The 50,614-nt window shown below is 65.1% G+C and carries 45 protein-coding genes and 1 tRNA gene; 16 read left to right on the forward strand and 30 right to left on the reverse strand.

Annotation, left to right across the window (positions count from 1 at the left end):
* The 8 genes from IH615_RS20180 to IH615_RS20215 all read right to left on the reverse strand — a co-directional run.
* The coding region (locus IH615_RS20180) for a pseudouridine synthase (RefSeq protein ID WP_291364798.1) at positions 1 to 1,448 on the reverse strand (1,448 nt) is incomplete at its 3' end.
* A gap of 120 nt (positions 1,449 to 1,568) precedes the next feature.
* The gene (locus IH615_RS20185) at positions 1,569 to 2,282 is read right to left on the reverse strand and encodes a hypothetical protein (RefSeq protein WP_291364800.1); all 714 of its coding nucleotides are present in this window, start codon (positions 2,280 to 2,282) and stop codon (positions 1,569 to 1,571) included.
* 84 nt (positions 2,283 to 2,366) lie between these two features.
* Positions 2,367 to 2,930 carry a signal peptidase II gene (lspA, locus tag IH615_RS20190; RefSeq protein ID WP_291364802.1) on the reverse strand — a complete coding sequence of 188 codons (564 nt, stop codon included), beginning with the start codon at positions 2,928 to 2,930 and terminating at the stop codon, positions 2,367 to 2,369.
* 164 nt (positions 2,931 to 3,094) lie between these two features.
* Positions 3,095 to 6,067 (reverse strand): isoleucine--tRNA ligase, encoded by a 2,973-nt coding sequence (gene ileS / locus IH615_RS20195; RefSeq protein ID WP_291364804.1) that lies wholly within the window; start codon positions 6,065 to 6,067, stop codon positions 3,095 to 3,097.
* A 223-nt stretch (positions 6,068 to 6,290) separates the two neighbouring features.
* Positions 6,291 to 7,265: a bifunctional riboflavin kinase/FAD synthetase gene (locus IH615_RS20200; RefSeq protein ID WP_291364805.1), complete on the reverse strand. Its 975-nt coding sequence runs from the start codon at positions 7,263 to 7,265 to the stop codon at positions 6,291 to 6,293.
* Positions 7,266 to 7,269: 4 nt separating this feature from the next.
* Positions 7,270 to 8,136 carry a TIGR01459 family HAD-type hydrolase gene (locus IH615_RS20205; RefSeq protein WP_291364807.1) on the reverse strand — a complete coding sequence of 289 codons (867 nt, stop codon included), beginning with the start codon at positions 8,134 to 8,136 and terminating at the stop codon, positions 7,270 to 7,272.
* Between the two features lie 146 nt (positions 8,137 to 8,282).
* Positions 8,283 to 9,515, reverse strand: coding sequence for an EAL domain-containing protein (locus IH615_RS20210; RefSeq protein ID WP_291364809.1), 1,233 nt, complete (start codon positions 9,513 to 9,515; stop codon positions 8,283 to 8,285).
* Positions 9,516 to 9,624: 109 nt separating this feature from the next.
* Complete coding sequence (locus tag IH615_RS20215; RefSeq protein ID WP_291364812.1) at positions 9,625 to 10,824, reverse strand: ROK family transcriptional regulator; 1,200 nt, start codon at positions 10,822 to 10,824, stop codon at positions 9,625 to 9,627.
* A gap of 186 nt (positions 10,825 to 11,010) precedes the next feature.
* On the opposite strand from IH615_RS20215, the gene IH615_RS20220 reads away from it, so the two are divergent.
* The gene (locus tag IH615_RS20220; RefSeq protein ID WP_291364813.1) at positions 11,011 to 12,438 is read left to right on the forward strand and encodes a sigma-54 dependent transcriptional regulator; all 1,428 of its coding nucleotides are present in this window, start codon (positions 11,011 to 11,013) and stop codon (positions 12,436 to 12,438) included.
* Here the strand turns inward: IH615_RS20220 and IH615_RS20225 are convergent.
* The 4 genes from IH615_RS20225 to IH615_RS20240 form a co-directional block, all read right to left on the reverse strand.
* Positions 12,435 to 12,818, reverse strand: coding sequence for a hypothetical protein (locus IH615_RS20225; protein WP_291364815.1), 384 nt, complete (start codon positions 12,816 to 12,818; stop codon positions 12,435 to 12,437). The genes IH615_RS20220 and IH615_RS20225 overlap by 4 nt on opposite strands.
* A 45-nt stretch (positions 12,819 to 12,863) precedes the next feature.
* Entirely contained in the window at positions 12,864 to 13,772 is a 909-nt protein-coding gene (locus IH615_RS20230) for a DMT family transporter (protein WP_366485373.1), read from the reverse strand.
* A gap of 82 nt (positions 13,773 to 13,854) precedes the next feature.
* Positions 13,855 to 14,049: a hypothetical protein gene (locus IH615_RS20235; protein ID WP_291364819.1), complete on the reverse strand. Its 195-nt coding sequence runs from the start codon at positions 14,047 to 14,049 to the stop codon at positions 13,855 to 13,857.
* 128 nt (positions 14,050 to 14,177) lie between these two features.
* Positions 14,178 to 14,540, reverse strand: a complete 363-nt coding sequence (locus tag IH615_RS20240) for a DUF427 domain-containing protein (protein WP_291364821.1) — start codon at positions 14,538 to 14,540, stop codon at positions 14,178 to 14,180.
* A 181-nt stretch (positions 14,541 to 14,721) separates the two neighbouring features.
* On the opposite strand from IH615_RS20240, the gene IH615_RS20245 reads away from it, so the two are divergent.
* The 4 genes from IH615_RS20245 (at position 14,722) to IH615_RS20260 (ending at position 18,034) form a co-directional block, all read left to right on the forward strand.
* Positions 14,722 to 15,012, forward strand: coding sequence for a co-chaperone GroES (locus IH615_RS20245; protein WP_291364823.1), 291 nt, complete (start codon positions 14,722 to 14,724; stop codon positions 15,010 to 15,012).
* A 53-nt stretch (positions 15,013 to 15,065) separates the two neighbouring features.
* Positions 15,066 to 16,706, forward strand: a complete 1,641-nt coding sequence (gene groL, locus IH615_RS20250) for a chaperonin GroEL (RefSeq protein ID WP_291364825.1) — start codon at positions 15,066 to 15,068, stop codon at positions 16,704 to 16,706.
* Between the two features lie 139 nt (positions 16,707 to 16,845).
* Complete coding sequence (locus IH615_RS20255; protein ID WP_291364826.1) at positions 16,846 to 17,076, forward strand: BrnA antitoxin family protein; 231 nt, start codon at positions 16,846 to 16,848, stop codon at positions 17,074 to 17,076.
* A 100-nt stretch (positions 17,077 to 17,176) separates the two neighbouring features.
* Positions 17,177 to 18,034, forward strand: coding sequence for an SEL1-like repeat protein (locus IH615_RS20260; protein ID WP_291364828.1), 858 nt, complete (start codon positions 17,177 to 17,179; stop codon positions 18,032 to 18,034).
* Here IH615_RS20260 and IH615_RS20265 read toward each other — a convergent pair.
* From IH615_RS20265 to IH615_RS20300, 8 genes are all read right to left on the reverse strand, one after another.
* A complete protein-coding gene (locus IH615_RS20265; protein WP_291364829.1) occupies positions 18,031 to 18,777 on the reverse strand; it encodes a TSUP family transporter in 747 nt (248 codons plus the stop codon). The two genes, IH615_RS20260 and IH615_RS20265, sit on opposite strands and share 4 nt — an antisense overlap.
* A 15-nt stretch (positions 18,778 to 18,792) precedes the next feature.
* Complete coding sequence (locus IH615_RS20270; RefSeq protein WP_291364831.1) at positions 18,793 to 19,989, reverse strand: glycosyltransferase family 2 protein; 1,197 nt, start codon at positions 19,987 to 19,989, stop codon at positions 18,793 to 18,795.
* Between the two features lie 199 nt (positions 19,990 to 20,188).
* A complete protein-coding gene (gene hisG, locus IH615_RS20275) occupies positions 20,189 to 20,896 on the reverse strand; it encodes an ATP phosphoribosyltransferase (protein ID WP_291364833.1) in 708 nt (235 codons plus the stop codon).
* A complete protein-coding gene (locus IH615_RS20280) occupies positions 20,893 to 21,957 on the reverse strand; it encodes an ATP phosphoribosyltransferase regulatory subunit (protein WP_291364835.1) in 1,065 nt (354 codons plus the stop codon). The genes hisG and IH615_RS20280 overlap by 4 nt, the downstream gene beginning before the upstream one ends.
* Before the next feature lie 55 nt (positions 21,958 to 22,012).
* The gene (hisS, locus tag IH615_RS20285) at positions 22,013 to 23,500 is read right to left on the reverse strand and encodes a histidine--tRNA ligase (protein WP_291364837.1); all 1,488 of its coding nucleotides are present in this window, start codon (positions 23,498 to 23,500) and stop codon (positions 22,013 to 22,015) included.
* A gap of 117 nt (positions 23,501 to 23,617) precedes the next feature.
* Complete coding sequence (locus IH615_RS20290; RefSeq protein WP_291364839.1) at positions 23,618 to 23,872, reverse strand: hypothetical protein; 255 nt, start codon at positions 23,870 to 23,872, stop codon at positions 23,618 to 23,620.
* 93 nt (positions 23,873 to 23,965) lie between these two features.
* Entirely contained in the window at positions 23,966 to 24,226 is a 261-nt protein-coding gene (locus IH615_RS20295) for a hypothetical protein (protein WP_291364841.1), read from the reverse strand.
* Positions 24,227 to 24,578: 352 nt separating this feature from the next.
* Positions 24,579 to 25,223 (reverse strand): DNA-3-methyladenine glycosylase I, encoded by a 645-nt coding sequence (locus tag IH615_RS20300; RefSeq protein ID WP_291364843.1) that lies wholly within the window; start codon positions 25,221 to 25,223, stop codon positions 24,579 to 24,581.
* 143 nt (positions 25,224 to 25,366) lie between these two features.
* Here IH615_RS20300 and IH615_RS20305 point away from each other — a divergent pair, with 143 nt between their 5' ends.
* From IH615_RS20305 to IH615_RS20315, 3 genes are all read left to right on the forward strand, one after another.
* Positions 25,367 to 25,792: a response regulator gene (locus IH615_RS20305; protein ID WP_291364845.1), complete on the forward strand. Its 426-nt coding sequence runs from the start codon at positions 25,367 to 25,369 to the stop codon at positions 25,790 to 25,792.
* 125 nt (positions 25,793 to 25,917) lie between these two features.
* Positions 25,918 to 26,544 (forward strand): L,D-transpeptidase, encoded by a 627-nt coding sequence (locus IH615_RS20310; RefSeq protein WP_291364847.1) that lies wholly within the window; start codon positions 25,918 to 25,920, stop codon positions 26,542 to 26,544.
* 47 nt (positions 26,545 to 26,591) lie between these two features.
* Complete coding sequence (locus IH615_RS20315) at positions 26,592 to 28,562, forward strand: TadE/TadG family type IV pilus assembly protein (RefSeq protein ID WP_291364849.1); 1,971 nt, start codon at positions 26,592 to 26,594, stop codon at positions 28,560 to 28,562.
* Between the two features lie 14 nt (positions 28,563 to 28,576).
* On the opposite strand, the gene IH615_RS20320 is transcribed toward IH615_RS20315, so the two are convergent.
* A tRNA-His gene (locus tag IH615_RS20320) sits at positions 28,577 to 28,653 on the reverse strand.
* Between the two features lie 279 nt (positions 28,654 to 28,932).
* Between IH615_RS20320 and IH615_RS20325 the strand changes: the two genes are divergently transcribed.
* From IH615_RS20325 to IH615_RS20355, 7 genes are all read left to right on the forward strand, one after another.
* Positions 28,933 to 31,605: a histidine kinase dimerization/phospho-acceptor domain-containing protein gene (locus IH615_RS20325; protein WP_291364882.1), complete on the forward strand. Its 2,673-nt coding sequence runs from the start codon at positions 28,933 to 28,935 to the stop codon at positions 31,603 to 31,605.
* Between the two features lie 218 nt (positions 31,606 to 31,823).
* Entirely contained in the window at positions 31,824 to 32,870 is a 1,047-nt protein-coding gene (locus IH615_RS20330; RefSeq protein WP_291364851.1) for an extracellular solute-binding protein, read from the forward strand.
* Between the two features lie 8 nt (positions 32,871 to 32,878).
* Positions 32,879 to 34,534, forward strand: a complete 1,656-nt coding sequence (locus tag IH615_RS20335; protein WP_291364852.1) for an iron ABC transporter permease — start codon at positions 32,879 to 32,881, stop codon at positions 34,532 to 34,534.
* An 85-nt stretch (positions 34,535 to 34,619) separates the two neighbouring features.
* On the forward strand, positions 34,620 to 36,101 hold the full coding sequence (locus IH615_RS20340; protein ID WP_291364854.1) for an ABC transporter substrate-binding protein: 1,482 nt from the start codon (positions 34,620 to 34,622) through the stop codon (positions 36,099 to 36,101).
* A gap of 183 nt (positions 36,102 to 36,284) precedes the next feature.
* Positions 36,285 to 37,238 (forward strand): ABC transporter permease, encoded by a 954-nt coding sequence (locus IH615_RS20345; RefSeq protein WP_291364856.1) that lies wholly within the window; start codon positions 36,285 to 36,287, stop codon positions 37,236 to 37,238.
* The gene (locus tag IH615_RS20350; protein ID WP_291364857.1) at positions 37,235 to 38,074 is read left to right on the forward strand and encodes an ABC transporter permease; all 840 of its coding nucleotides are present in this window, start codon (positions 37,235 to 37,237) and stop codon (positions 38,072 to 38,074) included. Before IH615_RS20345 ends, IH615_RS20350 begins: the two co-directional genes overlap by 4 nt.
* Positions 38,061 to 39,608, forward strand: coding sequence for an ABC transporter ATP-binding protein (locus IH615_RS20355; protein WP_291364859.1), 1,548 nt, complete (start codon positions 38,061 to 38,063; stop codon positions 39,606 to 39,608). The genes IH615_RS20350 and IH615_RS20355 overlap by 14 nt, the downstream gene beginning before the upstream one ends.
* 335 nt (positions 39,609 to 39,943) lie before the next feature.
* Here IH615_RS20355 and IH615_RS20360 read toward each other — a convergent pair whose 3' ends face one another.
* The 9 genes from IH615_RS20360 to IH615_RS20400 form a co-directional block, all read right to left on the reverse strand.
* Positions 39,944 to 41,614, reverse strand: coding sequence for an alpha-glucosidase family protein (locus IH615_RS20360; protein ID WP_291364862.1), 1,671 nt, complete (start codon positions 41,612 to 41,614; stop codon positions 39,944 to 39,946).
* Positions 41,615 to 41,638: 24 nt separating this feature from the next.
* Positions 41,639 to 42,313, reverse strand: a complete 675-nt coding sequence (locus tag IH615_RS20365; protein ID WP_291364864.1) for a UPF0149 family protein — start codon at positions 42,311 to 42,313, stop codon at positions 41,639 to 41,641.
* A gap of 61 nt (positions 42,314 to 42,374) precedes the next feature.
* Entirely contained in the window at positions 42,375 to 43,685 is a 1,311-nt protein-coding gene (locus IH615_RS20370) for a GH1 family beta-glucosidase (RefSeq protein WP_291364866.1), read from the reverse strand.
* 97 nt (positions 43,686 to 43,782) lie between these two features.
* Positions 43,783 to 44,055, reverse strand: coding sequence for a hypothetical protein (locus IH615_RS20375; RefSeq protein WP_291364868.1), 273 nt, complete (start codon positions 44,053 to 44,055; stop codon positions 43,783 to 43,785).
* 34 nt (positions 44,056 to 44,089) lie between these two features.
* Positions 44,090 to 45,169, reverse strand: a complete 1,080-nt coding sequence (locus tag IH615_RS20380; RefSeq protein WP_291364870.1) for an Mrp/NBP35 family ATP-binding protein — start codon at positions 45,167 to 45,169, stop codon at positions 44,090 to 44,092.
* Between the two features lie 73 nt (positions 45,170 to 45,242).
* Positions 45,243 to 45,896 carry a fructose-6-phosphate aldolase gene (gene fsa / locus IH615_RS20385; RefSeq protein ID WP_291364872.1) on the reverse strand — a complete coding sequence of 218 codons (654 nt, stop codon included), beginning with the start codon at positions 45,894 to 45,896 and terminating at the stop codon, positions 45,243 to 45,245.
* Positions 45,897 to 45,984: 88 nt separating this feature from the next.
* Positions 45,985 to 47,169 (reverse strand): amino acid aminotransferase, encoded by a 1,185-nt coding sequence (locus IH615_RS20390; RefSeq protein WP_291364874.1) that lies wholly within the window; start codon positions 47,167 to 47,169, stop codon positions 45,985 to 45,987.
* A 98-nt stretch (positions 47,170 to 47,267) separates the two neighbouring features.
* Positions 47,268 to 48,197, reverse strand: a complete 930-nt coding sequence (locus tag IH615_RS20395; protein ID WP_291364876.1) for an FAD-binding protein — start codon at positions 48,195 to 48,197, stop codon at positions 47,268 to 47,270.
* The gene (locus IH615_RS20400) at positions 48,197 to 48,955 is read right to left on the reverse strand and encodes an electron transfer flavoprotein subunit beta/FixA family protein (RefSeq protein WP_291364878.1); all 759 of its coding nucleotides are present in this window, start codon (positions 48,953 to 48,955) and stop codon (positions 48,197 to 48,199) included. Before IH615_RS20400 ends, IH615_RS20395 begins: the two co-directional genes overlap by 1 nt.
* A gap of 258 nt (positions 48,956 to 49,213) precedes the next feature.
* Between IH615_RS20400 and IH615_RS20405 the strand changes: the two genes are divergently transcribed.
* Complete coding sequence (locus IH615_RS20405; protein ID WP_291364880.1) at positions 49,214 to 50,383, forward strand: M20 aminoacylase family protein; 1,170 nt, start codon at positions 49,214 to 49,216, stop codon at positions 50,381 to 50,383.
* The last annotated feature ends 231 nt before the right edge of the window (positions 50,384 to 50,614 follow it).

Raw genomic sequence — 50,614 nt, forward strand, 5'->3', positions numbered from 1 at the left:
CTATCGGGGCGCAGGCGGGGCGTGAACTCACGCGCGGGCCGCTCGGCGCCAGCATCGTCGCGGCGCGGACCGCGCGGCGTACCGGTGAATTCGCGGCCCTGCGGCGGACGACCGCCCTCGGGACGCGGACCACGTGGACGGTCGCCAAAGGACGGGCGGCCGCCAGCGGGGCGAGCACGGTCGTCGTCACGGCGCGGACCGCGCGGCTTGTCGCCGAAGGCCTTCTTCTCGTAAGGCTTCTTGTCCCCGTAGGGTTTCTTGTCCCCGAAGGGCTTTTTCTCGCCGAACGGCTTCTTGCCGGCGGGCGGACGCGGCGCGGCCTTGCCGAAGGTCTTGGCGGACTGGTCGTCGCGGTCGGGGCGCTTGACGATGCGGGTGTTGCGCTTGGCCACAAATTCCTCAGGCGCACGGCCGTCTTCATCGAAATGGATGTGGCGCGGCGGCGGCGCGTATTCGTCGTCGCGGGCCTCGTCGCGCTTGGGAGCCGGCTTGCGGCTGTCGAAGCGGCCGGGGCGATCCTGGCGCGGACGATCGGCGCGGATTTCTTCCTCGGTCTTTTCGGCGCCATCGGTGAAGCGGAAGCGCTGGCGGGCGATCTCGACCGTGTTGGTGCCGCGACCGGTCAGGCGGTCGCGGGTCGGCTTGCCTTCGAGCGCATTGGCCTCGGGCATCTCGCTGTCGAAATCGACATCGGCGGCATCGGCCAGCTTCTTGCCGAGCTGGTCGCGCAGCATCTTGGCCTTGACGGTTTCGACGCCGCCCACCGGTATGTCGCCGAGCTGGAACGGGCCGTAGCTGACGCGGATGAGCCGGTTGACCTCGAGGCCGAGCGCGCCCAGCACATTCTTGACTTCGCGGTTCTTGCCTTCACGCAAGGCGAGGACCAGCCAGACGTTGGCGCCCTGCTCGCGCTCGAGCGTGGCTTCGATGGCCCCATATTTGATGCCGTCGATCTCGATGCCGTCCTTGAGCTTGTCGAGCGCCGCCTGGGTAACCGTGCCGTGGGCGCGCACGCGGTAGCGGCGCAGCCAGCCAGTGGCAGGCAGTTCGAGCACGCGCTTGAGGCCGCCATCATTAGTCAGCAGGAGCAGGCCTTCGGTATTGATATCGAGGCGGCCGACGGTGACGACGCGCGGCAGGCCATGGGTTTCGAGATGCTCGAAGATGGTGTCGCGGCCCTCGGGGTCCTTCTCGGTGACAACAAGGCCGGCAGGCTTGTGGTAGAGCCAGACACGGGTGCCCTGGCGCGCCGCGAGCGGGGCGCCATCGACCATGATCTTGTCGCGGTCGGTGACGTTGAAGGCCGGCGTCAGCACCTTCTTGCCGTTGACCACCACGCGGCCCTCGGTGATCCACACCTCGGCGTCGCGGCGGGAGCAGAGCCCGGAGCGGGCGATGACCTTGGCGAGGCGGTCGCCGGTATCGGGTTGGGCTGGGGTGTCGCTCATCGGGCGGTCTTTCATGTCATGCGGGACCCATATGCCCGAGATATCTCGGGCGGGCGGCGCGGAAAAAGGCGAAGCGGCCGGATGGTCCGGCCGCTTGAAAAGTCAGAACGGCGGAGGCCGTCAGTTGCCGAGAGTAATTTCTTTCTCGGTCAGGCCCACGCCCGGACCCGAACTGCTGTTCGAGCTCGAAGGGGCGGCATAGGCGGCACGGATCGCCTTGCGCACCGATTCGGGGCATTTGGGATCGTTGATCGAGACCACTTCGCCATTGCCCACGGCGCAGACCAGTTCGGCATCGCCGACGCGGGTGAAATACTCCTCGGGCGGCAGATAGAGCGGGCGCTTGCCGTTGTTGGTGGACACATCCATGTTGGCCGCCTGCATGCGGGCCACCAGGGTGCGGGTTTCCTGCTCGGTCAGCGGGCGACCGGCGACGGAGCGCAGGTCGACGACCTTGGCATTGCGCAGGCGCGTCAGGTCGGCTTCGGTGAGGTTGGTGGTGTCGACGCGAACCGTGTCGCTGTCAGCGGGAAGCTGGGCGACCGTTGCCTTGGGTGCCGGGGCCGGCAGCGCCTGGCCCGAGGCCGGCAGCACCAGCGGTGCCCGCGCGGTGGTCAGGTCTTCCTTGGGCGTCTCGCCGGGAACCAGACCAACGCCACGCGCCGTGGTCATCATGACCTCGCGCTCAAAGGTGCCGAAATCGGTCAAGGCGTTGGTGCCTTCCACCGTGGTGCAGGCACTGAGCGTCACAGCCAGCAGCAGACCAAGCGAGGCCAATCCAGTCCGGGTAACCGCTCCAAGAGCAGAATGCTGCCCGGTCAAACCAATACGCATGAAACGTCCTTCAAGATGTCGGCGGCGCTTATAGCGCATAATCCCAGCTAAGGCCAGATTCTGGCGGCAACGTGTTCTATGCAGTCACGCGGTCGACTTGCGTGGCCGGCCAAGGCCGATGAGATCCGCGATCAGCAGGATGACGCCAATGGTGATGGCCACGTCGGCGACGTTGAAGATGTAGAACGACCACGTGCCCCAATGCAGGTGGAAGAAATCGGCGACGGCGCCATAGATCAGCCGGTCGATGGCATTGGACAGCGCCCCGCCGATGCAGAAGGCCAGGCCGAGGCGGATCAGCGCCGAATCGGCGCGCAGCCACCAGATGCCGAGCGCCACGATCGCCACCAGCATGACGAGCCCGAGGGCCCAGACGGGCAGACCATCGAGCAGGCCGTAGGAAATGCCGGTATTCCACACCAGCACATAGTCGAAGAAATCGGTCACCCGCACGATTTCGCCGCCGCGCCAGCCGGTCATGGCGAAGGGCACATAGCTGGTGAAAACCTCGACGCAGGTAGCGGCGCCGATGGCGATGCAGTCAGCCGAGACCTGGAACGCCTTGTGGGCCCGGTCGAGGCCAAAGGCGAGGATCGCCGTGGTCAGGGAGAGGTAGACGGTGGGGTTGGCGAGGTCGCGTATCGTCACGAGGCAGGGGCTCCTTCTGCCTTCTCCCCTTTGCGGGAGAAGGTGGCGCGCAGCGCCGGATGAGGGGGTTGGCAGGATGCACGCCACATTGGCGACACCCCCTCACCCGCCCTTCGGGCACCCTTTCCCACAAGGGGAGAGGGAAGTCGGGCCGATGGCCCGGATCAAAGCCCCGCCGCGGCGCGTTCGCGCAAGGCCTGGGCGTCGCGCAGGGAGACGTCCGGGTAATCGGGGTCGGTGCCGACCTCGGGCAAGACGCGCCACGAACGGGCGCAGCGCTGGCCCTGGGCCAGGGCGAAGCGGACTTTCACTCCTGGGACATCCTCCAACCAGAAATCATTGGCTGTCTCGCCAGTAGTTTGAATCTCGATGCCGGAGGTGATGGCGATTTCGGCCAGGTCCTCGCCGGCCATGGCCGTGAGGTAGCGCTCGTCAGTGATGAACACCTTGGGCGCCGCCTCAAGCGAGGAACCGATGCGCTTTTCGCGGCGCTCGATCTCGAGGGCCCCGGTGACGACGCGGCGCACGGCGCGGATCAGGGTCCACTTGCTGGCCAGATCGTCATCGAGCCACTCGGTCGGTACCTCGGGGAAGAGGCGCAGATGCACGGACGAGCCGGCTTCGGGGTGCCGTTCCAGCCACACTTCTTCCATGGTGAAGACCAGGATGGGCGCCAGCCAGGCGGTGAGGCAATCGAACAGGTGATTGAGCACCGTCAGCGACGCCTTGCGCCTGGTCGAGCTGATCGGGTCGCAATAGAGCGTGTCCTTGCGGATATCGAAGTAGAAGGCGCTGAGCTCGATATTCATGAAGTTGGTCAGCGCGGTGACGATCTTGCGATAGTCATATTCCTTGTAGGCGCCGCGCACCTGCTCATCGAGCTGGGCGAGGCGATGCAGCATCAGCCGCTCAAGCTCGGGCATGTCCTCGAAGCGGACTTCGTCGGACGGCTGGTAATGGGCGAGATTGCCCAGCAGCCAGCGCAATGTGTTGCGCAGCTTGCGGTAGCTGTCGACCGTGGTCTGGATGATTTCCTTGCCCAGGCGCAGGTCTTCCGAATAATCGGACGATGCCACCCAGAGGCGCAGGATATCGGCGCCATATTGCTTGATGATGTCCTGCGGGGCGACCGTATTGCCCAGCGATTTGCTCATCTTGCGACCTTCGCCATCCATGGTGAAACCATGCGTCAGCACGCTTTCATAGGGGGCGTGGCCGTTGGTGGCGCAGCTTTCCAGCAGCGAGGAATGGAACCAGCCGCGATGCTGGTCGGAGCCTTCGAGATACATCGAGGCCGGGAATTTCAGGTGCGGCCACTTTTGTTTATTGCGCAGTACCCAGGAATGGGTGGTGCCGCTGTCGAACCAGACGTCGAGCACGTCGGTGACCATCTCGTAGTCGTCGGCCTTGTAGGCATCGCCGAGATAGCGTTGGCCCGCGCCCGGCTTGTACCAGGCGTCGGCACCCTCTTCCTCGAAGCTCTGGGCGATGCGGTGGTTCACCTTCTCGTCCTTGAGGATTTCGTTGGTGGCCTTGTGGACGAAGACGGTGATCGGCACGCCCCAGGCGCGCTGGCGTGACAGCACCCAATCGGGGCGATCGGCGATCATGGCGCGCAGGCGGTTCTGGCCTGCTGGGGGGTAGAACTTTGTCGCGTCGATGGCGTTGAGGGCGCGGTGGCGCAGCGTATCGCCCAAGGCGCCGTCGATGTCGCGGTCCATATAGACGAACCATTGCGGCGTGTTGCGGAAGATCACCGGCTTCTTGGAACGCCAGGAATGGGGATATTGATGCTTGACGCGGCCGCGGGCGACCATGGCATTGCGCTCGGCCAAAGCCGCGATGACGCGGTTATTGGCATCGCCCTTCTTGCCGTTGTCGTCGATGACGCGCGCGCCTTCGAGGCCGGGAGCCTCATCGGTGTAGAAGCCGTCGTCGCCGACCACATAGGGGATGGCGGTGTCGATGCCCTTTTCGCCCAAGAGGCGCGAAGAGTTCATCCAGATTTCGAAGTCGTCGAGACCATGGCCCGGCGCGGTATGGACGAAGCCGGTGCCGGCATCATCGGTGACGTGTTCGCCATCGAGCAGCGGGACTTCGAACTCGTAGCCGCCGCCGAGACCGCGCAGCGGGTGGTGGCATTGCAGGCCGGCCAGAACGGCAGGCGGCACATCCTGCAGGCGGATGAATTCCTCGACCTTGGCCTTGGCGAAGGTCTCGGCGGCCAGCTTGTCGGCCAGCACGTATTTCTCGCCTGTCGAGGCCCAATTGCCATCGGGCGCCTTGGTAACCTCGTAGAGGCCATAGGCAACCTTGGACGAGAAGCTGATGGCGCGGTTGGCGGGGATGGTCCAGGGCGTCGTGGTCCAAATGACCACGGAGGCACCGGTCAGGTGTTCGCGACGCGCGATATTGTCTTCGACGCCCGATCCGGCGGCCGCCGCGATGTGCGACGTCTGGAACTTCACCCAGATGGTGTCGCTCTCATAGTCCGCATATTCGATCTCGGCCTCGGCCAAAGCCGTGCGCTCGACCACCGACCACATGACGGGCTTGGAGCCGCGATAGAGCTGGCCAGTGCTGGCCACCTTCATCAGTTCGCGGGCGATCTGGGCTTCGGCGTCGAAGCTCATGGTGAGGTAGGGATTGTCCCACTCGCCCAGCACGCCGAGGCGCTTGAATTCCTCGCGCTGGATATCGACCCACTGCTCGGCAAAGGTGCGGCATTCCTGGCGGAATTCGACGACGGGAACCTCGTTCTTGTCCTTGCCCTTGGCGCGGTACTGTTCCTCGATCTTCCATTCGATAGGCAGGCCGTGGCAGTCCCAGCCCGGCACATAGGCCGAGTTGTAGCCCAGCATCTGCATGGAGCGGGAGACGAGGTCCTTCAGCGTCTTGTTCAGCGCGTGGCCGATATGGATATTGCCATTGGCATAGGGCGGGCCATCATGGATGGTGAACAGCGGCCGGTCCTTGGCCTGCTCGCGCTGCAGCGCGTAAATGTCCATCTCTTCCCAGCGCTTGAGCCAGCCCGGCTCGCGCTCGGGCAGGCCGGCGCGCATGGGGAATTGGGTTTCCGGCAAAAACAGCGTGGCCGAATAATCGGTTTCGGTGGCGCCCGCGGCGGTATCGGTCATGGAAACGGCAATCGGTAAGGGAAGATTTGGGCCGCCTTTTAGCAAGGCGGGGCGGATGGGGCAAAGGATGATTTGGCCTCCACCTCTCCCTTTGGGGGAGAGGTCGACGCGAAGCGGCGGGTGAGGGGGCCTTTACTGGGTGAGGTGCGCAAGAAACGCCCCCTCACCCGGCTTGCTCCGCAAGCCGACCTCTCCCCCAAAGGGAGAGGTGAAGCGCAGTGCCCTACCCCACAAACCCCAATTTGGCATCCAGCTCGCTCAGCGGCGAAGCCTTGGCCAGTGCGTCCCGCGCCTTCTTGCTGTCGCGGTCCATTGCCGCAATCAGCTCGTCCAGCCCCGAAAACACTTCCTGGCCGCGGATGTGGGAGACCAGTGCCACCGATATGGTCTGGCCGTAGATGTCTTCGTCGAAATCGAACAGATGCGTCTCGAAGGGCGGCAACTGGTTGTTGAACATGGGCTTGCCATAGGCGGCGACGCCGTCGAACAGGCGATCGCCCAGGCGGGCGCGGACGGCGTAGACGCCCTGGGCCAGCTGGAAATTGGCGCGCGTCATGGTGTTGGCCGTGGGGTAGCCGAGTTCCCTGCCCCGCTGGTCGCCCTTGACCACGCAGCCGTCGAAGAACCAGTGATAACCCAGCAGCCTGTTCGCGGCGATCACGGCGCCTTCCGACAGGGCGGCGCGGATGCGCGAGGAGGAGATGACTTCGTCGCCCTCATCCATCAGGTCGAGCGTCTCGACGGCAAATCCCTGTGCTTCGCCCGAGGCCTTGAGGAAGGTCGGCGTGCCGCGGCGCTGGCGGCCGAAATGGAAATCGGCGCCAACGATGACGCCGGTGACATTGAGCGCATCGACCAGGAAGCGGGACACGAAGTCCTCGGCCTCGATCTGCGAGAAGGCGCGGTCGAAGTTCAGCACCGCGATGGCGTCGAGGCCAAAGGCTTCGGCGAGGCGGGCCTTGGCGTCGCCATCGGTGAGGCGGAACATGAAGGGCGCCGGCGCGAAGACATCGCGCGGATGCGGCTCGAAGGTCAGCACCATGGCCGGCACACCGGCCTGGGCGGCGCGGGCCTTGAGGGTGGTCAGCACCGACTGATGGCCGCGGTGGACGCCGTCGAAATTGCCGATAGCGACAAAGGCGCCGCGCAGGGCGGCAGGCACGGCATCGAGGCTATTGAGGCGAATGAAGCCGGTCACGGCTTCACCAGGACAGGCGCGGCAGGAAGCCGGCCATGTGGGCGCGGCTGGGGGCGACGAGATCGGCAATGGCCTGCGGATCGGGCTTGCCGAAGGCATCGAGCTCGGCCGCATGGATGGAGCCGGTGACAAAGAGCAGGTCGACGCCGAACTTGGCGGCACCGGTGGCGTCGGTGCGCACGCTGTCGCCGATCGCGAGGACGCGGGACTTGTCGAGCGGCCTGCCGGCCGCCAGCTCGGCGAGGCGGAAGGCTTCCTCGTAGATGGGCTGGTAGGGCTTGCCGGCCATCAGCACCATGCCGCCCATGGCGGCATAGAGGTCGCCCAGCGCACCGCCGCAATAGATGATCTTGTCGCCATGTTCGACCACCCGGTCGGGGTTGGCGCAGATCATGGGCAGCCTGCGGCTGAGCCAGACCCTGGCCCGCTCGCGGTACATTTCGGGCGTATCCTCGTCGGTATCGAGATCCGTGACGACCACCACCTCGGCCTCGTCGGCGCCGGTCCGGCGCACATCCAGACCATCGTAAAGCGCGTCATCCTCAGTTGGTGGGCCGACATGGTGGATGGCCCGGCCGCGATATTTGCCGATCATGGTGCGGGTGGCATCGCCCGAGGAGACAATGGCGTCGTAGGCGGCGCGATGCACGCCCAGCCGATCGAGCATCTCGATGATGGGGCCGGACGGGCGCGGCGCATTGGTGATGAACACCACCTTGCCGCCCGCCGCGCGAAACTGGCTGAGGGCATCGACCGCGGTCGGAAACGCCTCGACGCCGTTATGGACGACGCCCCATACGTCGCTGAGCACAGCGTCATAGCGACCGGCCAGGTCGGCAAGGCCAGAGATGGAAGGCAGGGGGCTGGTCATCGCGCTATTCCGATGCGAACAGGATGGCCGTTCTATGTGGCAGCTTGCCCCTCGGGATCAAGGGGAAACCGATATGTGCCCTGGTATCATAGGTCTGGCATAGGTCCGAATTCGGCGCTCGCTGCCCCAACCGCCGCTGCGCCAGACTAGAACTCCACCCGCCGCAGTTGCGGCGCCTGGCGGGCCGGCTCGGTCACCAGGTCGGGACGGACGGGGCCGGCGGCGGCAATATAGGGGCCCTGGACCAGGGTAATGCCGTCTTCGAGCAGTTCGACGATCTGACGCTCGTTGGCGATGCCGGTGCCCAACAGCTTCACGTCGAAGCGGGCAACATAATTGGCGATGTCGGAAGCATGGAAATCGGTGAATACCTCGGGTTCCTCGATGAAGCGGGCCGCGTCGATGCGCAGCGACCGCACACCCTGCGCCGCCAGTTCGGCCACGTCGACGCGGAGCGACCTGACATTGGCGATGGAAAAGCCGGCGCCCTTCTTGACCACGGCGTCGGCAATGGCCCGCTCGCCAGTGGTGAGGGACTGCCAATCGGGCTCGCCGATAACAAAGATCAGGCCCGGCGCGATGGCGCGGTTGGCTTCGAGCGAGACGATCAACTGCTCGGAGGCGGCCGAATCGCCCAGAGTAGCGCGCGACAGCGGGATATAGAGCGTGATCGGCTGGCCGCCGGTGCGGGCGCGGCGGCAGATGGTGATGGCCTCGACCAGGCCAGCGCCCTCGATCTGGCGGATCACATCCTCGCCGCCGCGGCGGGGCATGAAATCGGGACGGTCGGCGAGGTCGCCGTCCTCCATCATCAGGCGCGGGACAAGGTCATAGCCCTGCGGCCGGCGCTGCGGCAGCGTCACGACGGGCTGGATATGATGGATCAGCCGGTTATCGGCGATTGCCTGGCGCAGCATTTCGAGCGGAATGGACGGATCGGCCTCGCGCGGCGGCGTTGCTGGCGGCGGGGGTGAGATCATGCGGTCGCGGCCCGCCGATGCGGGCTTGGCGACACGGTCCTCGATCTCGGCCACGGCCTCGGCCACCTGGCGGATCACGGTGCCCAGCACGGAAATATCGGCTTCCACACCCTCGAGTCGCGCACCGGCATTGAGATCGGTCATGGCATTGATACGCTGGCCGAGCACCGCGCCGGCCTGGGCATCGGTGGCAAGCAACCGGGACAGGTCCTCGATGGCTCTTTCCAGTCGGTTTTCGGCGCGCTGGCGCAAGGCGCGCTCCATCAGCACGACGCAGACGCAGCCGAAGACGACGGCGGCCAGGATGGCTTCTGCCGGGGTGAAGGTCAGGCCGAAATAGGCGGCGGCGCCGATGGCGGCAGCAGCAAGGGCGATGAACGTGTAGACCAATGCCTGCACGGCGGACCTCGGAACCCTTCGAATGCCGGGATTCGGCCCTTCCTCATAGCATCGCGCAAGGGTCGGCAAAAGCGCGGACGGACCGCTGCCCAAGCCTATTTGCTGAAGGTCAGGTGACGAAGATATTCCAGCCGCGCGAGAAGAAGCGATGGAACAGCACCAGCTGGGCCGCCCCGGTCGCTGCAGCGGCGCCACCCATATGCCCCATGGACACCCGTGGCAGATCGCCGCCACGGGGCGGAAGCGCCGCCAGGTGGTGCTCGACGCGCTCCACCAGGCTCGTGACCACCGCGCGCGGCATGACGCCGTCGATAACGGCGACATCGAACTCCACGACAGCGCGCGTGCTGAGAACGGCACTGGCCAGCGCCCGGCCGGCGTCGTCGAGCCATGCCGATGCCACCGGCTCAAGGCTTTCCCAATCCCAGTTCAGCGGGTTGCCGCGCGGGGGCGTGCGCCCCGCCGCCTCGAGCCGCTGCTCCAGGGCCAGAAGGGAGGCGATGGTATAGACGTAGCTCGCCTGCCCCTGGGCGTCGGCGACCAGGATCGCGCCCAGATTGGCGGCATTGCCGGTGCGCCCCTCCCACACCTGCCCGTCAATGGCAATGCCCGCACCCACAAGCGCGCCGACCTGGAGATAGGCCAGGCCATCGGGTCGGGGGAGCCGGTGGGCGATGAACTCGGCCCAGCAGGCGGCATTGCCGTCGTTGAACCAGGCGACCGGCTCGCCCAGCGCCCGTCCGACTTCGTCGGCCATGTCGACACCGCTCCACAGCTCCACCTGTTCGACGGGTGCGCCAAGGCGGTGGATATGCCGGTCGATACGAGATGGGGAGGCGACACCGATACCAACCAGGCGCTCGGCCTGCGTGGCCGTCATGCCGGCACGAAGGGTCGCGACCTCGGCGCTGACATCGGCAAAGATGGTGTGAAAATCGGGCCAGCAATAGCTGCGGCGGATACTGGCCAGAGTGATGCCGGCCATGCCGAACAGCAGCACCTCGAAATGCCGCCAGCCGATCTCGATGCCGATGCCGAAGGCGCCATCCGGATTGAGGAAGAGCGGCGTTGCCGGCTGGCCGCGCCGGCCGCGCAGCACCTCGCCGCGCAGGACCAGTTCGCGCGCCTCGAGGTCCGAGACGATGCGCGAGGTGGTCTGCGGCCCCAGGCCCGACAGACGGGCCAGATCGGCATTGGAGGCCCCCGGATTGAGAGCGATAAGCGTCATCACCGCCCGCTCATTGGCGATGCGCACTCCAGACTGCGCGAAGCCTCGCGCCACCCCATCGTCTACGGTCTTCCTCTGCATGGCGGCAGACTTAATCTTGAGAATGCCAGTCAGGCAAGGGCCAAGTCCATCGCCTGCAACGTAAAATTCGACGTGTGCGGAACGGTTTGTTTACCCTGTTGCGAAACAATTGGGGCAACACCGGGACAGAGCGGCAACGCCGGACAACCGGCATGGTGAGTAATCGGAACACGAGGACCAGGCCGCATGGCGATGCACAACCGACACGATAGCGGGCCGCAGGGACGGCTGCTGCTGGTCGATGGCGACGAGAAGCACGCCGCACTGGTCGCCGAAACGCTGGCCGGGAGCCTGGGCCATGGCATGTGCATCATCATCGCGGCCGGCGGAAAGCAGGCAGCCGACCTGTTGCGCGACAGCAGTTTCGACATCATCCTGGCCGATCTTTCATCCCTGGGCGACATCAGCGAGCGCAGTGACGACGCCGTGTCGCGGCTGGTGCGCCTGTCGGACGGGGCACTGTTCGTTGCCGTATCGGATGGCGCGTCGGTTTCGGCGGCGGTAGGGGCGATGCGTGCCGGGGCGCATGACTATGTGGTCAAGCCCGTCAACGGCCCGGCCATGGCCGGCCGCATTGGCGAGCTGGCGCAGCGTCATGGCAAGGGCCGCGCGCTGAGCATCGCGCCGCGCAGCGAAGGTCGGTCCGATTTTGCCGGCTTCATTGGCGCCTCGAGCGCCATGCAATTTGTCTATGAGCAGATCGGGCGCATCGCCGCATCGTCGGCGCCGGTCTTCATCACCGGGGAAAGCGGCACCGGCAAGGATGTCTGCGCCGAGGCGCTGCATGCGACAGGCCCCAGATTCGGCAAGCGCCTGGTGGCCATCAACTGCGCCGCCATCCCGCGCGACCTGATGGAGAGCGAACTGTTCGGCGTGGCGCGCGGCGCCTTTACCGGCGCGCATGACGATCGCAAGGGCGCGGCCGAGCTGGCCGATGGCGGCACGCTGTTCCTCGACGAAATCGGCGAGATGGATCTGTCGCTGCAGAGCAAGCTGCTGCGGTTCCTGCAGACCGGCACGCTGAGCCGGGTGGGCGAAGCGGGCGTGCGGCAGGTAGATGTGCGGGTCATCTGCGCCACCAACCGCAATCCGATGCAGCTGATATCAGAAAAGAAGTTCCGCGAGGACCTGTTCTATCGGCTGCATGTGCTACCCATCCACCTGCCGCCGCTGCGGCAGCGGCCGACCGATGTCATGGTGCTTGCCCGCCATTTCCTGGCGCGCTATGCCGCCGAGGAACACAAGCATTTCTCCGGCTTCGCGCCCGATGTCGCGAGCCTGCTGTCTGCTGCCGAATGGCCCGGCAATGTGCGGCAATTGCAGAACCTGGTGCGCCGCCTGGTGGTGATGTGTGATGGCGGCGAGATCAGCATGTCCATGCTGCAGGTGGCCGACATCGAGTCGCGCGGTTTGGTGGCGTCGGTCGAAGCCGCGCCGCGTGGCGACCGCCGCCAGAGCATCCTGCCGATGTGGCAGCAGGAGCAGCGCATCATCGAGGACGCCATTGCCAGCTTTGGCGGCAATATCTCCTTGGCCGCCGCCGCGCTGGAGATCAGCCCGTCGACCATCTACCGCAAGCGCCAGGGCTGGGCGGAAATGGCCGTGGCCAGCTAGAGACCCAGCGCAACCACCAGCGACAACGCAAACAGCACGGTTACCAGCGGCGTCATGGTCAACCGCTCCGGCGCGCTGCGCGAGATGGCATTCATTGGAATGCCCAGCGCGCAATAGCCCACCACGACCCAAGCCGCGATGCCCAGCCACGCTCCACCAGGCAATAGCGCGATGACACCAGCCTGCTGCAGCAGCACGGCGGCAAAGCCGGCATAAAGGGCGATTGATACGACGCTGCCGACCCGCAGCGGGGTGGGCAGGCGCTCGTGCTGGCCGCCCCAGGCAAAGCGGCCCAAAGGCGCACCGGCAATCAGGGTAGCCTGAAACACAGCAAGACCAGCAAGAATGACGGCAATGGCGATAGCTGCGACGGCGCTCATGAATGTCCCCTGACTGTCACCAAGATGGGGCAAAGCCCCCGGCGATCAAGGCGTATTGGCTTCCCGCGCCTTGATGCGGTCGATCCCCAGATAGTGCTCGCGCAGGATCACGGCGATGCCTGACAGGACGATGATGACGGCGCCGATGACCATGCTCAGCGTCGGCACGTCGCCGAAGACCAGGAAGCCGATGACCAGCGTCAGCAGCAGGGAGACATATTCAAACGGCGCGATGACCGACATGTCGGCATAGCGATAGGCGGACGTCATCAGCAACTGCCCGATGCCGCCGGCAAAGCCGGCGCCGATCAGCAGCGCCGCCTGCTGCGGGGTGGGCATGGCCCAGCCAAAGGGAATGGTGGCCAGCGACAGGATGCTGGCGCTGATGAAGAAGTAGATGACAATCGCTTCAGTGCGCTCGGTCTGCGTCAGCTTGCGCACCTGCATCATGGCGAAGGCGGTGAAGATGGCGGCGCCGAAGGCAGCGATGGCGCCCCATGTTTCGGCATTGCCCATGGCCTGGCCGCCGGAAAACAGCGTCAGGCGGGGCCAGAGGATAATGACGACGCCGAACAGGCCGACAGTGACCGCCGTCCAGCGAAAGACATGGACACGCTCCTTGAGCAGCAGGGCGCTGAAGGCCACGATGAGCAATGGGGCGGCAAAGCCGATGGCCGTGGCCTCGGGTAGCGGCAGCCGGGTCAGCGCGAAAAAGCCCAGCCCCATTGACGACGCGCCCACCAGCGCCCGCACGACATGGCCGAGGGGATTGCGGGTGTGGAGGGCCGAACGCAACTGTCGGCGCCACAGCAGCCAGGCAAGGACGGGGAGGATAGCGAAGAAGCAGCGGAAAAAGACCAGCTCCCCGGCCGGGATGGTGCCCGTAGCCTTGAGCAGGGTCGCCATGACCACGAAGAAGCAGACCGAGAGCACCTTGAGCGTGATGCCACGCATCGGCCCACCCCGCTGCGGTGCAGGGCTGGACGCGGCGGCGGGCACGGAAGTGGTCACGGCAATCTCTTGGTCGTCAGCCGGATCAGCGGCCGGGGGATTGCTCCAGCTTTTCCTTGGCGATGCGCGCCGTGGCGAACGCCTTGTGCTCGGGACCGACGGCCGAGCCTGATTTGACCACCTTGCCGGCGGCGTCGAGGATTTCCCAATGCCAGTTAGCGTTCGGGCCGCTGCCGCCCTTGAGGCGCAGCTTGATCTGAAGAGTGTTGTCCTGGGTCATGGGGGCGTTATGGCGCAGGTTGGCGCGCGGGGAAAGGGGGCGGAGGAAAAAGTTGCGCGCCGGCCTGTCACGCGGGCGGCATGGAGCCAGCGGCCCCACCCCGCCCAGCATGCGGTGCCTTTGGGCACCTAAACCTCGGAATATCTGTACTCGATCCGGTCACCCTTGAAGGCCAGGTGATCGCGGATCGGCTCCACCAGCGGGCATGGATCGGGATAGTACCAGGCCTGGTCAGGGCCGTCGGCGGTCAGCGTCTTGATGGTGTAGTAATGCGCCTCCCCCTTATAGGGGCTGGTCGTGCGGGTTTCGGAAAGCTCAAGGATGTCCTCGCGGACGTCGCTGCGGGGCAGGTAAATGCGAAGCGGCTCGCCCGGCTCGTCGAGTTCGAGCGCGTTGAGGGACGAGCCGATCTCGGCATCGTCGAACAGCACATGCACCCGGCCCTTGGCGGGCGTGATCCTGATATCCTTGTCCAGACATTGACGCGTCATGTTGTCCTGCCATGTAGGGGGTTAAAGCGATCTGGCTCAACGCGCGAGAAGAAAGCCGGTTCACGCGACCTTGACTCGATCAGGGGCCAGCCATATATCCCCGGTCACCTGTTGGCACTCTACAATGGTGAGTGCTAACAGCGCCAAGTTTGCATTGAAATTGCTGCCATAGGAGCAAAACATGGGCTTTCGTCCTCTGCACGACCGCGTGGTCGTCCGTCGCCTCGACAGCGAAGAAAAGACCAAGGGCGGGATCATCATCCCCGACACCGCCAAGGAAAAGCCGTCCGAAGGCGTGATCGTTTCGGTTGGCCCGGGCGCGCGCGATGACCAGGGCAAGATCAATGCCCTCGACGTCAAGGCCGGCGACCGCGTGCTGTTCGGCAAGTGGAGCGGCACCGAGGTCAAGCTCAACGGCGAAGACCTGCTGATCATGAAGGAATCCGACATCATGGGCATCGTCGAAGGCTAAGTCCTTTCCTGCCCTTTTCGTCGTTTCAACCCACTCTTTAAGGAGCGCCACTCATGGCCGCTAAAGAAGTAAAGTTCTCTACCGATGCCCGTGACAAGATGCTGCGCGGCGTCAACATCCTCGCCAATGCGGTGAAGGTGACCCTCGGCCCCAAGGGCCGTAACGTCGTGATCGAAAAGTCGTTCGGTGCCCCGCGCATCACCAAGGACGGCGTGACCGTCGCCAAGGAAATCGAGCTGGAAGACAAGTTCGAGAACCTGGGCGCCCAGCTGCTGCGTTCGGTCGCTTCCAAGACCAACGACATTGCCGGTGACGGCACCACCACCGCGACCGTTCTCGGCCAGGCCATCGTCGTCGAAGGCGTCAAGGCTGTTGCCGCCGGCTTCAACCCGATGGATCTCAAGCGCGGTATCGACCTGGCTGTTGCCGACGTCGTCACCTCGCTGCAGGCCGCTTCGGCCAAGATCAAGTCGTCCAGTGAAGTCGCCCAGGTCGGCACCATTTCGGCCAACGGCGAAACCGCCATCGGCGACATGATTGCCGAAGCCATGCAGAAGGTCGGCAACGAGGGTGTCATCACCGTCGAAGAAGCCAAGACCGCCGAGACCGAGCTTGAAGTCGTCGAAGGCATGCAGTTCGACCGCGGCTACCTCAGCCCCTACTTCGTGACCAATGCCGAAAAGATGACCGCGGTCCTCGAAGACCCCTACATCCTGCTGCACGAAAAGAAGCTCTCGAACCTGCAGGCCATCCTGCCGATCCTGGAAGCCGTGGTGCAGTCGCAGCGTCCGCTGCTGATCATTGCTGAAGACGTCGATGGCGAGGCCCTGCCGACCCTGGTCGTCAACCGCCTGCGCGCCGGCCTCAAGGTCGCTGCCGTCAAGGCTCCGGGCTTCGGCGACCGCCGCAAGGCCATGCTCGAAGACATCGCCATCCTGACCGGTGGCCAGGTGATTTCCGAAGATCTCGGCATCAAGCTCGAGAACGTGACCCTGGACATGCTCGGCACTGCCAAGCGCGTCGAAATCACCAAGGAAAACACCACGATCGTGGATGGTGCCGGCACGACCGAAGACATCCAGGGCCGCGTTGGCCAGATCAAGGCGCAGATCGAAGAAACCTCTTCGGATTACGACAAGGAAAAGCTGCAGGAACGCCTGGCCAAGCTCGCCGGTGGCGTTGCGGTGATCAAGGTCGGCGGCTCGACGGAAGTTGAAGTCAAGGAGCGCAAGGACCGCGTCGATGACGCGCTGAACGCAACCCGTGCTGCCGTTGAAGAAGGCATCGTCCCCGGCGGCGGCGTCGCGCTGCTGCGTGCTTCGCATGCCATGACCACCAAGGGCGCCAACGCAGACCAGGACGCTGGCATTGCCATCGTCCGCCGTGCTCTGCAGGAGCCAGTGCGCACCATCGCCAACAATGCTGGTGCCGAAGGCTCCGTCGTTGTCGGCAAGATCCTCGAGAATGCCTCCAAGACCTTCGGCTACAATGCTGCGACCGGCGAATATGGCGACATGATCACCATGGGCGTCATCGATCCGGTGAAGGTGGTTCGCACTGCCCTGCAGGACGCGGCATCGGTGGCTTCGCTGCTGATCACCACCGAAGCTCTCATCGTCGAGGCCCCCAAGGACGCAGCCCCGGCAATGCCGGGCGGCGGCGGCATGGGCGGCATGGGCGGCATGGACTTCTAAGAAGTCCGACCCGGCTTTGGAGTTCGTTTCTTCCCAGTCACGGACTTCACGAGAAAGGCGCAGTGGAAACACTGCGCCTTTTTCTTGTGCCCAGCCGTTGCGAGGGCGCTAGAATGCGCCACACATCAGCGAGGATTCCATGCGAACACCCCGGCGCGGCAGCGCCTTCGACCAGGCAGAGGCTGCCTTCAAATCCGCCACCAGCAAGCCGGTGGAAGCCGCTCCGGCCAAGCCCCTGGCGCCGCCCAGCGGCAAGGAGATGGTGACGCTGCGGCTCGACCGCGCGGTGCTCGAGCATTTCCAGGAAGATGGTCCGGGCTGGCAGGACAGGATCAACGCGGCCCTGCGCGCTGCGGCCGGGCTGGAATAGCCCCTCCCCCCACTACAGGGGGTGCCCTTTTCGGCATTTGACAGCAACGTGCCGACGTTTCATTTTCCGAGGAATTGGAGCAAGGGGGTTCGAGATGTCCATGCGTGTTGTTCTGGCTGCGGTTTTGCTGCTGGCGCTCAATCTGGCGGCCACGGGGGATGCTTTCGCGCAGAAGACCAAGACCAAGGGCACGCCCCCGGCGACCCAGTCGCAGCAACTGGATCCCAACGATCCCGATGATCTCGAGACGATCCTCGACGAGGGCGACGCGGCCTATTTCGTCGACGAGGGGCAGACGCCCGACTACGAATATGCCTTCGAGATGTATTCCCTCGCCGCCGAAGCGGGCGACCCCTATGCGATGAACCGTGTGGGCCTGATGTATGACCGCGGCGAGTTCGTGGCACAGGACTTTGACAAGGCCTTCGACTGGTATCTCAAGGCCGCCGAGGCTGGGTTGCCGGCGGCGCAGAGCAATGTCGGCAGCATGTATAATGTCGGCGATGGCGTGCGGCAGAGCTATGCCGAGGCGCAGCGCTGGTTCCGCCTGGCCGCCGATAATGGCTATGCCTATGCCATGTATGCGCTGGGCGACATGTACCTGGCCGGCAATGGCGTCGCTAAGGATGCCGAAGAGGCGACGGCCTGGTACCAGAAGGCGTCCGATGGCGGCGACGCCAATGGGCACTGGTCGCTGTCGCTGCGTTATCTCTATGGCGACGGTGTCGGCAAGGACACGCAGCGGGCGGCCGAACTGGCCTATCTGGCGCTCACCAATGGGCTGCAGGTGGCGCTCGACGAGTTCAGAGATATCCGCAATGCCGATACCTCGCCGAACTATCGCCGGGCCATCCAGGAAATGCTGAAGCGCGACGGGTTCTATACGGGCACGATCGACGGTAGCTTCGGGCCGGCAACGCAGCGCGCCATCGAGGCGGCGTTCGGCTCGGCCCTCTAGAAGAACAGCAGCCGCAGCGCCAGGGCGATCGACACCACCACGACCAGTGGACGGATGATGCGCGCGCCATAGCGGATGCCGGTGCGCGCGCCGATATAGCCGCCAACCACCTGCCCCGCCGCCATGGCGATGGCCGCGGGCCAGACCACGTCGCCCGCCGGGATGAAGATGGTCAGTGCAGCGAGGTTGGAAACCAGGTTGAGTATCTTGGTATTGCCCGAAGCCCGGGTCAGGCCCAGCCCGAACAGCATGACGAAGCCGATGGTGAGGAAGGAGCCGGTGCCCGGCCCGAAGATGCCGTCATAAAAGCCGATGGCCATGCCCATGACCGGCACGAAGAGCCCGAAGGGCAGCCGCGCCGCCTTGTCGGCATCGGAGAGATTGGGAGCGAACAGGAAATAGAGCGCAATGCCGATCAGCGCGACGGGAACGGCCACATCGAGCAGGCTGACGTCGATCTGCTTGACCACCAGCGCGCCGGCCAGGGCGCCGGCATAGGTCAGCGCAATGGCCGGGACCAGAGCCTTGAGCGACACGAAACCGCGGCGCCAGTAGGTGAGCGCCGCCATGCCGGTGCCGAACACCGATTGCAGCTTGTTGGTGGCGAGCGCTGCGACGGGCGGCAGGCCCGCCGACAGCAAGGCGGGCAAGGCGATCATGCCGCCGCCGCCGGCAATGGCGTCGACAAAGCCGGCCAGCATGCCGACCGCGGCGAGCGCGAGGAGAATAAGGGGATCGAGCATAAAGACCGGGATGGTTCAGGGCGCGTTCTGGCGCGGTGTCGGGTCGTCGGCGATGCGGCGCTCATAGATCGGGATATTGATCATCGAGGACATGAAGCCGCTCATCATCATCTGGAAGCCCGAGACCAGCGCGGTCATGGCCAGGATGACGGGACGCATGGTGCGGCTGGGGTTGAGTGGCCCGAAATCGCGCGCCGCCCAGACTGATACGCCCCAGATCAGGGCAATGATGCCCACCAGCATGAGGCTCAATGCTGCCAGCAGGATGCGTTCGAGCGTCAGGGCTTCGAGCAGGCGATCGTAATTGCCGGAGCGGGGGATGAAGCCGTAGCGCGAGGCGAAGCGCCGGCCGATGATGGCGAAGGAGATCGACTGGAGGCCCACGATGATGCAGAGCGCCGCCACCAGGAACGTGTGGATGTCGAACGAGATGTCACCAATATAGGCCGGGCCGGGCAGCAGGATCGCCCCGACCACCAGGCCGACTGCCAGTAGGGCGATGCCGGGATAGAGGAAAAGCCACCGCGGCGAGAACAGCAGCAGGAAACGCAGATGCCGCCAGCCATCGCGGATGGAGCGAAGATGGGGCGGACGCGAGCGCCCGTCCTTGACCAGGGTCGTGGGCACTTCGCGGATATCGAGATGGGCCAGGGTGGCCTTGACCACCATTTCGGAGGCGAATTCCATGCCCGATGTGCGCAGGTTGAGCGAGACGATGGCGGCGCGCGAGAAACCGCGCAAGCCGCAGTGAAAATCGCCGATCGAGGCGCCGAAGAACCGCCGGCCGATGGCGCTGAGGACCGGGTTGCCGATATAGCGGTGCAGCCAGGGCATGGCGCCGGGCGCTATCCCGCCCTTGAAGCGATTGCCCATTACCAGATCGGCGCCAGCGCGGAGTTCGGCAACAAAGGCATCGAGCCGGGAGAAGTCGTAGCTGTCGTCGGCATCACCCATGATGATGAAGCGGCCGCGGGCCGCCTCGATGCCGCCGCCCAGCGCGGCGCCATAGCCGCGCTCGGGAACCGGCACCACCCGGGCGCCCAGGCGCTCGGCGATCTCGCGGGAACCGTCGGTCGAGCCATTGTCGGCGACGAGGATTTCGCCCGCTATGCCGCTGCGGTCGAGAAAGGCGCGGGCCTTGCCGATGCAGGCGGCCAGGGTCTCTGCCTCATTGAGGCAGGGCATCAGGATGGTCAGTTCGATGTCGGCCAACGCGCCCCCCTCGGCCTCATTGTCGTCTTGTGCCGTGAATCGGGGACCAGTGACAATGGCGGTTCAGTTCCCGCCACCGTCTCCTGGCCCGGGACCATTTCGGCCTTCGTTGTTGCGCCAGAGAATGTAGAAGATCGCCACGACGGCGGCGGCGATGACCAAGGCTTCGACCCATTGTCCGTTCATCGGCAGCACCCTCTCAGAATCCGGCCGTGGTGCCCAGCCGGGCCAGCACGGCGTCCAGCTGGCTCCGGCGCTTGGGCGAAAGCTTGGCGGTGCGCGAGACGATCAGGCAGGCTTCGCTCTGCAGCATGACGCCATCTTCGAGGACGCGCAGGCCATTGGCCGCGAGTGTCGAGCCTGTGGTGGTGATATCGACCACGATATCGGCTACCCCCGAAGCGGGGGCCGCCTCGGTGGCGCCCAGGCTCTCGACGGTGCGGTATTCGGCAATACCCGCTTTGGCGAAATGCTGGCGGGTAATGGTGATGTATTTGGTGGCGATGCGCAGCCAGCGGCCATGACGGCTGCGGAAGTCGGACGCGACATCGGCCAGGTCGTGCATGTGGGTCACGTCGATCCAGGCGTCGGGTACGGCGACGACGACATCGGCCTGGCCGAAGCCAAGGGGCTTGGCGATGGAGACCGAGGCGGGACCGCTCTCGCTGGTCTCGTGGATGAGATCGCGGCCGGTCACGCCGAAATCGATGGTGCCGCGGATCAGTTCGCGGGCGATTTCGGAGGCGGGGAAGAAGCGTACCGTCACCTCCGGCAGGCCCTCGATGGCGCCGAGATAGGAGCGGGCGCCGCCAGGGCGGGTGATAGTGAGGCCGTTGGCGGCAAACCACTCACGCGTGAGTTCTTCGAGGCGCCCCTTGGAGGGCACGGCGAGCGTGATGCCGGTCATGGTGCAACCTCCGCTTCGAGGCGATCGACCCAGACCGAGCAGCCGGAGGCGGCGATGGGGGCGGTGGCGCCAAGGCGTTCGAGCAGGCGATCATATTGGCCGCCGGAGGCAAGGACTTCGCCCTTGGGGCCGGTCATCTCGAAGACGATGCCGGTATAGTAATCGAGGCGCGGCGAGAAGCTGGCATCGAAGCTGACGCGGCATTCGCCCAGGCCATTGAGATGACGGCGGATGGCGCGGATCGGGGCGCCGAGCATCAGCTTGTGGCGCGCGGCCAGCGCCTCGACCTGGGTCAGGGCCTGGAGGACCGGGCCCGAAATGGCCAGATAATCGCGCAGCAGCTTCAGCGTTGCCGGCGGAACGTGGGCCGCGTCGAGCGCCTGCTGTTCGAGGTAGCGATCGGCGATCTCGTCGGGCGTGCGGCCTTCGGAGAGGCTGAGACCGGCGGCGACCATCTGTTCGGTAACGTCTTCGACCAGCGCCTTGCGGCTGGGCTGCTGCTGGCGGGCCGCATCGGGGGCGGCTTCGAGCCGGGTCAGCAGGCGGTCGAGCGCCTCGGTATGGCCGAAGCGGTTGCGGATGCGCGGGCGCCAGGCATCGGGCATATCGGCCTGGACCAGGAGGGCTTCGAAGAGGCCCACGCCGCCCAGGCGGATATCGGGAGCAATGCCGAAGATGGAGCAGGCAGCGCGGGCGAAGGTCAGCACCTGATCGAGTGCCACGTCACCATCGGGCTGGGCCAGCAGCTCGATGCCGGCCTGATCGAACTCGGCGGCGCCGGTGTCGCGCTGGCGAAAGATGGGACCCATATAGGAGAAGGCTGCCGGCTCGCCGACGCCATCGGCGATATAGGCCTCGACGATGGGCAGCGTGAAATCGGGCCGCAGGCAATATTCCCGGCCGCTCGCATCTGATGTCAGCAACAGGCGGCGGCCAAATTCCTCGCCCGCGAGATCGAAATAGGGGTCGGCGGACAGCAGCAGTGGCGGCGTGGCGCGCGTGGCGCCCTGCGCTTCCACGAGGGATTCGAGATTGGCCCGACGGAGGGCGGCGCCGGTCATCTTACCTCTTCCCCAAAGGGAGAGGTGAAGGGGGCACGGTTGAGAGCACGGCGCATCATTGCTCGCTCAGCAGTTTCTTGATGGCGCTGACCAGCTCTTCGCGCCTGACTTCGAACTGGCCCGGCCGTGCGGCCTTCCATTCGGCATTGTCCGATATGGCCGCAGCGGCCTGCTTGCCGGCGATCAGGTCCTTGATCTGCAGGATCCCCTGCTCGCGCTCCTGGCTGCCTTCGATGACGACGATGGGCGAATTGCGCTTGTCGGCATAGGCGACCTGCTTGCCGAAATTCTTGGTGTTGCCCAGGAACATTTCGGCGCGGATGCCGGCATTGCGCAGTTCGGAGACCATGGCCTGGTAGCGGGCGGTCTGGTCCTTGTCCATGACGAGGACGACGACCGGGCCAGCCGGTTCGGTGGCGCCCAGATTGCCTGTCAGTTTGAGCGCATTGGCGAGGCGGGAGACGCCGATGGAGAAGCCGGTGGCGGGCACCGGCTCGCGGCGGAAGCGGGACACGAGGCCGTCATAGCGGCCACCGCCGCCAACCGAGCCGAAGACCACGTCCTGGCCCTTCTCGTTCTGCACCTTGAAGGTGAGTTCGATCTCGAAGACCGGACCGGTGTAATATTCGAGGCCGCGGACGACGGAGGGGTCGATCTTGATGCGATCACGCCCATACCCCGCAGCGTTGAAGAGCGCCTGCATGGTGTCCAGCTCGGCAAAGCCCTGATTCCAAGTCTCGTTGGACTTCACTGCTTCGTCCAAGGTCTTTCGATCGTCGAACTCTTGATCGGTGTCGCCAGAATAGTACCGTTCATTCAAAACGGTGTCTGTTATCAGGCCCACCTGCGCGGGCGCCAAGCCGGCACCCTTGGTGAAATCACCACTGTCGTCCTTGCGGCCAGCGCCGAGAAGCAATTTGACGCCCTCTGCGCCAAACTTATCGAGCTTATCGATGGCGCGGAGCACGGTGAGCTTCTGCTCATCTGTGATGACGCCCGCGGCGGCTAGCACCCCATCCAGCACCTTGCGGTTGTTCACCCGCACCACGTACTTCCCCGCCAGCCCCAGCGCATCCATGACGTCGGCCATCATCATGCACATCTCGGCGTCGGCCTCCGGCCCCGCCGCGCCGACCGTGTCAGCGTCGAACTGCGTGAACTGGCGGAAGCGGCCCGGGCCGGGCTTCTCGTTGCGGAAGACGTAGCCCTGGCGATAGGAGCGGTAGGGCTTGGGCAGGGTTTCGAAATTCTCGGCAAAGTAGCGGGCGAGCGGCGCGGTGAGGTCGTAGCGCAGGCTCATCCACTGCTCGTCATCGTCCTGCAGGGAGAACACGCCGGCATTGGGCCGGTCGGTGTCGGGCAGGAACTTGCCGAGCGTCTCGGTATATTCGAACAGCGGGGTTTCGACCGGGTCGAAGCCATAGCGCTCATAGACCGCCTTGATCTTGTCGATCATGGCACCAACGGCGGCGATTTCGCCGGGCGTGCGATCCTCGAAGCCGCGCGGCAGGCGGGGCGTGATCAGCTTGGTCTTTTCGGTCATCTGGAAGTCCTGAGAAGTCGCGGTGTTGTTAGCGGATCAAGGCCATGGAAACAACAGGCAGTGGTGGCGGAGCAGCCGGGAAGACCGGGATTTCTCCCGGCCTTCCCGACATAGGGGTCACATCTTCCACGTGATCACGGGAAGGGGCCTAACGTCGTCCGGCTCAGGCCAGAACCACGACCTGGGAGCCGGTGGCAGGCCCATATCGGCCCGCAGGCGGGCGGGCAGGTCAGCCGGGATGCGCGGACGGGTCCACCACGCCGCCAGGGCGACGCGCAGAACGGGGATGAAGCCCCGTCGGTGGACGGCGTTGGTAACCTCAAAGTTGAGGCGCAGCATGACGCTGCCCTCATCGAGTGCATTTTCAAACATGACGGTTTCCGGCAGCGATCGAGCGCCTGCCGGCCTTCTGATCTTGAACAGGGCAAGTGGGGAGGTCCGGCCGGGACCGGGCCTCCCCCGCGCTTACATCCCGGGTCTCCGCAGGGGATCCGGAATGCCTGAATGGCCGGGCACATCGAGCCAGTGGACGGGCAGTTGCTCGGGCGGCAGGCCGACATCGGCCCGCAGAGAGGCGGGCAGGTTGGCTGGCAGCCGCGGGCGGTTCCACCAGGCGCTGATGGCAGCGCCCAGCACGGAGAGCAGGCCCCGCTGGTGCACGGCGTCGGCGATGGAGAATTCGAGGCGCAGCACGATGCTGCCCTCAGGGAGGCTGTTGTAGGACATGACGGTTTCCGGGCGCGTCAGGACGCGGACCGGCCTCTGTTGGGTTGGGTTAGGTGGAGGATGGACGGATGCGGGACGAGAAAAGACCCGGGTCAGACCATCGCGTTTGGTTGGCTAGAAGTGTCCGCGGTCACTGGGGACCGAGGTGGCTTGGGGAGCGAGGCTTAACCTCGCGCGCAATGCCACGCGTTGGGACCCTGGCGGAGTTCAAATACTGCTGTCATGTAGTTGCCTCCCTCGGGTTCGCGTTGATGGACGTTTCGCTTCTAGCTCTCGATTTCGTGATCCGCAAGCGGGCATGTGGCGGCTTGTCGCACATGGCAGCGAATGTGGCGTATCGGCAACAGGTTAGTCAGGCCGGCCGCACCAAGGCGTGGCGCTCGGCTTCGACCTCGTCCCGACAGAAGCAGCCCTCAATGTGATCGTTGACCAGGCCCATCGCCTGCATGAAAGCATAGCAGGTGGTGGGGCCGACAAAGGCAAAACCGCGCTTGCGCAAATCCTTGGAGAGTCGCACCGAGGCCTCGGTCTGCGCCAGCTTGCGCAGGCTCTCCCAGCTCAGGTCATCGGGACGATGCTCGGGACGGGTCTCGAAGCGCCAGACATAGGCGGCGAGCGAGCCGAATTCCTGCTGGATGGCCAGGGTGCGCCGGGCATTGTTGATGGTGGCAGCAATCTTGCCGCGATGGCGGATGATGCCCGGGTCGAGCAGCAGGCGCTCGATGTCGGCCTCATCCATGGCAGCGACCTTTGGGATGTCAAAGCCGTGGAAGACTTCGCGGAACCGCTCGCGCTTGCGCAGGATGGTGATCCAGGAGAGCCCCGACTGGAAGCCCTCGAGGCAGATCTTCTCGAACAGGCGGGTGTCCGCGGTGACCGGCCGGCCCCATTCACGGTCGTGATAGTGGCGGTAAAGCGCGTCATCCCCAGCCCAGGGGCAACGCGGCAAACCATCGCGGACCGACTTGTCGGGGGCCGACTCAATTGACATGGGCATCGCACTTTCACTAATCGAGGACGTGGGAATGCTTAGACTGCCGCTCATCTGTTTGGAATTGCGACCCGATATATTCGACAAGAGACTTTGCGACGGCCAGCCCCGCGGCTTGCAGCGGGGCGGAATTTCGAGGACGTGAAGCCGTGATCATTCCGGGACGCCTCAGAGCGCTGGTGGTGGACGACAACGCCTATGCACGCGCCATTTCCGCAAGCGGGCTCAAGAAGCTCGGCGTCGGCGAGGTGGTGGAGGCCGATGGCGGTGCTGCGGCGATCCTCGAACTGCTGGGCGCGCCGTTCGACCTGATGCTGATGGACTGGTACATGCCCGATGTCAGCGGCGCGGGCGTGATGACGGTGCTGCGCGACCCAAAACTGGGCGCGGCGTCGCGGACGCCGGTCATCCTGATGACGGCCTATGCCAGCCGGGACAATATCGCCCGGGCCCGCGAACTGGGGGTCAACGAGGTGCTGGTGAAGCCCTTCACCACCGACCAGCTCGGCATCGCGCTGAGCCGCGTCCTGGGCGAGGCGGCCCGGGCGGCGGGCGACGACTCGGTGTTCCTCTAGCCTGCTTACGATCCGCTAACTAACAATGCCATCAATGGCTTAACCATGCCGCTTCACGGCGCGTTGGCCATTTTGCGGCATTCTGCAGCCAAAGCCGGATAGCCGGCGGGAATGTGGAAGTCGCCATGATCGGGATGAAGACGGCCGGCAAGGGTCTGCTGGCGCTGGTGGTTTGCCTGTCGACACTATTGCCGGCGCAGGGCGCGGGGTTGCAGCCGGGCTGGCGCTTCGCGCCGCCGCCGGGCGTCACCGTTGTCCAGGGTGCACCGCGCCATGCCTTGGCGCTACAGGGCAATATGCAGATCAATCCGGTCTATCTGCGGCAGGTGGTGCAATATCCCACCAGCGAGCGCAGCGGCACCGTCGTGGTCGATACGCGGGCGCATTTCCTCTATTTCGTGCTCGGAGACGGCCGTGCACTGCGCTATGGCATCGGCGTCGCCAAGAGCGGCTTTGAGTGGAGCGGCACGCACCAGATCACCCGCAAGGCGGAATGGCCGAGCTGGACGCCGCCGGCCGAGATGCTGCAGCGCCGGCCGGAACTGCCGCGCCACATGGCAGGTGGCCCGGACAATCCGCTGGGCGCGCGCGCCCTCTATCTGGGCTCGACGCTGTACCGCATCCACGGCACTACCGAGCCCTGGAGCATCGGCCAGAACGTGTCCTCGGGCTGCATCCGCATGACCAATGCCGATGTCATCGACCTCTACGATCGCGTCAAACTTTACACGAAAGTGGTGGTCCTTTCATAAGGATTTTCCGCGACATTCGGGTTGCTCCGCACCGGGGCCGAGAATCCGTGGGTGCCCGCGCCATGCATCGCTTCCTCTCCCTGGCCAGACGTTTCGGGCGTGACGAACGCGGCGTATTTGCCGTGCTGTTCGGGTTGATGGCAATTGTCCTGGTGGCCCTGGCCGGCGCCGTGGTGGACTATGTTGCCCTCGAGCAGGCGCGGAACCGCTCGCAGGTGGCGCTCGATGCCGCGGCCCTCGCGCTGCAGCCGCTGATTTTCGAGGAGCCGCTTAATACGGCCGACATCAAGACCAAGGCACAGGCGCTGCTGCGAGACCGCCTCGGCATCGTGAGCGGGACAGGCCAGTTCGGCGTCACGGCCGAGGTGGCGGACGTCCAGGTCAATATCGAGGATGGCTCCCTGCTCCTGGTGGCCGAGATGGACATGCCGACCAATTTCATCAGCCTGGTGGGCGTGCCGAGCATGAGTGCCCAGGTCCGGTCGGAAGCGACACGCAAGAAGCTGAAACTCGAAGTGGTCATGGTGCTCGACAATTCGGGGTCGATGCAGTGGGAAAGCCGCATGACCCGGCTGGTCGAGGCGGCAAGATGCGCAACCTATATCCTGATGTATGACAAGGTGGTCGACGCCCCGGGTAACAGCAATACCTGCGTTCCCGCCACAGGCGCCAAACTGGTGGCCGACGTGCGCGTCGGCATCGTGCCCTTCACCATGTTCGTCAATGTGGGCAGCGGCAATGCCAATGCCAGCTGGATCGACAAGACGGGCGCGTCATCCATACACTACGACAATTTCGACAATGACGACGATGAGGATCGCCTGGTTCTGAGCTGGACCGGCGGCTACTCGTTCCCCAAGCGGCAGACGCTGTTCAGTGCCAGCGGCGAAAGCTGGCGCGGCTGCGTGGAAGCGCGCCCCCATGTCAAGACTGGCACACTGAGCACCGAATATCTCGACACCGCCGATACGGCGCCAGTCAGCGGCGACACGCTGTTCGTGCCCCTGTTCTCACCCGATACGGCCAACAACAATTATGTGACAGACAGCCCGGCAGTCTGCGACCGGCCGTCCAATGGAAACCCACGCTGCGAATTCTACGAGCAGCGCACCTCGAACTGGTGGGGCTGGAACACGCCGACGGTGACGGGCAGCAAGATAACCGGCGGTTCGGTCGACTTCATCAGCAACAGCCTCTACCCCAACGGCTTCTATGGGGCCAAGCCGCCCGGCTGCTCCTGCCGCAATCCCACCTATACGAACTGGTCCGGCAATAGCTCGGTGCAGACCCGCACCGGCAGTTGCACGGGAAGCTACATACCCACCGGGCTGAGCGAACGCGAACTGCAGGAGCGCATCTGCAAATATTACGACGGCGTCAGCGGGTCCAGCTTTTCGCGCGGCCCCAATGCCGACTGCACCCGGACGCCCATCCTGCCCCTGACGGCGACGCCGGCGACAGTGATCAGCACGATCAACAACATGCAGGCCGAAGGCGGCACCAATATCCATATGGGTACGGTATGGGGCATGCGGGCATTGTCGCCGACCGAGCCGTTCACCCAGGGTGGTGCCTATGACGAGGCGATCAGCAAGGTCATGATCATCATGACCGATGGCGAAAACACCGCCTACCAGACCAACAACATGAACGGATCGGCCTATAACAGCGCCTATGGCTTCCCCTACAATTCGCAGAACACCAACGCCAACTCGACCAGCGGCGGCAATGTCACCCGCCTTGGCCCGCTCAACGCGACCAATGCGCAACTGGTCACGCAGATGAACGAACGCACGGCGCAGACCTGCGCTAATGCCAAGGCGGCGGGGATCACGGTCTATACGATTGGCCTGGCGACCAACACGGTGACCCAGAGCACGCCCGCCGTGGTGCAGGCCCTGCTGACCAATTGCGCATCCACGCCCGACCGCGCCCGCTTTCCGACCGCCTCCAGCGAACTCAAGGCGACATTCGAAGCGATCGCCAACGACCTGTCGGCCCTGCGCCTGGCTCAGTGACAATGCTAAGGGAATGGTACCGCCTCCCCGGATTGAACGGGGGACCTCTAGATCCACAATCTAGCGCTCTAACCAACTGAGCTAAGGCGGCAAATGCTCTGCGAGGGGCGGCGAAACGCTCGTCCCGAAAGCGGGCGGAACATAGGTCGAGAATTCCGGGATGACAAGCACCGATTTTGTCCGCGGACAAGGGCCGGTGGCCGCGATGCGGTTTAACCATCCCAGCCGAAGGCAGGGGTCCGGATGCTCCGCCGCACTGGACCCTGGGGAACGCGCCCTATATTGAAGAAACCTTAGCTTTCGGGTGCAACTTGTCCTGAAATGGCACGGAACTGCCCGCCGCATCCCGGAACGGAGAGACTTGTCCTATATGGATGCTGACTGGATCACATCGCCGAGCGCCCGCCGCGTGCAGCAGCATGAGGAGGATTCGCGCCCGGCCTGGCTGTGGTCGCAGGACGGCCAGTCTTTGCTGTGGCAGAACGCGGCCGCACCGCTGTTCCTGGCCAAGCTCAAGAAGCATGGGCTGAAGCTGGCGCCGCTGGCGGTGCCGATCAAGGGGCAGATTGCCCGAAATATCAGGCTCGGCTCGGTCGGGCGGACGAGCCTGGCTCGCATTCAGTTCATCGCCGGGGACAAGCCTGCCTCCAGCACCTGCGCCACCACGCCGCTGGTCTGGCAGGACGGGCAGACGGCGCTGCTTGTCGTGGGGGTCGACCCGATCGCCTCCGACATCCTGGCGGCTGCCGCCGCGGAAGCCGATGCGGAGGCCCCTGAAAGCATCGAAACGCCGGCCGAAGCCGAGGCGGAGTGGCAGGGGGCCCCTGCCCCGGACACGGAGGCCGATCTCGCGGCCGCCCAAGGCGCACTGGCCGAGCCGGATGTAGAACTGCCTCAGCCCGCGCATGACACGGTCGGCGCTTTGATCGATACCGATGAGAACGCCTATGCCCGCGAGTTGGAAAACTGGCGCGATGCCGAGCACGACGGGAAGCCGGTTCTGGAACTGGTGGAGCCTGGCGTTCCGGACGAGCCAGAGCCCGTCCCGGCGGCCGGGAGCCATTTGCCGCCTGCTGGCGAATCGACCCCGGCCGAGGACGTGCCCGCGCCGGAAGGTGAGGTTGGCGGCGAGGTGGAAGCGCCGGAAAGCGGTGCGCTGACCACCAGTCGGCTGAGCCGGCTGGTCGACAGGCTGGCAGCCGACGACGCCCTGTTCTCGCCGTTGACGGATGCAGACGACAATCCACCGCCCGGTTCCGGCATCCAGGCCGCGCCCGCGGCAGGCACGCTGTTCAAGGTCACCGGCCGAGGCTTTGTTCCGCGGCATCCGGGGCTGGAGCAGACCGATGCCGAAGCCGATCTGGCGGACCTGGCAGCGCTCGAGCCGGAGGCGGACGGCGAAACCCAGGTCGAGCCGGCCCCTCCCGCGCCCCTCGCCGAGGACGAAGCCCTTGAGAGCCTGGCCAAGGAGATGGCGGAACTAGCGCCTGTCCCCGCCGCCGATATCGAAGCGGTCGAACGCGTTTCGCGCTACAATTTCGACGAGCTGTCGCGCATCCTCACCGACCGCATCGGCGATGCCGCGCCGCCCGCCAAGCCGCCGGTGGAGACTCCACGCGGCGGGGCGCTGATCAATCTGGGCGGCGAAACGCTGGTGCTCAACCGGCTGCCGCTGGGCATCCTGGTGTTCCGCGACCAGCAGGTGCTGTTTGCCAATCGCGCCATCACCGAGATGGTGGGCTATGAATCGGTCGAAAGTCTGCGCGCCGCCGGGCTGGCCGCGGTGTTTCCCGCCGCGGGGCCGGAAGGACAGGATGCGGGGCCGGTCAATCACCTGGTGCAGCGCGACGGAACGCTGGTGCCGGTGACGGCGCGGCTGCAGTCGATTTCCTGGCAGGGCCGCCCGGCCTTGATGCTGTCGGCGAGCACGACCGAAGTCCGCACCAGCCACGAGGCTGCCGTCAGCGCCTTTGCCCAGACCTTTGCCGACATGCGCGGCGATGGTTTCCTGGAGGCAACGCGCGCCGGTGTCATCAGTGCGGCAACGCCGCGCAGCGCTGGCTTGCTGCGCCTCGATGGCCCGCTGGAGGGCAAGGCGCTTTCCACATTGGTGGCCGCCAGCGACGTCGCGTCCCTGCGGGAATTCCTCGAGCGGCCGGCCCGCTTTGCGGAAACCGCCCGGCCATGCCTGACGCTGCGCTCAGCCTCGGGCACGGCGGAGATCACCCTGTTCGGGCAGGGTCAGGCGGGCGTGATCGCCGGCTATTTCGGCTTTGTGCGCGGGCGCGAGCCAGCGCCGCTACGGCTTGCTGGCCCTTCCGATGCCGATCCGACGCTGCTGGCGCGGATCAGCCGTGGGGTGCGGCGGCCGCTCAATACTATTATCGGCTTTTCCGATCTCATCCGCTCGGAAGCCTTCGGCGCGCTCAAGAACGAGCGCTATGAAAGCTATGCCCAGGACATTGCCAATGCCGGCCAGGAGATCGCGGCGCTGGTGGATGAGTTGGACGACTATGCCCGCCTGCGCGATGGCCGCTACCTGCCGCAGCGCGCGAGCATCGAACTCACCAGCCTGCTCGAGAGCTGCGTGATCCGCATCCGCCAGCAGGCCAGCGGCGCGCGGGTCATCCTGCGCAATGCCATCTCGGAAAACCTGCCGCGCATCACCGCCGACCGGGCCTCGCTGGCACAGGCCGTGCTGAACCTGCTGGCCAGCGCCATCGACCAGACCCCGACTGGCGGCGCGGTGGTAATCTCGGCGCAGCGCGAGGATGATGGCGGCATTGCCGTACATGTGCGCGACAGTTCGACCAATGCGGTGGACATGGCCGAACGGTTCGTGGTGTTCCGCGACGGGATGGGCAAGGACGGACAGGTGATGTCCCCGGTGCGCTCCAGCGTCGGGCTGGCGCTGACGCGGTCGCTGCTGGCGGTCAATGCCTTCTCGCTGTCGGTCGACCCGGCCGGCGAACAGGGCATGCTGTTCACGCTCATCATCCCCGCCGACCTGGTCGAGCGCCCTGCTTTGCCGCAGCCCGAATAGTCGCGTGGCGCCTGCGCTGCCTTTTTGTCGCAGGTAAAATAAGTGGAATGCCACACTCAGCTAATATGCTGATTTTGCTGCATAACACGTCCGAAGATTTGAACCATTCCAGACTGTAACTCATTGATTTGGCTCCACAATATTGACTCGAACAGTCATATTGCGGAAAAGGCGCCGCAGTAGCGGGGCATTGAACTCCGCCGTATCGGAGAACGAACATGACCAAGACCACGCGCCTTGCTGTCGCCCTGCTCAGCTCGGTCGTCCTGACCGGCTCCGTCGCCCCCGCTTTCGCCCAGAGCGGCGAAGTGAACATTTACAGCTATCGCGAGCAGAGCCTGCTGCAGCCGCTGCTGGACAAGTTCAGCGAAGAAACCGGCATCAAGGCCAATGTGCTCTATGCGGGTGACGGCCTCCTGGAACGCGTTGCGGCCGAGGGCGAACTGTCGCCCGCCGACGTCGTCCTGACGGTGGATATCGGCAACCTGGTGGGTGCCGAGGAGCAGGGACTGACGCAGCCGATCACTACGCCGGACCTGGTTGCGCGTGTGCCGGAAGCCTTCCGCGACGACGATGCCAACTGGACCGCTTTGTCGCTGCGCAGCCGCGTCTTCTATGTCTCCAAGGACCGGGTGGACGCCACCGCGCTGACCTATGAGGACCTGGCATCGGAAGAGTGGGATGGCCGCATCTGCACCCGGCCGGGCGACCATGCCTACAATATCGGCCTGATCGCCCACTACATCGCCGTCAATGGTGAGGACAAGGCCCGTGAATGGCTGACCAAGGTGCGCGACAACCTGGCCTTCGCCCCCGATGGCAGTGACCGCGCCCAGGTGAAGGCCATTCTCGACGGCACCTGCGACCTGGCGATTGCCAACACCTATTACATGGGCGCCATGCTCAACAACGAAGCCGAGCCGGAGCAGAAGGACTGGGCCAACTCTGCCCGGATCATCTACCCGAATGCCGAATCGGATGGTACCCAGGTGAACGTGGCCGGCGGCTTCATCGCCAAGCACGCGCCAAACGTGGACAATGCGAACGCCCTGATCGCCTTCCTGCTGTCGGACGAAGCCCAGTCGATCTATGCTGACACCAATTATGAGTTCCCCGTTGTGGCCAGTGCGCCGATCAACGAACTGGTTTTGAGCTGGGGCGAATTGAAGGCGTCGGCCGTGCCGCTGACCGAAGTGGCTGCCAATCGTGCTGCCGCGGCAGCGCTGGTTGATGAGCTCAAGTTCAACGAAGGCCCGCAGGACTAGGAGCCCGCTTGGCAACCGACCACGAGGTCTGGACCGCATTGACCGGCAGGGCGCGCGCCCTGCCGGTCGTTCCGCTTTTTCTGGCGGCCCTGATGGGTCTGCCTATCGCCTGGCTGGGCTGGTCGGCCTTGCTGGCCATTGGCGGCAGCAATGGGCTGGGTGCCAGCATGTTGCCCACGGCCCTGCGCGAGACGGGCCTGCTGATGATTTCGGTCGGACTGATCACCGGCTGCGCCGGGCTGGTCGCGGCCTGGCTGGTGACGCATTACGAGTTCCCGCTGCGGCGGGTGTTTGACTGGGCGCTGGTGCTGCCGCTGGCGGTGCCGACATATCTGGCCGCCTATGCCTATGTTGAGGTGTTCGACTTCACCGGCCCGCTGCAGAGTGCGTTGCGGGCGGTGAACGGGGCGACGACGCTGCGGGACTACTGGTTTCCCGACATCAAGAGCCAGTGGGGGGCGGCGCTGGTGCTGTCGAGCGTGCTGTACCCCTATGTCTATGTCGCGTGCCGCGCGTTCTTCCTGATGCAGTCGGCCTCATTGAACATCGCCGCGCGGACACTGGGCGCGGGCGGCGTGCGCACCTTTTTCACGGTGACACTGCCGACATCGCGCCCGGCGCTGGTGGTGGGGGTGACGCTGGCGATGATGGAAGTCGTCAACGATCTGGGCGCCGTGCAGTATTTCGGCATCAACGCCATCACCGCCATCATCTATTCGACGTGGATCAACCGCTCCGATTTCGGCGGGGCGGCTCAGTTGGCGGTGACGGTGGTGCTGGTGATCGGGCTGCTGATCGTGGCAGAGCAGCGGGCGCGGCACGACCGGATTTATCTCGGGCGCCGCGACAGCCGGGTGCCGCCGGCGCGGGAAATCCTTGTCGGTGCGCGGCGCTGGCTGGCGCCGGGCTTCTGCCTGCTGCTGCTGACGCTGGGTTTCGGGGTACCGGTGGGGCAACTGGCTTACCTCGCCTTCCGCCTCGTCCTGCCGGAAACGGTGAGCATGACGCTGGCAGCACTGGTGCCGACGGTGACGCTGGCGGCCTCGGGCGCCGCAATCACGGTTGCAATCGGGCTGGTCGCGGCCAAGCTGGCGCATCGGTCGGGCGGGGTGGGCCGGGGCGCGATCCGGCTGGCTACACTTGGCTATGCCATTCCCGGCACGGTGCTGGCGCTGGGGCTGCTGCAGCCATTGGGCCAGGCCGATCTGTGGTTCAACCGGATGACCATGGCCTTGGCCGACTGGCGGCCGGGGCTGATCCTGAGTGGATCGATGGCGGCCTTGCTTTATGTCTATGCCATCAGGTTCCTCGCTGTCAGTCATTCGACGCTGGATGCGGCGATGCGCAAGCGCGGCAATGCCATGCTGGATGCCGGGCGGGTGCTGGGCGAGCGGGGGCTGGGGCTGCTGTTCCGCATCGACCTGCCGACGCTGATGCCGGCCATCCTGAGTGCTGCCACGCTGGTCTTTGTCGAGATCGTCAAGGAATTGCCGGCCACGCTGCTGCTGCGGCCGCTTGGAGTCGAGACGCTGGCCACGCTGGTCTATTCCCGCGCCAATGTCGGACTGTTTGCCCAGGCGGCGCTGCCCGCGCTGGTCATCGTATTGGCGGGCCTGATCCCGGTCATTCTTGCTACGCGGCTGGGGGACCGTAGGAAAGTATAACAGGCGGACCTGCTGCCATGTTAGTGACGGTTCCCTATATGATGCGGCCAAGAGCGCCGACAGGGCGCAAGCGCGGGGAAGAACGATGAACAAGACAATCAAGGCCTTCGGGCTGGCGTTGGTGCTGACGACGGCCCTGGCCGGCATGGCCATGGCGCAGCCGACCGAGGTGCGCATCGGCGTGGCGCTCGAGCCACCGGCACTTGATCCGACAGCGGGCGCTGCCGAGGCCATCGACATCGTGGTCTATCAGAACGTGTTCGAGGGGCTGACCCGTATCGACCAGACCGGCGCCGTGCAGCCGGGCCTGGCCGAGAGCTGGACCATCTCCGAGGACGGGCTGACCTACACGTTCAAGCTGCATGACGGGGTCACCTTCCACGACGGCACCTCTTTCGATGCCGAAGACGTCAAGTTCAGCTTCGAGCGCATCCTGGCTGCGGACAGCACCAATGCCCATCCCGAATTCTACAAGCCCATCACCAGCATCACCGTGATCGATCCGCTGACCATCGAGCTCAAGCTCGACCGGCCGATCGGGCGGTTCCTGTTCGATCTGGGCCGTGGCGACGCGGTGATCGTGGCGCCCGAGAGTGCCGACAACAATGCCAATGAGCCCATCGGCACGGGCCCCTTCGCCTTCGTGCAATGGGACAAGGGCAGCCGCGTGATCCTGGAGGCCTATGGTCCCTATTGGGGCGAGCCGGTCCACCTGACCAAGGCGAGCTATGTGTTCATCGGCGATACCGCCACGATGACCAATGCGCTGCTGGCCGGCGATATCGACGGCACCAACAATTTCGCGACCGATGCGCTTGCCGTGTTCGAGGGCAATCCGCAGTTCAACGTGCTTGTCGGCACGACCGAGGGCGAGACAATCCTCTCGACCAACAACAAGAAGCCGCCCTTCGACAACCTCAAGGTGCGCCAGGCCATGGCCCATGCGCTGGACCGCCAGGCCATCATCGATGGCACCACCAATGGCTATGGCGCGCCGATCGGCGCACCCTTCGCGCCGCACAACCCCTATTATGTCGACCTGACCGCGACCTATCCCCATGACCTCGAGGCCGCCAAGGCGCTGCTGGCCGAGGCCGGCCTTCCCGACGGGTTCAGCGCCACGCTGAAGCTGCCGCCGGTGGCCTATGCCCGCACCTCCGGGCAGATCATTGCCAGCCAGTTCGCCGAAGTGGGGATCAAGCTCGAGCTGATCAACGTCGAATGGGCGCAGTGGCTGGAAGATGTCTATACCAACAAGGACTTCGACCTCACCATCGTCAGCCATGTCGAGCCGTTCGACATTGGCAACTACGCCAACCCCGACTACTACTTCGGCTATGACAATCCCGAGTTCCAGGCCCTCATCGAAAAGCTCAACGGCACGACCGATGAAGCCGTTCGCAAGGACCTGGCCATCGAGGCGCAAACCATTCTCGCCAATGATGCGGTCAACGGCTACCTGTTCGAGCTGGCCCAGACCGGCGTGTGGAATGCCAAGCTCACGGGCATGTGGCAGAACTCGCCGATCGAAGGCCTGGTGCTCCGCGACATCGCCTGGACTGAGTGACGTCTCAACTCTTCTGCCTCGGGGGTTGGGGCGGGCGCTGAATCACCTCTCCCTGGGGGGAGAGGTCGCCCCTCTTGGGTCGGGTGAGGGGGCCTTCCCCACGCACCGAGCCGAACGAAGGCCCCCTCACCCGGCGCTGCGCGCCGACCTCTCCCCCAAAGGGAGAGGTGAAGGCATCTCCGCATGATCCTCTTCGCCCTCCGCCGCCTGTTTGGCTTCGCGGTTACCCTGCTGGTGGCAGCAATCGTCATCTTCTGGCTGCTCGATCTGCTGCCCGGCGATCCGGCGCAGTTCATGCTCGGCATCAATGCCACGCCCGAAGCGGTGGCACGTTTGCGTGGCCAGATGGGGCTGGATGCGCCCGCGCATGAGCGCTTCATCGGCTGGATTCTGGGCATGCTGCAGGGTGATTTCGGCACCAGCTACACGCAACGGGCGCCGGTGGCCGAATTGATCGGGGGACGGCTGGGGGTGACGCTGCCACTGGCGGTCTTCGCCATGGTGATCTCCATGGCCGTCGGTCTGCCGCTGGGCATCCTGGCCGCGAGACGGCGGGGTAAGGCGCTCGACACCATCATCATGGTCACGGCCCAGACGGGAGTGGCCATTCCCAATTTCTGGTTCGGCATGCTGCTGACGCTGCTGTTCGCGGTGACGCTACGCTGGCTGCCGCCGGGCGGGTTCACGCCATGGAACGAAGACAGCGGCGCGGCGCTGCGGGGCCTGGTCCTGCCCAGCCTGGCGCTGGCCCTGCCGCAGGCCTCGATCCTGGCGCGCGTGATGCGCACGGCGCTCGTGGACGTCACCGGGCAGGACTATATCCGCACGGCGCGGGCCAAGGGCCTCACCATGGGCGAGGCGGTGTGGCGGCATGGCGTCCGCAATGCTCTGCTGCCGGTGCTGACCATTCTGGGCCTGCAGTTTGCCTATCTGGTCGCCGGCACGATCATCGTTGAAAACGTGTTCTACCTGCCCGGCCTAGGCCGGCTGATCTTCACCGCCATTTCGGAGCGCGACCTGATCCTGGTGCGCGGCGCCACCATCATTCTTGTCGTCACGGTGACCGCGACCATGCTGCTGACCGACATTGCCTATGCGCTGGTGGACCCGCGCCTGCGGGAAAGGAGCACAATGTGAGGCGCCTGCTGAGCCATCCGAGCCTGGTCATCGGACTTGTCGCCACGGTGATCTTCCTCGTCATCGGGCTGCTGTCGCTGGTCTGGACGCCCTACCCCATCGAACAGATCGATATCGGGCGGCGCTATCTCGGGCCGAGCGCCGCGCATTGGCTGGGCACCGACAATCTGGGCCGCGACCTGGCCAGCCTGCTCATGTCCGGCACCTGGACCAGCTTCCTCGTCGCCGCGGTTGCTGTTGCCATTGGCGTTGGCCTGGGCGTGCCGCTGGGGCTGGCAGCCGTGGCCTGGGGCGGCGCGGTGGAGTGGCTGGTGCTGCGGCTGACCGATTTTGTCTTCGCCTTTCCCGCCGTCATCGTCGCCATTCTCATCACCGCGCTGATCGGGCCGGGCGCCATCAACGCCATCGTGGCCATCGGCATCTTCAACATTCCCGTCTTCGCGCGGGTCGCGCGCGGCGGGGCGCTCAGCATTGCCACGCTCGATTTCGTGGCGGCGGGCCGGCTGGCCGGACTGGGCCGGGCGATGATCGCCTGGCGGCACCTGCTGCCCAACATCATGAGCCTGATCATCGTGCAGGGCACCATCCAGACGTCGCTGGGCATCCTGGCTGAAGCGGGTCTGAGCTATATTGGGCTGGGCACCCAGCCGCCCGCCACCAGCCTGGGGCTGATGCTGCGCGACGCGCAGGGGGTGTTCCTGATCCATCCGTGGCTGACGCTGGTGCCCGGGCTTGCCATCGTGCTCATCGTCATCGCCCTCAATATCGCCGGCGACGGGTTGCGCGACGCCATCGATCCACGCCTGCGGCAGGGAAATCCCAATGTCCTTGCTTGAAGTCTCCGGACTCTCCGTGCGCTTCGGACAGACCGAGGCCGTCAGCGATGTGAGCTTCAGCCTGCAGCGCGGCGAGCGCTTCGGCATTATCGGCGAAAGCGGCTCGGGCAAGACGCTGACGGCATTGGCGGTGACGGGCTTATTGCCCGAGGGTGCGCAGATGAGTGGCGCCATCAGGCTGGACGAGCGCCCGCAACCCCGCCTCGAGCATGAAATGGCGCGGCTGCGCGGCAAGCGCATCGGCATGGTGTTCCAGGAGCCGATGACAGCACTCAATCCGCTGATGCGGGTCAAGGACCAGATCGCGGAATCCATCCGCATCAACCTGTCGGAAGCGCATGTCCCGCAACTGCTGCGCGAAGTGGGCCTCGAGCCCGAGCATGGCGAACGCTACCCCCATCAGCTTTCGGGCGGGCAGCGGCAGCGGGTGATCATCGCCATGGCGATGGCCAGCGAACCCGATATCCTGATCGCCGACGAACCGACCTCGGCGCTGGACCTCATCACCCAGCGCAAGGTACTCGACCTGATCGCGTCGATCTGTGACCGGCGGCACATGACGCTGCTGTTCATCAGCCATGACCTCAAGGCCGTCGGCGCGCTCTGCTCGCGCGTGGCGGTGATGCATCGGGGCCGGCTGGTGGAGACGGGCAAGGCGGCGAGCGTGTTTGCCGCCCCGAGGCAGGCCTATACGCAGAAGCTGGTCGCCGCCTCGCGCTTCGACATCAGGCCACTGTCGCGTCCGCCGATCGGGACCACTTTGCTGGAGGTCGACAGGATCACGCGCGACTACCGGCAGGGCGGCATGGGCCCTTGGGCCCGGAAACCGCTGCGGGCCGTGGATGGCGTGAGCTTTTCCATCAACGCCGCCGAGTGCCTGGCGCTGGTGGGGCCCTCGGGTTGCGGCAAGACCACGCTGGCCAGGATCGTTGTCGGGCTCGACAGGGCCACTGCGGGCGAGGTGCGGCTGGAAGGCCAACGCCATCACGGCTCGGACCTGCCCAAGGCCCTGCGGCGCGACATGTCGCTGGTCTTCCAGGACCCATTCGGCAGCTTCAATCCGCGCATGACCATCGGAAACTCGATCGCCGAACCGCTGCGGCTGGAGCCGGAACTGGATGCCAGGGCCCAGAGGGCGCGCTTGGAAGAAGCGGTCGAGGCGGTGGGACTTACCGTGCCGATGCTGGAGCGCTACCCGCACGAATTTTCCGGCGGGCAGCGGCAGCGCCTGGCGATTGCCCGTGCGCTGGTGACGCGACCCAAGCTGGTCGTGCTGGACGAGCCAGTCTCGGCGCTGGACGTCTCGGTGCGCGGCGAGGTGCTGGCGCTATTGGCGCGGCTGCAGGCCGATTTCGGGCTGACCTATCTCATCATCAGCCATGACCTCGACATGATCAGGGCCATGGCCGACCGGGTGCTGGTGATGGAAGCCGGGCGGATCGTGGAAGAAGGCCGGCCGGGGGAGATTTTCGTCCATCCGCAGCACCGGCTGACGCGGGAACTGGTGGCGGCAAGGCTGCCGGAGATCGGGTAGGCCAACCTGTGGCGCCTGTGGCGCCCCCTCCCAACCTCCCCTGAAGGGGGAGGAGCAGATCGGTGGCTATCGGCGCCATTTCGCCCCTCGACTGGAGCCCACCCTCCCCCTCGCGGGGAGGGCAGCGTAGCTAGGCCGTCAGGCCGTAGCGCAGCTGGGTGGGGGGATACGAGCCCCGATATCCGGGCCAACCATCCCCCACCCTTGGTCCCTCCCCGCAAGGGGGAGGGAGACGACTGCACCATCACGCAAAAGGCTATTCCTTGGCGAAAGGGCCGCCCATCATCCGCGCAACTGCAAGCCAGCCGGCCGGGCGACGCTTCGGCATGTGCGGGCTACAGCACCCCGATATAGGCGCCGAACGGCTCGAGGTCGATTTCGCCATCGATCACCGCCGCGAGGACGCCCGGGCAGCCGGCGGCCACAGGCGAGAGGCCTGATGGCACGATGAACTCGGCAGCATTGGCGCCCATGTTGAAGACACAGAGCAGGCGTTCGGCACCCTCGGTGCGGATGAAGGCAAGGACGTCGCCACTGGCGGCAAGCAGTTCGATGCTGCCCTTGGCGAGCGCCGGGTGCGCCTTGCGGAAGGCGAGCAGCGCCCGATAGAATTCGAGCACCGAACCATCCACCCCGTCCTGGGTATCGACGGCATGGACCAGGTGTTCAGCCGGCACCGGCAACCAGGTGCGGTTGGCGGTCGAGAAGGCGCCGTTGGCGGCGTGGGCCTGCCAGACCATGGGCGTGCGGCAGCCGTCGCGGCCCTTGAACTGCGGCCAGAATTCGATGCCATAGGGATCGACCAGATCCTCGAAGGCCAGTTCGGCCTCCTTGAGGCCCAGTTCCTCGCCCTGGTAGAGGCAGACCGAGCCGCGCATGCAGAGGATCAGCGTAGCAGCCAGGCGAGTAAAGGCCGCCTCCTGGCCATGGACGGCCCAGCGGCTGACATGGCGCACCACGTCGTGGTTGGAAAAGGCCAGGCAGATCCAGCCATCGGGTGCGCCGGCTTCGGTGGCGGCAATGGATGCCCTGAAATGCTCGGCCGAGAACTCGCCGCCCAGATAGTCGAAGGTATAGGCCATGTGCAGCCGGTCATCGCCGGACGTGTATTGGGCCATGATGGCAAGCTGGTGCTGGCTGTCGCCGATTTCGCCGACCGTGGTCGTGCCGGGATATTCGTCCATCATGGCGCGCAGGCGCTCGAGGAAGGCGAGGTTTTCCGGGCGCGACTTGTCGAACAGGTGCTCCTGGAAATTGTAGGGGTTCACCGCCGGAGCGGTCGAGGCGTTGAAGTCCTCGGGCTTGACCACGGGATTGGATTCAAGGCCCTGCGAGTGGAAATAGAAATTCACCGTATCGAGCCGGAAGCCGTCGACGCCGCGCTCGAGCCAGAAGCGCATGTCACCCAGCAGGGCCTCCTGCACATCAGGGTTGTGAAAGTTGAGGTCGGGCTGGGAGACCAGGAAATTGTGCAGGTAATACTGCATGCGCCTGCTATCCCACTGCCAGGCGGAGCCGCCGAAGATGGAGAGCCAGTTGTTGGGCGGGGTGCCATCGGGCTTGGGATCGGCCCAGACATACCAGTCGGCGCGGGCATTGGTGCGGTTCTGGCGGGATTCGGCGAACCAGGCATGCTTGTCGGAGGAATGGCTGATCACCTGGTCGATGATCACCTTGAGGCCCAGCGAATGGGCCTTGTGCACCAGGTGGTCGAAATCCTCAAGCGTGCCGAAACTGGGATCGATGCCGCGATAGTCGGAGACGTCGTAGCCGAAATCCTTCATCGGGCTGGTAAAGACCGGCGACAGCCAGATGGCATCGACGCCCAGGTCGGCGACATAGTCGAGCCGGCTGGTGATGCCGACCAGATCGCCGACGCCGTCGCCATTCTGGTCCTGGAAGGAGCGCGGATAGATCTGGTAGATCACCGCCCCGCGCCACCAATCCCGGTCGACCGTCGGCTCTTCGATCATTTTCGGCTCAGTCATCAGCGGGGTGGCAGTCATGGGGAGCTCCGGGAGACGGGCGTGTCAGGCAGCGCCGTGGCAGCGCTTGTATTTGAGGCCGGACCCGCAGGGGCACGGGTCGTTGCGGCCCACCGAAGCAACACGCAGTGGCGCTTGTGGGGCGGTAAGCCGGTGGGCACGATAGAGTTCGCCGGCCAGCTGGGGGATCAGCGTCGGCGCTTGCTTCTGCAAGGCGACCAGTGCCGGATCGGCCAGCTCGGCTTCGCTCAGCCTGGGGTCGCTGGCAGCGAGCAGGTCGGTGATGCCGAAGGCGGCCTCCTGAGCGCGGGACTCCTTGTGGCTGCGCAGCAGCTTGTCCCAAGCATCAAGGCGCAATGCCATGGCGGTCTCGAAACCATCCATCCAGATTTCCCAGAGGATGTCTTCGCCGTCGATGTCGTAGAGCGGCTGGTAATGGCCTTCGGCCAGTTCCGCCTGGATCGCCGCATAACGCGACAGGACAAGATTGGTGAGTTCAGCCATGTCGACGCCAAGCATGGCCGCATCGCCGGCACTGGCGCCATCGTCGCTGCCGAACACGCCCGGCAGCCACTCGGCCCCTTCGATGACCCCGGGCGATACGGCGATGCCGCAGAGATAGCCATCGAGCTGACCCAGCACCATGGCGTCGTCGCCGAGCGCGTCCAGCATCGCCTCAAGGCGCATCAGGTCAGGGTCGAGCTCTTCGAAACTATCCACGGCAGGCTTCCGGTTGGGCGTGTCACATGCCTGCCCAACCGGACGCGCAAAAGCAAGCCGTTCAGCGCGTATTGTGCAGCATGCCCTGGAAGGCGCGGTAGCTGGACTTGGGCGTACGCTGCTGCGTCTGGTAGTCGACATGCACGATGCCGAAGCGCTTGTTGTAGCCCTCGGCCCATTCGTAATTGTCGAGCAGCGACCAGGCGAAATAGCCCCTGACATCGGCGCCCTGCTGGCGCGCCGACAACACCGCCTTGAGGTGGTCGTCGTAATATTTCACGCGGCGCGGATCGTCGTCGCCCTCCACCTCGGCCATGCCGTTCTCGGTGACGTAGAGGGGAATCTTGGTATAGTCGTTGGAGACGCGGACCAGCAGGTCGCTGAGGCCCTTGGGGTAGATTTCCCAGCCGATATCGGTTTTTTCGAGCGGCCCCTTGACCTGCTCGATCGGGCCGCCATTGGTGCCGGCCTTGTAGAGGCCGCGGGTATAGTAGTTGATGCCCAGCCAGTCGAGCGGCCGGGAAACCACGTCCATGTCGTTCTGGTAGTCCCTGGGAAGGTTGTCGCCGAGCCAGTTGGTGACGACTTCCGGATATTGCCCCTTGAGCACGCCGCCGAGATACCAGCGGTTGAACAGCGCATCGCCCAGGTCCATGGCGGCGAGGTCTTCGGGCTTGTCCGAGGCGGCTTCGGACTTTTCGAGATTGAGCACGATGCCCAGATTTTTGGCGCCATTGGCCCGCAGCGCATCGATGGCGGTGCCGTGGGCGAACAGCACATGGTGCATGGCGCGGGCTGCGGCGCGGATGTCGCGGTAGCCGGGGGCATGAATGCCGAGGTAGTGGCTGAGGAAGGCGACGCACCAAGGCTCGTTGATGGTGGCCGTGGCATGCAGGCGATCACCGAATTTCTGCGCCACCAGGGCGGCATAGTCAGCGAACCAGCCCGCAATGTCACGGTTCATCCAGCCGCCCTTGTCCTGCAGTGGCGAAGGCAGGTCCCAATGGTAAAGCGTGGCATAGGGCTTGATGCCACGTTCGAGCATGCCATCGAGCAGGCGATCGTAGAAGTCGATGCCGGCCTGGTTGACGGCGCCAGTGCCCTCGGGGATCAGCCGCGGCCAGGCGAAGGAGAAGCGATAGGCATCAAAGCCACCGTCGCGGATCAGATCAAGATCGGCCGGCCACAGTTCATAGTGGTTGCAGGCGTCGCGGCCGGTATCGCCATTATGGACATTGCCTGGCGTGGACGAGAAGCTGTCCCAGATGGAAGGACCGCGGCCATCGCGCTGGCCGCCCTCGATCTGATAGGCAGCGGTCGCCACGCCAAAGGTGAAATCCGGACCGAAGTCCTTGCGGTCGATCGAGAACATAAACGCTCCTCTGGCCGGCATTCGCCGTGATTGCGGCTAGCCAGATAGCGCAGGAAAGACGGTTATGCAATCGATTGCGGAATGGATAGCCGGAGGCTCAAGCGTACCACTTGGCAGGCTCGGCCTTGGCCTTGGCCTCGTCGGCACTGCGGGCGCGGAGGACCATTTCCATCAGCTGCGTCATGCCTGTGCTGGCCTGGAAGAAGCTCGATTGCACGGCATTGCGCATGGCATCGCCCTTGGCCAATGTCATCTCGGCGGCCTCGCGCCGGGCCAGCGACCGCTGCTCGGCCAAGTCGGCATAGTCGCGCAACCTGGCCCGATGGGCCTGGATCCTGTCATAGCTGCTGACTGCGCCGATTACTGCCATGGCATCAGGATGCGCGCGCGATCCTAACAAATGCTTACTTCGGGGTAGCGGATAGTCCCGAGACGATAAGCCTGGCAATGTCCAGGTAGGCCGCGGCCTCCGGCCCGGCCGGATCGGTGACGACCGGAGGCCGCCCCGCGTCGGAGCCCTCGCGGATCGACATGACCAGGGGAATGGCGCCGAGGAAAGCAATACCCAGATCGGCGGCGGCCCGCTCGGCTCCACCGGTGCCAAAAATGTCGTAGCGCGTGCCGGTATCGGGGGCGATGAAATAGCTCATATTTTCGACGAGGCCGAGAATTGGCACGCCGAAGCGGGGCAGCATGTCGATGGCCTTCTTGGCGTCGATCAGCGCCAGGTCCTGGGGTGTCGAGACGATGACGACGCCAGCGATCTCGGCCTGCTGGAACAGGGAAATGTGGATGTCGCCCGTGCCGGGCGGCAGGTCGATGACCAGGACGTCGAGCGTGCCCCAATCGGTCTCGCGCAGCAGCTGCCGCAGCGCCGAGGTGGCCATCGGTCCGCGCCAGACCACCGCCTGGTCCTTGACCAGCATGGAGCCGATGGACATCGCCTTGAGCCCGAAGGCGTCATGCGGGCTGAAGATGCCGTCGTCGCGGATGGCCGGCTGGCCCTCGAGCCCCAGCAGCTTGGGAATGGAGGGGCCATAGAGGTCCGCATCGAGGATGCCGACGCGTAGCCCCTCGGCCTGCAGAGCCAGCGCGATGTTGACGGCGGTGGTGGATTTGCCGACGCCGCCCTTGCCCGAGCCGACGGCGATGATGTGCCTGATGCCGGGAACACCGGTCTTGCCCGGAGGTACCGGCTTGCCATGCGAGAAGGTCGGACCTGCCTTCGGGGGCGGCTTGCCTCCGGTAAGCGACACCATGACCTTGCGGCTGCCGGCGATTTTCTGGGCCACCGCCGCGGCTTGCTCGCGCGCCGGGCCGAAGGCGGCCTCCATGCCGGGCGCTACCGCGATGGCGAAAGCCACCGCGCCTGGCGTGACGATAATATCGGACAGGCCAGCATAGCCCGAGAGATCACCGCCGCCGGGAATTTCGACGGCCGCGAGGGCAGATTTGATGGCAGCGGCGAGTTCGGTATCGGCCATGCGAGCCCCATAAATGCAGAAGACCTCACCCTAGGGAGAGGTCTTCCGGGTAATCGTTGCTCCAGCGCAAACGCTAGAGGATCGACTGGCCGGTGGCCTTCCAGTCCTTGAGGAAGCCGTCGATGCCCGAATTGGTCAGCGGATGGTTGGCCAGCTTGCGGATCACGTCGGGCGGAATGGTGGCGACATCGGCGCCGGCCAGCGCGACTTGGGTCACGTGGTTGGGCGAGCGGATCGAGGCGGCCAGGATTTCGGTGTCGAAGGCGTAGTTGTCGTAGATCTGGCGGATATTCTCGATCAGTTCGACGCCGTCGAGGTTGATGTCGTCGAGACGGCCGAGGAAGGGCGAGATATAGGTCGCGCCGACCTTGGCGGCGAGCAGGGCCTGATTGGCCGAGAAGCAGAGCGTGACATTGGTCTTGATGCCGCGCTCCTTGAAGGTCTTGGTGGCCTTGAGGCCGGCCAGTGTCAGCGGCAGCTTGACCACGACGTTCTCGGCCAGGGCGGCCAGCACGGTGCCTTCGGCGATCATGCCGTCATATTCGAGCGATGCGACTTCGGCCGAAACCGGGCCGGGCACGATCGAGCAGATTTCCTTGACCACTTCCTTGAAGTCGCGGCCGGATTTGGCGATCAGCGACGGGTTGGTGGTGACGCCGTCGAGGAGACCGGTCTCGTAGAGCTCCCTGATGTCCTTGATTTCCGCAGTATCGACGAAGAACTTCATGGTTCCCTCCTGAATTCGTGTTCTGGCATGGCCGGTTAGCCAAGGTGTAGCACGGCGAAGCCGCACCGCAAGGCCAATCGCCTAAAGGCTATTTGATGGCCGCAAGCAGGGCATCCGCCAGTTCGCCAACGCGATCTTCGGGGATGCCGGCGACATTGATGCGACTGTCACCAATCATATAGATGCCGTTGGCGGCTTTTAAATGTTCGACCACCGAATTCTCGAGGCCGAGCAGCGAAAACATGCCGCGATGGGCCGCAATGAAATCGAAATCCTTGGAGTTCGACCGCTGGCGGATGGCTTCGCTGAGCTTCTCGCGCAGGCGGATCATGCGGCCGCGCATGGCGTTGAGTTCGGCCTCCCATTCGGCGCGCAGCTGGGGGTCTTCGAGAATGACCCGGATGATCTCGGCGCCATGATCAGGTGGCTGGCTATAGGCGCCGCGGATGATGTTGAGCAGTTGCGAATAGGCAGTATCGGCCTGGGCGGCGTCGCGGGCGATGAGAATGGCCGCGCCGACGCGTTCGCGGTAGAGGCCGAAATTCTTCGAGCCCGAGAAGGCGATCAGCGCCTCGGGGACCGATGAGATGACCTTACGGGTGCCATAGGCGTCTTCGAGCAGGCCATCGCCGAAGCCGAGATAGGCCAGGTCGATGAAGGGCAAGGCTCCTGATCGGGCGAGGCTGGCGGCGACCTTGTCCCACTGATCGGGCGTCAGGTTGGCGCCGGTCGGGTTATGGCAGCAGCCATGCAGCAGCACGACATCGTCCTTGCCGAGCTTATCGAGAGCGGCCAGCATTTCGGCGAATTTCACGCCGCGGGTCTCGGTGTCGAAATAGGGGTAGGTCTTGACCGTGAGGCCGGAATTTTCGGCGATCGGGTTGTGATTGGGCCAGGTCGGGTCGCTGACCCAGACCGTGGCGCCGGGCCGGGCGCGGTTAACCAGCTGCATCAGCACCCAGAGCGATCCGGTGCCGCCGGGGGCCTGGGCAATGCGGACGCGCGAGCGGTCGACACTGTCGGCCAGCGCCAGGTCGAGCACGGCGGCGCCATAGCCCTTGTTGCCCGATATGCCGAGGTAAGTCTTGGTCTTGCCGGAGGAGAGGATCTGCTGCTCGGCCTTTTTGACCGAGGTCATGATCGGGGTCGTGCCCTGCTCGTCTTTGTACACGCCGACGCCCAGGTCGATCTTGGTGGGGCGCGGATCGGCGGCGTATTCGCCCATCAGCGCCAGGATCTTGTCGCCGGGGGCCTTGGAGAGGGTCTCGAACATGGGTGGAGCAGTTCCGGTGGGAAGGCGGGGTTGTTATAGGCGGCGGCGGAATTTTTGCAATCGGGAGTCGCTACGCATTTGGCTCCGCAAGCTCGGTGTCAGCGGGAGACACCGGCCTTGTCCAATTCGGCGAGCAATTGCGGAATGATCTCAAATAGGTCGCCGATCAGCGCCACGTCGGCCAGCTTGACCAGCGGGGCTTCGGCATCGGAATTGATGGCGACGATCCTCTTGGCGCCCTGGATGCCGGCCAGGTGCTGCAGGGCGCCTGAGATGCCGATGGCGATATAGAGGTCGGGGGCGATGATCTTGCCGGTCTGGCCGACCTGCCAGTCATTGGGGGCGTAGCCGGCATCCACCGCGGCGCGGGTGGCGCCGATGGCGGCGCCGAGCTTTTTGGCAAGCTGTTCGATGAGCCTGAAGTTCTCGGCGGAGCCCAGCGCCACGCCGCCACCGACCACGATCTGGGCCGTCGCCAGGTCGGGTGAGTCGCTTTCGGTGCGATGCGAGGCAATCATCCGCGCGGCGGAGGCCACTGAATTTTCGATGACTTCGATGGGCGCGTCATTGCCACCGGCAGCGGCGCGGAAGGCCGAGGCGCGGATGGTGAGGACATGCTTGGCCTGGCCATCGCTGACGGTCTGGACGGCGTTGCCGGCATAGATGGGCCGCTCGAAACGGGTCGGCCCGAGCACCCTGACCACATCGGTAACCGGCATCAGATCAAGCTTGGCCGCAACGCGCGGCATGCGATCCTTGCCCACGCTCCCGGCCGACTGGACGATATAGTGATAGGGTTCGGCCAGGGCGGCGATGACAGAAGCATCGGCTTCCGACGACGGCGCACCCTTGGCCACCAGGACCTTGGTGACGCCGGCCAGCCCGGCGGCCTCGGCCGCGACGGCATCGATATCTTCGCCGATGACCAGCAGGTCGATCGGGCCCAGCTCGCTCACCGCGTGCACGACGCGGGCGGTGGCTGGTGAAAGAGCGCCGAGGTCGTGATCGGCAATAAGCAGCACGCTCATTACAGCGCCTCCATCTGGGAGACTTCGGCGGCGATGAAGGCGGCCAGTTCGGATGCCGAACCCACTGTCCTTCCCGCCACACGCTCGGCCGGAGGGGATACCTTTTCGATGGTGAGGCGCGGCGTGAGGTCGACGCCGAATTCTGCCACGGGGCGGACCGCGAGTGGCTTGGACCGGGCCTTCATCACCATCGGCAAAGCCGCATTGCGCGGGGTGTTGAGGCGCAGGTCGGCGGTCACGATGGCGGGGAGCGGGATGGCAATGGTCTCGCGACCGGAATCGACTTCCCTGACGACTTCGATCCCCTGCCCCACCACCTTGATCTCGGAGGCGAAGGTGGCCTGCGGGCGATCGGTCAGCGCCGCGAGCATCTGGCCGACATGGTTGCTGTCGTCGTCCACGGCCTGCTTGCCGAGCAGAACCAGATCGGGATCTTCCTCGGCAACGACCTTGGCCAGCAGCTTGGCAATGGCCAGGGTTTCGAGCTCGGCTTCGGTCTCGATGAGGATGCCGCGATGCGCGCCCATGGCCAGGGCGGTGAGGATGACGTCATTGGCCAGTTTGGGGCCGATGGAGACCACGACGATTTCGTCGCCGTGCCCCGCTTCCCCCAGTTGCACCGCAGCCTCGACGGCATGCTTGCAGAAGGGGTTCATCGACATGCGCACGCCTTGGGTCTCGACGCCCGAACCATCGGGGCGGACACGAATGCGGACATTGTGATCAACGACGCGCTTGATGGCGACCAGGATTTTCATGCGGCGCTCCGGCAAGTTGGCGGTGTCATGACAAAATTGGCTTGGACGGGCAAGCCGCGCGCGGGGAAATTTGGGCTAGGGCGTGGAGGATTGTTGGAAAAGGGTGCCGGGCTGGTGGGCCAGTACTCGCCGAGAACCCGATCGTCGGGAACGACACGGCGACAGGCGTGCCGCCCGGACACGAAAACCATGCTAGTGTTGACCTCGCCGATTGGGACAGCGACACTGACCCAGAATTTGACTGCTTCGGACTGGTCCATGCCCATCATCAACCGCATCGCCGAATTTCACGACGAGATCGCCGGCTGGCGACGGGATTTTCATGCGCATCCGGAGCTCTTGTACGACGTGGTGCGGACGGCAGGGGTCGTGGAACAGAAGCTGCGGCAGTTCGGCTGCGACGAGGTGGTGACCGGGATCGGGCGCACGGGCGTCGTCGGCATCATCAACGGTCGGACCAACACGACCGGGCGAACCATCGGGTTGCGCGCCGACATGGATGCGCTGCCGGTGACGGAGAAGACCGGCAAGGACTATGCCTCGACCATCCAGGGCAAGATGCATGCCTGCGGGCATGACGGGCATACCGCCATGCTGCTGGGCGCAGCGAAATACCTCGGCGAGACGCGCAATTTCGACGGGCGGATTGCCCTGATCTTCCAGCCGGCGGAAGAGGGCGGCGCGGGTGGCAAGGCCATGCTCAAGGACGGGCTGGTGGAGCGGTTTGCCATCGACGAATTCTACGGCATGCACAACTGGCCGGGCATGCCGACCGGACATTTCGGCATTCGGGCCGGCGGAATCATGGCCGCCACCGACCGCTTCTACATCGACATCACCGGCAAGGGCGGCCATGCCGCGCGGCCGCAGACGACGATCGACCCGATCATGGTGGCCGCCAACATGATCGTGGGGCTGCAGTCGATCGTGTCGCGCAATGTGGACCCGTTGGCCAATGCGGTGCTGTCGGTGACGATGGTGGAGGCCGGCGAGGCCGATAACGTGATCTCGCGGACGGCAAAGATCACCGGCACGGTGCGCACGCTGGATAGCGCGGTGCAGGACCTGATCGAGCAGCGGCTGGCCGATTTCGTACCGCAATTCGCCAGCAGCTTTGGCGCCGAGGCCAGTATGCGCTATGCGCGGGGCTATCCGGTGACAGTCAACGCGCCCGAGCAGACGGCCTTTGCCGCCAAGGTGGCGCGGGAAGTGGTTGGCGCTGAGCGGGTCGATGACGAGGCGCCGCCATCGATGGGCGGCGAGGATTTCTCCTTCATGCTCGAGGAGCGGCCGGGCGCCTATATTTTCCTCGGCAATGGCGACAGCTCGGAACTGCATACCGATACATACGATTTCAACGATGCCGTGATCCCGGTAGGCGTGAGCTATTGGGTGCGAGTGGCGGAGCGGGCATTGCCCATACGGTGACACGCCGCCACGACCTCGTGGTTCGACAGGCTCACCATGAGGTCTACTTGACCGTCGAGCCACCAACAGACCTCATCCTGAGCCTGTCGAAGGACGAGGTCGTGGCAAGGACCTGATGAACCCAACACGCGTCCTTCAAGCGACATTCCCCACCCTGTTGACCCTCCTCGTCTCCGCCGCCGGCGGCAGCATCGCCATGCTGCTTGGGCTGCCAGCGGGGTGGCTGATGGG

The sequence above is a fragment of the Devosia sp. genome (assembly GCF_014860165.1).
Classification (GTDB): Bacteria; Pseudomonadota; Alphaproteobacteria; order Rhizobiales; family Devosiaceae; genus Devosia.

What these genes read in the sequence shown, in the direction of transcription:
- ileS (WP_291364804.1), bottom strand. Translation starts at nt 6,067, where the DNA reads ATGACCGATACCGCCGCGGGCGCCACCGAAACCGATTATTCGGCCACG.
- IH615_RS20265 (WP_291364829.1), bottom strand. Translation starts at nt 18,777, where the DNA reads ATGCTCGATCCCCTTATTCTCCTCGCGCTCGCCGCGGTCGGCATGCTG.
- groL (WP_291364825.1), top strand. Translation starts at nt 15,066, where the DNA reads ATGGCCGCTAAAGAAGTAAAGTTCTCTACCGATGCCCGTGACAAGATG.
- IH615_RS20280 (WP_291364835.1), bottom strand. Translation starts at nt 21,957, where the DNA reads ATGACCGGCGCCGCCCTCCGTCGGGCCAATCTCGAATCCCTCGTGGAA.
- IH615_RS20255 (WP_291364826.1), top strand. Translation starts at nt 16,846, where the DNA reads ATGCGAACACCCCGGCGCGGCAGCGCCTTCGACCAGGCAGAGGCTGCC.
- IH615_RS20260 (WP_291364828.1), top strand. Translation starts at nt 17,177, where the DNA reads ATGCGTGTTGTTCTGGCTGCGGTTTTGCTGCTGGCGCTCAATCTGGCG.
- IH615_RS20345 (WP_291364856.1), top strand. Translation starts at nt 36,285, where the DNA reads ATGATCCTCTTCGCCCTCCGCCGCCTGTTTGGCTTCGCGGTTACCCTG.
- IH615_RS20380 (WP_291364870.1), bottom strand. Translation starts at nt 45,169, where the DNA reads ATGGCCGATACCGAACTCGCCGCTGCCATCAAATCTGCCCTCGCGGCC.
- IH615_RS20370 (WP_291364866.1), bottom strand. Translation starts at nt 43,685, where the DNA reads ATGTTCTCGATCGACCGCAAGGACTTCGGTCCGGATTTCACCTTTGGC.
- IH615_RS20390 (WP_291364874.1), bottom strand. Translation starts at nt 47,169, where the DNA reads ATGTTCGAGACCCTCTCCAAGGCCCCCGGCGACAAGATCCTGGCGCTG.
- IH615_RS20215 (WP_291364812.1), bottom strand. Translation starts at nt 10,824, where the DNA reads ATGCAGAGGAAGACCGTAGACGATGGGGTGGCGCGAGGCTTCGCGCAG.
- IH615_RS20290 (WP_291364839.1), bottom strand. Translation starts at nt 23,872, where the DNA reads ATGTTTGAAAATGCACTCGATGAGGGCAGCGTCATGCTGCGCCTCAAC.
- fsa (WP_291364872.1), bottom strand. Translation starts at nt 45,896, where the DNA reads ATGAAGTTCTTCGTCGATACTGCGGAAATCAAGGACATCAGGGAGCTC.
- hisG (WP_291364833.1), bottom strand. Translation starts at nt 20,896, where the DNA reads ATGACCGGCATCACGCTCGCCGTGCCCTCCAAGGGGCGCCTCGAAGAA.
- IH615_RS20235 (WP_291364819.1), bottom strand. Translation starts at nt 14,049, where the DNA reads ATGACCCAGGACAACACTCTTCAGATCAAGCTGCGCCTCAAGGGCGGC.
- IH615_RS20375 (WP_291364868.1), bottom strand. Translation starts at nt 44,055, where the DNA reads ATGGCAGTAATCGGCGCAGTCAGCAGCTATGACAGGATCCAGGCCCAT.
- IH615_RS20325 (WP_291364882.1), top strand. Translation starts at nt 28,933, where the DNA reads ATGGATGCTGACTGGATCACATCGCCGAGCGCCCGCCGCGTGCAGCAG.
- IH615_RS20330 (WP_291364851.1), top strand. Translation starts at nt 31,824, where the DNA reads ATGACCAAGACCACGCGCCTTGCTGTCGCCCTGCTCAGCTCGGTCGTC.
- IH615_RS20395 (WP_291364876.1), bottom strand. Translation starts at nt 48,197, where the DNA reads ATGAGCGTGCTGCTTATTGCCGATCACGACCTCGGCGCTCTTTCACCA.
- IH615_RS20245 (WP_291364823.1), top strand. Translation starts at nt 14,722, where the DNA reads ATGGGCTTTCGTCCTCTGCACGACCGCGTGGTCGTCCGTCGCCTCGAC.
- IH615_RS20220 (WP_291364813.1), top strand. Translation starts at nt 11,011, where the DNA reads ATGGCGATGCACAACCGACACGATAGCGGGCCGCAGGGACGGCTGCTG.
- IH615_RS20300 (WP_291364843.1), bottom strand. Translation starts at nt 25,223, where the DNA reads ATGCCCATGTCAATTGAGTCGGCCCCCGACAAGTCGGTCCGCGATGGT.
- IH615_RS20185 (WP_291364800.1), bottom strand. Translation starts at nt 2,282, where the DNA reads ATGCGTATTGGTTTGACCGGGCAGCATTCTGCTCTTGGAGCGGTTACC.
- hisS (WP_291364837.1), bottom strand. Translation starts at nt 23,500, where the DNA reads ATGACCGAAAAGACCAAGCTGATCACGCCCCGCCTGCCGCGCGGCTTC.
- IH615_RS20225 (WP_291364815.1), bottom strand. Translation starts at nt 12,818, where the DNA reads ATGAGCGCCGTCGCAGCTATCGCCATTGCCGTCATTCTTGCTGGTCTT.
- IH615_RS20360 (WP_291364862.1), bottom strand. Translation starts at nt 41,614, where the DNA reads ATGACTGCCACCCCGCTGATGACTGAGCCGAAAATGATCGAAGAGCCG.
- IH615_RS20400 (WP_291364878.1), bottom strand. Translation starts at nt 48,955, where the DNA reads ATGAAAATCCTGGTCGCCATCAAGCGCGTCGTTGATCACAATGTCCGC.
- IH615_RS20295 (WP_291364841.1), bottom strand. Translation starts at nt 24,226, where the DNA reads ATGTCCTACAACAGCCTCCCTGAGGGCAGCATCGTGCTGCGCCTCGAA.
- IH615_RS20355 (WP_291364859.1), top strand. Translation starts at nt 38,061, where the DNA reads ATGTCCTTGCTTGAAGTCTCCGGACTCTCCGTGCGCTTCGGACAGACC.
- IH615_RS20405 (WP_291364880.1), top strand. Translation starts at nt 49,214, where the DNA reads ATGCCCATCATCAACCGCATCGCCGAATTTCACGACGAGATCGCCGGC.
- IH615_RS20310 (WP_291364847.1), top strand. Translation starts at nt 25,918, where the DNA reads ATGATCGGGATGAAGACGGCCGGCAAGGGTCTGCTGGCGCTGGTGGTT.
- IH615_RS20340 (WP_291364854.1), top strand. Translation starts at nt 34,620, where the DNA reads ATGAACAAGACAATCAAGGCCTTCGGGCTGGCGTTGGTGCTGACGACG.
- IH615_RS20230 (WP_366485373.1), bottom strand. Translation starts at nt 13,772, where the DNA reads ATGCGTGGCATCACGCTCAAGGTGCTCTCGGTCTGCTTCTTCGTGGTC.
- IH615_RS20240 (WP_291364821.1), bottom strand. Translation starts at nt 14,540, where the DNA reads ATGACGCGTCAATGTCTGGACAAGGATATCAGGATCACGCCCGCCAAG.
- IH615_RS20205 (WP_291364807.1), bottom strand. Translation starts at nt 8,136, where the DNA reads ATGACCAGCCCCCTGCCTTCCATCTCTGGCCTTGCCGACCTGGCCGGT.